Source organism: Streptomyces sp. NBC_01716, assembly GCF_036248275.1.
Taxonomy (GTDB): Bacteria; Actinomycetota; Actinomycetes; order Streptomycetales; family Streptomycetaceae; genus Streptomyces.
Genome location: NZ_CP109181.1, coordinates 1,091,782 through 1,148,251 on the forward strand (window position 1 = coordinate 1,091,782; position 56,470 = coordinate 1,148,251).

Below are 56,470 nucleotides of genomic sequence, written 5' to 3' on the forward strand. Positions count from 1 at the left end.
TGCGGGCGGCCCACTTGGCGAGGAGCACCTTCTGCTGGTTGCCGCCGGACAGATGGCGCACCGGGGCGCCGAGCCGGGCCGGGTCGAACCCGAAGTACCGGGCGTATCGCTCGGCACGGTCGCGTTCGTTGCCGTGATCGATCCGGCCGGCCCGGGTGGCGCTGGTGACGCCGACACTGACGTTGTCGGTGCCGTCCATCGCGGGGATCAGACCGTTCTTGCGGTCCTCGGGGACCATGACCACTCCGGCGGTGATGGACTGCCGGGCCGAGCGCGGCCAGGGCACCGGCCGTCCACCCAGGCGCAGTTCACCGGTGGAGGACCGTTCCAGACCGGCAAGGGACCGCAGGAAGGTGGTGCGTCCCGAGCCGACCAGGCCCCACAGGCCGACGATCTCGCCCTCGTGGACGCGCATGTCGATGCCGGACAGGACCCCGGGCAGATCCACCCCGGAGGCTTCCAGTGCCGGCCCGCCGGGCTCGTGCGTGCCGCCCCGGGCGGTCACCTCTATCTCGCGGCCGACCATGGCCCGGATCAGTGCCTGCCGGTTCCAGCGTTCACGGGGCGCGCTCTCCACGAGGTGACCGTTGCGCAGCACCGAGATGCTGTCGCTGAGCCGCAGCACCTCCTCCAGGTTGTGGCTGACGAACACGATCGTGGTGCCCTGGGAGCGTAGTCGGTCCAGGACGCGGTAGAGGATGTCCCGCTCGTGCTCGGCAAGCGCGGCGCTGGGCTCGTCCAACAGCAGGATCCTGCCGTCGGCCTGGACACCGCGCATGATCTCCAGGATCTGCTGCTGGGAGACCGACAGGGTGCGAGCCAGGGCCTCGGGCGGGATGTCCACCTCGAAGTCCTCGCACATCCGCAGATAGCGGCGGCGCATCTCTCGGTGCGAGAGCAGACCGCGACGGCTGAGGTTGCCGCCGAGGAACACGTTGGCCTCGGCGCTGAGCGCCGGGACCATGGTGAGTTCCTGGTAGACGGTGACCAGTCCCAGCCCACGGGCCTTGCGGGGGCCGCCCGCGTCCAGCGGGGTGCTGAACACGTCCACGGTGCCGGTGTCGGCGGCCAGCCGGCCGCTGATCATGCCGAGGAGGGTGGACTTCCCGGCTCCGTTCTCACCGACGAGCGCGTGGACCGTGCCCGCCGGGATCTCCAGATCGACGTCACGGACCGCGTAGGTCCGGCCGAAGACCTTGGACACGCCCCGGCAGACGACGGCCGGACCGACGGGCGCGGTGGGGTCGGCGACGGCTGCCACCGGGGGTGACGCGGAGGATGTGTCGGGCATGAGGAGGCTCCTTTCCTGCCGTGACGCGGGCCGGTCAGTACTCGGGCTTGAACTCGCCGACGGTCGCGGCGGTCGCGAACGGGGTGCCGGGCAGCTCCGAGGACTCGGTCAGATTGATGAAGTGCGGCACGGTCTTGCCCGACACCTGGTCGGCGAGCGCCTGGATGGCCTCCTCGGTCTCCTGGGCCGGGAGCATCATCACGCTCTGCTGGAGATCGCCCCTGCGCACCGAATTCAGCGCCCACTGGTCGCCGCCGAAGTCGTAGATCTTGACCTTGCCCTTGCGGCCCGCGCCGTTGACGGCCTGGACGATGCCCCGGCTCATCCCGGAGAAGTTGGACATGATCACATCCAGGTCGGGGTTGGCCTGGAGGATGGTCTGTGCGGCGGAGTTGCCCTTGGGCGTGGTGTAGTCGGTGCTCTGTCTGGCCACGACCTCGAAGCCCTTGTGCTGGGCGAACGCCTTGGCCGCCTGCTTGAAGCAGATGGTGTTGGCGTTGAGGTCCGGGCCCGAGATGAGCGCGACCTTCGCGCCGTCGGGGTTGTCCTTGACGACCTGGTCCACCCACTTCTCGTACACGTCGAGGGTCTGTCCGCCGACGTAGGTGACCGTGCCGGGCTCCCAGGTCTCCTCCCCGAGCTTGGTGGCGCGGCCGCAGATCGGCAGGTTGAAGACGGAGACGAGGATGCCCTTCTGCGGGGCCTGCTGAGTGAGCAGCTTGCAGACGAGGTTGCCGTCGTTGGGCTCCACGGCGAAGGCGTTGTACTTGCCGCTGGTGAGGGCCGTCTGGATCTGGTCGAACTGTTTCTGGGCGTCGAACTGCCCGTCGAACACGTCGAGCTTGACGCCGAGGTCCGACGCCTTCTTCTTGCCGGCGGCGATCGCGGCCTGGAGGTAGGCGTTGCTGGTGCCGGCCGAGAAGTAGGCGATCTTCAGGTCGGCGACCTTCTTTGGCCCCTTGGCCTCGCCGGCCGCAGCGGACGAACCGGCGGACTGGTCGGCCGGCACGGAACAGGCGCCTGCGGCGAGCAGCACCGACAGGGTGGCAGCGGCGGCACCGAGGGTGCGGGCGGAGCGGCGGACCGTGCCGCGTCTGCGGGCGGTGACGGACGGGGTGGGTGTGAGGTGGTTCATGGCGGTGGTTCTCCCTGTTCGGGGCGGTACTGCGGGCGGGACGGGCACGGCAGCGGAGCAGGAGGCTCTGCTCGGGGCGAACGGCGCGCGAGGGGGGAATGCGGGCGGCCGGTCAGAGGGACCGGGGGCCGGTACCGACGGAGGTCTGCGGCCGGACCGTGGGTCAGGACGCGTCCTCGGTCCAGGTGTCGTAGATGTCGCTGAGCGGGGCAAACCAGGTGCCGGAGTGGCCCGCCATGTACTCGATGAGCCGCTCGAAGCCCATCAGGTAGTGGGCGCGGGCGATGGTCTGCGGGTGGACGGTCAGCGTGAGCACGCCACCGGGGACGTTGCGGTAGGCGTAGTCGAAATGGTCCTTCCAGCGCTGGAACATCACCTCGCTGGAGCCCAGCCCCTGGTTGACACCGGGGATGTACTCGGCGGCCGGGAAGTCGTCGAGGAACCACGAGACGGGGAACTCCAGCAGCGGGCTGGCCGGACCGAAACTGCTGCCCTCCTCCCAGCCGACCTGGACCGGACGCGGGTGGTAGGGCTCGAAGTCACGGCCCATCAGGGAGGAGTCCCATGCGAAGCCGTTCTCCTCCAGCACGCTCATCGTCTGGTCGGTGAAGTCCCAGGCGGGCGAGCGGTAACCGCGCGGACGGGTGCCGATGTACTTGTCGTGCTGCTTGAGCTGGGCCTCCATCAGCCGCCGCTCGGTGTCGGAGTCCAGCTTCGGTACACCCTCGTGGTAGCAGCCGTGCGCGGCAATCTCGTGCCCGGCGTCCACGATCTGCCGGACGCGTTCGGGGAAGGTGACCATGGTGTGGCCCGGGGTGCACCAGGTGGCGCGCACATCGTGCCGCTCGAACAGGCTGATCAGCCGGGGCACACCGACCTCCGCGCAGAACTCTCCCCGGGACAGATAGCTGGGGCTGCTGAGGTTGAAGGTGCCCATCCAGACGCTGTGCGCGTCGAAGTCGGCGCCGATGTTGACCGCGAGCTTCTTGCCCTCGGGCAGGTTCAGAGGCATGGGTGATCTCCCTACGGAGTATGACGGTGATGGTGACGGGGGAAAGGCGGCGGTGAGGTACGGGAGCGGGCGACGGGCGGCGTCTCATCCACCGCGCGGAGGCGGCACGGCCCCGGCCCGGCAACCGCTCAGGCGCCGCTGAGCAGTTCGTCGGCGTACCGGCGGTACAGGCCGCAGCGGCGCCGGCGGTCGGTGTGTGTGGTCGCCGCGCCGGTGCGGCGGTTCTCGCGGAGGAGGTCGAGGTCGAGCCGAGCGGTGATGACGTCCTCGACGTTGGTACCGGTCTCGGCCAGGATCCCGTCGGGTGCGAAGCCGGTGTCGCACGGTGACAGCACCGACGCGCGGGCCCAGCCGGGGGAGAGGGGCGCGCCGGGGTCGCCGGTGGTGGGGCAGTGCACGACGTACACCTGGTTCTCGATGGCCCGCGCCTGGGCGCAGTGCCGTACCCGCCAGAAGCCGGCCTCGGTGAACGTGTACGACGGGCTAACGATCAACTCGGCGCCCTGGCGCGCCAGTACGGTCGAGATCTCCGGTATCTCGGTCTCGTAGCAGATCGAGACGCCGACGCTGACCCCGCTCACCGTGAACGGGATGAGCTTGTCGCCCTCCTGCGTGCCCCAGCCGGCCTCGGCCGGGAAGATGTGCGTCTTGACGTGATGAGTGACCGAGCCGTCGGGGAAGAACACGAACGCGGTGTTCAGGACACCCTCGCCGTCCGGATCGCGCACCAGATGGCTGCCGGCCACGATCACCTGGCCGCGGACCCGGGCCAGTTCGGTGAACAGGGCCGCGTAGTCGTCGGTGTAGTCGGCGATCCGGCCCAGCGCGGAGACCGGTTCGTCCCGCCACCCGGGGCGGGCGGTGAACAGCGAGGCGGTGAACAGCTCGGGCAGGACGACCAGTTCGGATCCGTCCGTGCGGTCGACGAGCGTGCGGACCTGGCGGGCGAAGGCGTCGAAGCCGTCCACCTCCCGCAACTCGAACTGGACCGCGGACACGGTCAGGGAAGTACCCATGGACTGCTTTTCCTCTCAGATGGCGAGGTTGTGGCGGGACGCTTCGCGCGGCCGTTCACTGCGCGAGCAGGCCGCCGTCGATGACCAGGTCGGTGCCGGTGACGTACGACGACTCGTCCGAGGCCAGGTACACGCAGCCGTGGGCGATCTCGGCGGGCGTGCCGCCGCGCCGCATCGGAGTGCCTGCCAGTACGGCCGCGTTGAGGTCGGCGGGCTGCGCGTCGGTCAGCGGGGTGGCGATCCAGCCGGGGATCACCGCGTTGGCGCGGATGTTCTCGCCCGCGTAGGTGATGGCCGCGTTGCGGGTCATGCTGCGGACCGCGCCCTTGCTGGCGTGGTAGGCGTGTGTGCCAACCCCGCCGACCACACCCCAGGCCGAGGAGATGTTAATGATGGAGCCGCCGCCGGACCGGCGCAGGGCGGGGATCGCGGCCCGCATCCCGAGGAAGACCCCGGTCTGGTCGACGCCGACGACCCGGTCCCACTCGGCGAGCGTGAGCGTCTCGATCGGCTCGTAGGAGATCAGGCCCGCGTTGTTGACCAGCACGTCGAGCCGTCCGTGCCGCTTCTCCACCCCGTCGACGGCGGCGGCCCAGGCGTCCTCGTCCGTGACGTCAAGGCGGATTTCCTCGACGCCCGCGGACTGTGGACTGTCCGTGTCGAGGTCGGCGGAGATCACGACGGCCCCCTCCCGGGCGAACGCCTCCACGATGCCCCGCCCGATCCCGCGGGAACCTCCGGTGACCAGCGCCACCTTGCCTGTCAGACGCCCCATGCCGGGTACTCCTTTGCTACGGCCGCCCCGAGGGGCATGGCCGATGGGTGTGCGGGTGGGTGTTGCAGGCCCAGCCGCCTCGCGGGGCGACGGGGCCCGGGTCAGCGGGCCAGGAACCCGCCGTCGATGACGAGGTCGGTGCCGGTGACGTACGACGACTCGTCCGAGGCCAGGTACACACAGCCGTAGGCGATGTCCCGGGGGTCGGCGCCGCGGCCCATCGGGGTGGAGGCGATGACGGTGTCGTTGAACTCGCGGGTCTGCGCCTCGGTCATGGGCGTGCGGATCCAGCCCGGCAGCACGGCATTGGCGCGGATGTTCTCACCGGCGTAGGTGATGGCCGCGTTGCGGGTCATGCTCAGCACAGCGCCCTTGGTGGCCTGATAGGCCAGAGATCCGGGGACCGCGGCAGCGCCGTAGATGGAGGAGATGTTGATGACAGAGCCGCCGCCGGACCGGCGCAGGGCGGGGATCGCGGCCCGCATCCCGAGGAAGACCCCGGTCTGGTTGACTCCCAGCACCCGGTTCCACTCGTCCTGGGCCAGCTCGTGGATCGCCTCGTAGGAGCCGACGCCCGCGTTGTTGACCAGGATGTCCAGCCCGCCGTGGCGTTCCTCGACCGCCGCGACGGTACGGGCCCAGCCCGCCTCGTCGGTGACGTCGAGACGGCCGAACTCCAGGCTGCCGGCGGCCGTCCCGTCCGCGTCGGCCGGGCCGACGCCTCCGGTGGACCGGGCGGACCCGGCGGGGTCGAGGACGTCGACCGCCGTCACCGCGGCGCCTTCGGCCGCGAACAGTTCGGCGATTCCCCGTCCGATGCCCCGCACACCACCGGTGACCAGCGCGACCTTGCCCGACAGGCGTTGCATGCGTGCCTTCCGTCCTGAGCCCGTCCGGGTCCGGCGGCGCCGACCGAGTAGCTCGTGGCAGGACAGTAGGAGCGGGGGCGGGACGGCCACGTCCGTAAAATTGCCTACTTTGCGGTCGCGCCCCTCCGGCGCGGCGCCGCGCCGGAGGGGCGCGACCGGTGGCCGGGGCGTCCTGGACGAGGGCCGCCCGTGCCCGTGCGCGCGGTCGGGTCAGCGGGTGAAGCGCCGGGGGCCTTGGACCAAGACCCCGGCGGGCACGCCGCTCCACTCCTGCGGGCGTGGCCGCCCTCCGTTGGGCGCCGCGCGCGAACCGTAGGTATTTCTACGGACGTGAGGAGTCGCGTCCCGCTCCTACAGTCCTCCCACGGCCCGATCGTCCGGCGCCACCAGCCGCCGGGACACCTTGGCAAGGAGGAACGGAATGCAACGCTTGCCCGGAAAGTCGCCCTGGCCGACGGTAACGCCCGGGGCACCGGCCAAGGCGTCGCGGACAGATCCGTGCTGGACCGCCGACACCGCCGGACGACCACCGCGCAGCAACACGCCGGCCCCAACAGAGCTGACCGCTGCCCTGTCCACGACGAGGACTCATGACGACGTACCACCAGCAGGTGGCAGGCACCACCTACACCTTCCACGGGCTCGTGGAGGTCCTGGCGAAGGCCGGACCTCGGCGGTCGGGCGACGAACTCGCCGGTTGCGCCGCGCAGTCCGACGCCGAGCGCGCGGCGGCCCTGTGGGTCCTGGCCGACGTCCCTCTCGACCGGTTCCTGGAGGAACCCGTCGTCCCCTACGACAGCGACGACGTGACACGGCTCATTCTCGACCGTCATGACCGACAGGCGTTCGCCACGCTCTCCGCTCTGACCGTCGGCGGCCTGCGGGACTGGCTCCTGAGCACCGCGGCGGCACCCGACGCGGCGGACCTGCTCTCCAGGGTCTCCCGCGGGCTGACACCCGAGATGGTTGCCGCCGTCTCGAAGACCATGCGCAACCAGGACCTGGTCGCGGTCGCCAGGGCGACCCAGGTGACTTCCGCCTTCCGCACCACCATCGGCACACCCGGCACTCTCGCCACCCGGCTCCAGCCCAACCACCCCACGGACGACCCGCGAGGCATCGCAGCGGCCACCGTCGACGGTCTGCTGCTCGGCTGCGGTGACGCCGTCATCGGCGTCAACCCCGCCACCGACTCCCCACAGGCGGCTGCGGACCTGCTGCACCTGCTCGACGACGTCCGGCAGCGGTACGCCATCCCCACGCAGTCATGCGTGCTCTCCCACGTCACCACCACGATCGAACTGATGGAGCGCGGTGCGCCCGTGGACCTGGTGTTCCAGTCGATCGCCGGTACCCAGGGCGCGAACGAGAGCTTCGGCATCACCCTGCCGATGCTGTTCGAGGCCGACGAGGCAGCCCGCGCGATGAGCCGCGGCACCGTCGGCGACAACGTGATGTACCTGGAGACCGGTCAGGGCTCCGCCCTCTCCGCCGCGGCCCATCTCGGTACCGACGGCCGTCCTGTGGACCAGCAGACCCTGGAAGCCCGCGCCTACGGGCTCGCCCGGGAACTCGCCCCCTTCCTGGTGAACACCGTCGTCGGCTTCATCGGCCCCGAGTACCTCCGTGACGGACGCCAGATCATTCGCGCCGGGCTGGAGGACCACTTCTGCGGCAGGCTCCTCGCGCTCCCCATGGGGGTCGACATCTGTTACACCAACCACGCCGAAGCCGACCACGACGACACGGACACCCTGCTCCTGTTGCTCGGCGCAGCGGGCTGCGCCTTCGTCATCACGGTCCCCGGAGCGGACGATGTGATGCTCGGCTACCAGAGCCTCTCCTTCCACGACGTGCTCACCGCCCGCCAGGTCCTCGGCCTGGCCCCCGCACCGGAGTTCGCCGCCTGGCTGACCAGCACCGGTCTCGCGGACCGTACGGGCCGACTTCTGCCCGCCGACCCCGCGACCGGCCCCTTTCACCCCCTGATGAACGCATGAGCACCTCGCCTCCGGATTTTTCCGGTCACGACAACGATCGGACGGGACAGACCCGCCCGTCGGGCAGGGCCCGCCTCCCCGACACCACCGATCCGTGGCTCGCTCTGCGCGCCCACACAAGCGCGCGCATCGGGCTCGGCCGGGTGGGGAACGCGATGCGCACCCTCTCCTTCCTCGAACTGCGCACGGCGCACGCCCTGGCCCGTGATGCTGTTCACCACCCGCTCGACGTCGAGGCACTGCGACGCCGGACGGAGGCCACGGGAGCAGGCACACCCGTCCACGTGACCTCGCGCGCCGGTGACCGCTCCACCTACCTGAGCCGCCCCGACCTGGGCCGTCTCCCCGGCGACCTGACCGGGATCCCCCGCGAGGCCGCCGACATCGGCGTCGTACTGTGCGACGGCCTGTCACCCGGCGCGCTCGAACGGCACGGTCCCCCGCTCCTGGAGGCCCTGCGCCAGGAGATGGACCAGGGACTGTCCTGGGCGCAGCCGGTCATCGCGACCCAGGCCCGCGTGGCGCTTGCGGACCACATCGGAGCCTGGCAGCGAGTGACCACGACAGTGGTCCTCATCGGCGAACGCCCCGGCCTGTCCGTCCCCGAGAGCCTGGGCATCTACGTGACCCACTGCCCCCGCCCCGGGCGCAGCGACGCGGAGCGCAACTGTGTCTCCAACATCCACCCGCCCGAAGGCCTCGGCTATGCGCGAGCCGCCCGGATCACCGCCGCCGTCGTCCGGCGCGCCCGCGCACTGGGAAAGTCCGGAGTACACCTGAAGGACACGACGCGTGACCCGCATCAAGTGGAGCGCGACTGAGCTCGGCTGCGCGGCTTTCGCAGCAGCCGCGCCGAGGACGCCCGCCACTGAATCTGTCTCACCCCTGCGGTCCAGGACCGCCGTGACCACCGGTCGCCTGATCGACGCGGTCACCACCGGACACTGCATCGACCTCTACCTACGGATCTAACGAACTACGGGTAACCCGCTGCCGACCCCGCGATGGAAGGCCCGTTGTACCCGTCCGGCCGTCTCGCTGTCCCCGAGCCTTCCAGCACTCAAGATCAAGTGCTTGGCGTTACCGGCCTTTCCATTGGTCCAACCCTCCGTAACCGTTTCGGCCGAGGCTTGGGCTTTGCCGAGTGATCACGGAGAGGCTCGTTCCACGGCGGAGGCCGGCCCGGTAGTCGGTGGGGCGGACTCCGAAGTGCCTGGTGAAGAGCGCGGCGAATGTGCCGTGGTCGCGGTAACCGACTTCCAGGTGGATCTGACGAGTGGTGCGGTCCGTGCTCTCCAGCAGGTGTTGGGCTCTGCGCATCACCACCCGTGCGGGAAGCAGGCGTCGACGTTCCTCAGTACGTCCGCACTCCGCCACCACCTCATCCACCAACTCCGGCGGAAACGCACGCGTGTGCACTCCCAGGGCGGATGCGTGCGATCGCAAGGCGGAGGACCAACCCCGTAGATGGACCGGACGTACTTGGATGACTACGACAACGCAGGGGGCACCTCCCGTGCCCGAAGGGCTACGGGGGAGAGCGCGCGTGCCAGGCGTCGCGAGCCAGACGGGACTTCTAAAACACGCCCTAGGCGTGCACCTCCGCCTCGGTGCCGCCGCCGAACTCCAGCAGCAGGCCGGGGCGCAGGGCCACCGTGCGGCCGGGGCCGACCTCCTGGACCGTGCCGTCGTCACGGCGGACCGTCCACTGGAGCGCCGAACGGTTGGTGAGGCCGAACCGCCCGCGCTGCTGGGGGTGTTCGGTCATCTCCCCCACCACGGCGGTGAAGTCGTGCCGCTCCGGGTCGTCCACCAGATGGTGTGCGTACACCCGCGCCTGCGGGTCGAGCCGGATGGCGCGGCGGGTACGCAGGGCGCCCCGGCCCGTGACGACTTCGAGCTTCGGGGGCAGCAGGACCGCGTTGCCGCACTTCCAGCAGTCGGGGGCCGGTCCTTCGGGCTGGGTCATGTTCTGCCGGCCACAGGACGCGCAGACGGTGATCGCGTCGAGCACCCGGCTCAGCGCGTCCCGCCACTGCGACTCACGGACCCGCGTCGACGGCGTGTTGAGCCCCCGGGTGAAGGTCTGCACGAACAGGTCACGCAGGATCTTCGGCAGCGCGCCCCAGGTCGCGATGACGGTCGGGTGCTCGCCCGGCACGGGCCTGTTGGCGGTGTCGGCGGGGTCGTAGATGAACAGCGGATGGGTGCCGTACATCTTGCGCTTGGCCGCCTCGTCCATGCAGCGGATCTTCAACGCCTGTGCGCCGTCGAGCGGGTGATGGTTCATCAGGAGGAGGAAGAGCAGGACGGCGAGCGAGTGCAGGTCGGACTGGATGCCGGGCTGCGCGCCCTTGTCACCGCGCACCAGCTCGGGGGCCATGAAGTCCATCGTCCCGGCGACGGCGGCGGCCTCGCCGTCCACCACGGCGTTGTCGTTGTCGCACACCAGCACATCGCCGGTGGCCGGGTCGAAGAAGATGTTGCCCCAGTTGATGTCGCGGTAGGCGATGCCCTTGGAGTGCAGGGTGAAGTACGCCTCGACGGTGTGCAGCGCCGCGGCGACGAGCGTACGCAGCGTGGTCGCCGCCACCGAGGCGTCACGGCGGAAGAGCGCGGGCAGGTCGTGGAAGCGCTGCGGCCGTACGTCCATCAGATAGCCGAAGCCCGGGTACGAGGCCGAGGGGTCCATCACGATCGTCTGCGGCCACAGGAACCGGTCGTCGCCCCAGCCGTGGTGGATGAGCCCTTCGAGGATCTGCCGCTGTCTGGCGTCGGCCAGTTGCGGGTAGTACCACTTCACGGCCCGGTCGCCGTGCGGCGTCCGCACCCGGTAGACCTCGCCCTGGCCGCCCGAGCCGAAGAGCTCGGCGACGGTGACCTGCTCCCCGGATTCGGTGACCAGGGTCTGTCCGGCTGCGAGCATGCCGTTCGCCATGCTGTACCTCTCTGCTTCAGTGCGTGTCGTCGTTGTCGGGGCCGGGGCGGGCGGGGCCGCGTCCGTTCGCCGGGAAGGCGCCCGCCAGGGTCGCGTCGTCCCCGGAGTACTTGGCCGCGTGGCCCAGCCAGTCGGCGAGTTGGGCCTGGACGGCCGCGACGCCGTGCGAAGCGGCGCCCGAGCGCACCCCGCTCGCGAAGGCCAGGAACCCCTCGTGGTCGGCGAAACTCTTGGAGAGTCCGTCGGTGGAGATGAGCACGCCCGGCGGCGGGCCGCCGCCGGTCAGCGGCTGCCAGTGCAGCCGCGCCTTGCGCCAGGCCTCGGGCTCGCAGAGCGATTCGGTCTCGTCGCCCATGTCGGGGCCGGTGTAGAGCGGCATCCTGGTCGTGCCGTCCTCGTCGACGAGGACGATGTCGCCGTCTCCCAACTGCCAGCAGACCAGCAGCCGTTCGGTGAGGACGACGCCTATCAGCGTGCTGCCGTAGACGGCGAGGTCGGGCTCCGGCACAGTTCCGGCGGCGGAGCCGGCCGTACCGCTCGGCACGGTGTTCGGCGCGCTGTTCGACGTGGTGCTCGCCGTGGTGTTTCCGCCGTGTGCGGGGGAGTTGGCCTCCTGGATCAGGACACGGCGGCGCCAGGCGTGCACGACCTGTTGCGGGAGCGTGCGGGCCTCGGCGAGCAGCCGGGGCAGGTTCGCCGCGTCCTCGCCGCGCCGTACGACCTCCCGCGCGTACACCTGGGCACAGGAGGTGAACGTCTCCACGGCCCAGCGCGCGCCCATCTCACTGCGGAAGTGCGCGCGCGACCCGTGACCGTCGGCGACGGCCAGCACGACGGCACGGCCGCCCGCCGTGACGAGGGCCCGGCCCCGGTCCTGGCTGAACTTCTTGGCGACCCCTTTGACTCCCCCGTCGAGGAGCTCCCACGCCACGGTGGGTGTCCCGATGCCGCTCACCAGATGTCGGTCTCGTCCTTGGTCAGCGGCACGACGGGCGAGACGTTCGCGGGTGCGGCGTCCTCGATCTTCGGCGCCGACGCCTCCTTGACGACCGCCGTGGACATCCAGCGGATCGCGGCGGCCAGCTGGCGCGGGTTCTTGGCGAGCAGCGGTTCGAGCTCGGGATTGCCGAGGAACTCCTTGAGCATGCTCTTGTCCGCGTCGTCGCCGATCGCGACGGCGACGCGCACGGCGCGCTTGCCCCACGGCGTGTCGTCGATGGCGCGCAGTCCCGAGCGCCAGTCGTCGGTCGGCTGGCCGTCCGACACGAGGGCCAGGACGGGCGGCAGCGCGCGCTGCGGCATCGGCGGGGTCTGGAGCGCGGCGGCGGCCATCCGGAAGGCGGCGCCCATGTCCGTGGCGCCGTAGGTGTGCACGTCGTCCCAGGTGAACCGGTCCACCGGGGTGGGCTCCTCGATGTGCCAACTCGCCCCGCTCGCGAAGGAGATGGCGCGGACGACCAGCGAGGCGGCCGGGTTGGACTGGGCGGCCTGCTGCATCTCCGGAATGGCCTCACGGATGGCGAAGTTCAGTTCGCCGATCTTGCCGTTCACTCCCATGGAACCCGAGCAGTCGAGCATCCAGATGAAGTGTGCCGGGCGGCTGGCCATGCTGCCGCCGGGCACGTCGAGAATGATGGTCACGCTGGTCCTCTCCCCCGAGGCGTCCCGTTCGCGCACGCCTGGTTCTGCCTGTGTGGTGCGTCCGGTGGTGATGTGTGGTGTTGTGGTGGCGCTGAAAGCCTAGTTGAGGGCGCGCGGGTACGTATGTTGAGCAGGGATACTGGGCGCACTCCGGTCAGCGCGGTGGATGCGACGGCGAGTACCCGGGCGGGTATGTGGGTGGCACCGGCGGCAACTCGCCGGACCTCGGTGGCGGTGGCCGGCCCGGGACATGGGGGGTGGGCGGGCGGCCCGGCTGTCCCGGGATCTGTGTGTCGTGGCTGCCGCCGCCGGCCATGCGGTGCGACCAACGCAGCCAGCTCTGGAGCCAGTTGTTCGACCGTCCCACCAGCCGGGTGGCGACGGCGCCGCGCTGCTCGTCGGTCATCCGGCGCAGCACCACACCGATGGTCTGCCGGAGCAGGTCGTCGACCATGGCGTGCCATTCGCGGGAGGATCTGGTCAGGTCCCTGCGCCAGACGTAGAAGAGATCGGCGATGAACTCCGGCTGCGCGGCCATCCGGCCGATCTTGGCGTCGTCGGCGAAGTCCGCCTGAACGGCGGCCCGGTAGTGCTGCTGCAACACCGGTTCGCCGGTGGCGAGATACGACAGCGCGCCCGACTGGTAGAGCTCGTGCGGCGGGAGGGCGGCGAACCCGCGCGCCAGCAGGTACTGCACGCCGTCCCACAGCGGCCCGTCCACGGGCGAGGCGGCCCGCCGCAGGTCTCCCAGGCTGTCCACGACGTCCCTGGGCGCGCGGCTCGTCCGCGCGAAGTTGTCGGCGATGACGAGCAGTTGGGCGGTGGCGCGCTCCCGGCCCGTCAGCTCCGGCCGGCGGTGGACCGCGTGGGCGAAGTCGACCAGCTCACGGTCGAACCGTCCGGGCGCTGTGAGCCAGGCCAGGAACCGGGTGCCGAGATTGGCGGCGAGAACCGCCTCCGCGCCGCAAATGCGGAGGATACGCGGGAAGTCGGGCCGCTCCGGCTGGCCGGCGCCCCAGACGAGCCCCCACAGGGTCTCCAGCGTCGGCGGGTCGGTCGCGGCCGACACGGCGGCGCCCGGGGCCGGTTCGGCGAGTTTCGCGAACAGTTCGACACCGCGCAGGCGGTGCGGCGGCCCGCCCCACCGTACGGCCAGTTCGACCACACGCACGGATGGCGGGGCGATGTCGAGATGGGACCGTACCCACTCGCCGTGCGGCGACAGCAGCAACTCCCGCAGGAGATGGCTCCGTCGGCCCGCGGTCTCGACGGCGATCTTCGCGAGGACACGCCGGTTCAGCCCTTGGTGGCCCACGCTCTTCAGGACGGCGACCGCGTCCCCGCATTCAGGCATCCGGGGCTGGAGCAGAACGCGGACGAACCTGTTCACCGCGTCCTCGACGCCGGCGCCCTGAGGACCGTGCAGGACGAGCGCGAGATGCAGTGGTCCCGCCCAGGCGGAGACCGGGCCGCGCAGTCTGCGCCCGAGGCCCTTGTCGAAGCGGGGTCCGAACTCGGAACGCAGCGAGCGCTGCGCCGCCTCGCCGAGGGGCAGGCCGGCGAGCGGATCGTGCCGGAGCGCGGTGTCCTGGTCCAGCGCGGCGGAGAGCCGCCGCCGGGCGAGGGCGAGCGCCAGTGGGTCGGTGACACTCTCGGGACAGTGTTTGCCCAGCTCCTGGCAGACCCGGGTCAACTCCTCGACGGCCGGGGCTCCTTGGGCCTGGTCCTGGGCCGCCGAGGCGAGCGAGGCGACGACGGCGTGCAGGGACTCGCCCTGGAGCGCGGTGAACCCGTCCCCCGACCCCGCTCCCGTTCCCGGCCCCGTGCCCGTCCGCAGGAGTTGGGGCACGAGCGCCGCGAGGTCGAACGGATCGGGGGCCTCCTCCCCCGTGACGGGCGCCGACGAGCCGGACACCAGGGGTGCGGCGGCCGGTCCCGGCGGGGCTGTCTGGGCCGTCTGCGCCGTCGGGAAGGTGGCCGCCCCCGGTGTCGGCGGCGTGCCCGCCTGCCACAGCGCGGCCGTCAACTCGGCCCAGGGATCGGGGACGTACTCACTGCCCGGTCCCCCGAGACCGTCGTGGACCCGGTACAGATGCCCGACGAGCAGCGGATCGTGCCGGTCGAAGGAGGAATCGGGCCCGATGCCGATGATCTGCTGCGGCGCCTCGTGCGGTTCGCCGGCGCCGGTGACGAACGTCAGTTCCCTGGCGCGGTGTTCGGGCAGGGAAGCGCAGGCGAGCGCGATCCAGCGGACGACCGTCTCCGGGTCCTGTTCGGCGATGACGATCTGCCGGCCGGCGGGGTCGGCCCAGAGGCGTCGTACGTCCGCGAGGAACGGCGCCACGCGCGAGGACTGTTCCTGGGCGAAGCGCACGAGCATCTCGCGGCCGAAGTGCCCTTCCGGGACGGGCAGCGGGTCCCCGTGCCCGTCGGCCGGCCCCGGGGCGTCCCAGGACCGGGAGCGCCAGGTGTCGATCGGCCACATCCGGTCGAACCCGGCGGCGCCCGCGGGGAGATGCAGAACCTCGATGAACTGCCCCTGCCCGTCCGGGTGTTCACCGTCGGCACGGCCGTGACAGAGGAGACTGCCGCCGGCCGGGAGCCGGCTGCAACTCAAGACCCCGTGCGGAGTACGGCCATGGGTGAGGGCGAGGATCTGCTCCACCTGCGCGAGCAGATCGTCGAAGTCCCCGGCCTCACCCTCCGGCGGCGGCTCGGGCGACCGGAGCGGACGAAGCCGGACGCTGCCGGTGTCCGGCTCCCGGTCGAGCAGGTAGCTGAGACGGCGGATGAGCATGCCACATTCTGACCAGCCCTGTCGTCCGGCCGCAGGCGGTCCGCGAAGTTCGCCCGAGCCAGTACCCTTCCCGGCCGCCGCCCCGCACCGCGGCCCATGCCCCGACCGCACCCCGACGCGCGCCCCCGCCTACTGCTTGACCGCCCCCGAGTTCGCACTCCGTACGAAGTGCCGCTGGAAGGCGAAGAAGAGCAGCGCCACCGGGATGGTCGCCAGCAGCGCCGCCGTCAGCTTGAGCGGATACTGTGTCCCGCTGCTGAGGCTGCCGGAGACGAATGACGCGAGGCCGGTCGTCAGCGTCTGGTACTGCGGAGACTGGGTCGCGACCAGGAAGTGCGTGAACTCGTTCCACGATCCCTGGAACGACAGGATCGTCAGGGTGATCAGGGCGGGTTTGGCCATCGGCAGCACCACCGACCAGAAGGTGCGGAAGACACTGGCGCCGTCGATCCGGGCCGCCTCCTCCACCTCCCTGGGGATGGAGAGGAAAAACTGCCGCATGATGAACACCCCGGCCGCGTCCACCAGCAGGGGGACGATCATGCCGGCGTACGTGTCGAAGATGCCCAACTGGTTGAGGACGAGGAACTTCGGGATCAGCAGCACCACGCCGGGCACCGACATCACCGTCAGCAGCCCGTTGAAGAGCAGGTTGCGCCCGCGGAAGTCGAGCCGGGCCAGCGCGTAACCGGCCAGCGAGTCGAAGAAGACCCGGCCCGCGGTGATGAACAGGGTGACGAGGACGGAGTTGCCCAGCCAGGTGCTGAACGGCACGGCGTCCCCGGCGTCCCCGAGCCCGAACAGCCGCCGGTAGGACTCCAGCGAGAACGGGTTCGGCAGCAGGGACAGCGGGTTGGCCGCCGCGTCCGGATCGGTCTTGAACGACGTCACGATCTGGATGGCGAACGGCAGCAGATACAGCAGCCCGACCGCCGTGAGCAGCAGATAGAGAACGACGAGGAGGATCCGGCTGCCGGTGCTCCGCGGTGCGCGCGGCCCCGTGGTGGAGCTGCGGCTTGTCCGGGGCGCCCAGGTCCCGGGGTTCTTCGGCGTCGCCCGGCTCATCGAGGCCGGCGTGGTCGGCGGCGTACTCATGAAGCCCTCCGGCGTACGGCCCCGATGCGCCTGCCCGCCCGGACCGGCTTGTCGCGGTCGCGCAGCAGCACACGCTGGATCAGGGTCATCACCATGATGATCGCCAGCAGGATGAAGGCGATGGCCGCGGCGCGGCCGTATTCGGAGTCCTGGAAGCCCGCGGTGTAGGAGAGGAAGGCGGGGGTGAGGGTGGTGTTGCCCGGGGCGCCCTGGCTCATCACGTACACGGCGTCGAAGATCTGCCAGCTGCCGATCAGGCCGAGCGTGACCACGAGGAAGATCACCGGCCGGAGCGCGGGGATGGTGACGTTGCGGAACGACTGCCAGCGGTTGGCGCCGTCCAGCAGGGCGGCCTCCTCCAGCTCCGCGGGCACGTCCTGCAGCGCGGCGAGGAAGATCAGCATGTAGGTGCCGGACGATGTCCATACGATCAGCGCGATGACGGTGCACATGGCGATGGAGGGTCCTGACAGCCAGTCCCACCAGGAGAGTCCGAGGAACCCGTTGGACGCGAGCGCCGCCGCCGGCTTGTCGGGGTCGACGATGCCGAGGCCGCCGAGCACCGTCCACACCAGGCCGTTGGCGTCGGTGAACCACTTCGGTCCGCTGATGCCGACCCACTTCAGCAGCGCGTTGACGGCGCCGCTGCCCTGGAACAGGAAAAGGAAGACGGTGGAGATGGCGATGGAGCTGGTCACCGAGGGGAAGTAGAAGATCGTCCGGAAGAGGCTCTTGCCCCTGACCCGGCGGCTGTTGACGGCCACGGCGAGCGCGAGGGCGAGGATCGTCTGGAGCGGTACGGCCAGCAGGACGAAGTAGAGGTTGTTGCGGACCGAGGTCATGAACAGCGTGCGGTCGAGGCCGTCGGTGGTCAGGACGTTGGAGTAGTTGTCGGTCCCGATGAAGTCGGCGGCGCCGGTGAAGGGGTTGGACTGCCCGTCCCAGTTGAGCAGGCTGACCCACAGGGCCATCCCGATGGGCAGCAGCAGGAACAGTCCGAGGACCAGCACCATCGGGCTGACGAAGAGCCAGCCCCACAGTCCTTGCCGGCCTTTGATGCCGGACGCGGACCCGCGGCCGGGTCGCCGGCCCTTGGCGCCGGCGCTCCCGCCGCCTCCTGCCGTGGCGGGCGGCGCCGCGACAGAACCGCTGCCGCTGCCGTACTGACTCATGGTCTTTCTCTCTCCTCCTGCACCCGCCGGGACCGTCCGTCCCGGCGGGTGTCGTACACGGTGGGACCGGCCCGTCAGCCGTTGCTCTTCAGGACCTGCTCACCGTTGGTCTGCAGATCGCCGAGGATCTTCTTGGGGTCGGCCTTCGCCAGCCCGGCCAGATCCGTGTCGAACTGGTCGAGCACCTTGGTGAAGCCGGGCAGAGTGACCGGGCCCTGGGCGTAGGCGGAGCCGTCCACAAACGCCTTGTCCTGCGGGTGCTGCTTCTCGTACGTCGCCAGTGCGCTGGTACGCGAGGGCATCACGCCGTACGCGTCGGCGAACTCCACCTGCTGCTCGGCGGTGGTGAAGGACTCGACGAGCGAGACGGCCGCGTCGCGGTGGGCGCTCTTGCTGGCGATGCCCCAGCAGGTGCTGAAGGAGAGCGTGCCCTGGCCCGACGGGCCCTCGGGCAGCGGGACGACCTGGTAGTCGACGTCCGGGTAGTCGTTGGTCATGGCGCCGGTCAGCCAGTTGCCCTCGATGGTCATGGCGGCCTTCTGCGCGCCGAACGCCTCGCCGCCCCAGCCCGCGTCGACCTGCTTGGGGTAGGTGAGCACACCGTCGTCGAGCAGCTTCTTCACATACGTCAGCGCCTCGACGTTCTCGGGGCTGTCGGCCGTGATCTCGGTCTGGTCGGCGTTGGTGATCCAGCCGCCGGCCTGCTTGAGGAAGGGGCCGAGCTGGTTGTACGAGCTGTTGACGACGAGGCCGCTGACCTTGTCGCCGGTGAGCTTCTTCGCGACCTTCGTCAGATCGTCCCAGGTCTTGGGGTGGTCGGCCTCGGTGAGTCCGGCGGCCTTCCACATCTTGGTGTTGATCGCCAGGCCGAGGGTGGAGCTGTCCTTGGGCGCGCAGACGAACTTGTCCTCGTAGCTGAAGGAGTTGCGCAGCGTGGCGGAGAAGTCCTCCTTGTCGCTGAGCTTGTCGCCGTACGCGTACAGGGAGTTGCCCTTGGCGTAGTTGGCGAAGACGGACGAGCCGACGTAGAAGACGTCCGGCGGCTTGCCGCCGGCCAGCGCCTGGCCGAGCTGCTGGTCCAGGTTCTGCGCCGGTACGACGGTGACGGTGTTGCCGGTCTTCTTCGCCCAGGCCGCGGCCGCGGCCTTGACGGCGTTCGTCTCGGCGTCGCCGGAGGAGCCGATCATCACGGTCAGCTTCTGCTTGCCGGAGCTGTCCTGTTCGGCGTCGCCGTCGCTGCCGAAGTCGGACGAACATCCGGCTATGAGGAGCGCGCCGCACACTGCGGCGGCGGTCGCGGCTCTGTTCTTCTTCATCTGCTTCTCTCTCCAGCTGTCACTGTCGGGGACGTGCTGTCGGGGTCTTCGGGGACGGGGGGCGGATCAGTGCGAGGGGGGGTGGGGGCGGGGGGCGGCGAAAGGGGGTCAGGGCCGGTGCTCGGCCGACGAGCTCTCCCTGACGATCAGTTCGGGTGTCAGCAGCACGCGCTCCGGCGCGGCGGCCGGGTCCTTGATGCGGGCCATGAGGATCCGCGTGCAGGCCCGGCCGACCTCGTCCAGCGGCTGGCGAAGGCTGCTGAGACTCGGCGAGAGGAGACGGGCGGCGGGTGAGTCGTCGAAGCCGACCACCGCCACGTCACGCCCCGGACTGAGCCCGGCGTCCCGCAGCGCGCGGTAGCAGCCGAGCGCCAGGGTGTCGCTGGCCGCCACCACGGCGGTGGCGCGGCCCACGACGCGGGCGACCGCGGTACGGGCGGCGTCCACCTCGTCCACGGACGACACCCGCAGGTCGCGGACAGGCAGGTCGTGTCTGCGCATCGCCTCGCGCCAGCCGCCGGCACGGTCGTCACCGACGCCCGAGCCGCGTGGCCAGCCCAGGAAGGCGATCTTCCGGTGTCCGGCCGCCACCAGCTGGTCGACGGCGGCGGCGGTGCCGTGCGCACCGTCCACGTCGACCCAGTCGCCGGTGTCCTTCGCCGACCACCGGCCGAACGCGACGAACGGGACCCCTTTCTTGTGCAGCCAGGCCGGCCGCTTGTCGCCGCGGTAGGTGTTGTTGAGGACGAACCCGTCGACCGAGTGCTCCCGCAGCAACTCGTCGTAGCGTTCGGCCTCGTCGTCGGCGCCGAGGAGCGCGGCGAAGAGCAGGATGCGGTATCCGGCCTGGTCCGCCGAGTCCGACAGCGCGTGCAGGAAGTGGTCGGACACGGGCGTCGAGAGGCCCGGGGGCGTGGGCTGGACGCCGTATCCGATCAGCCGGCTGGAGCGCGTACGCAGTGAGCGGGCGGCCTGGTGGGGCCGGTAGTCCAGCTCGTCCAGCGCCTCGCGGACCCGCTTCAGGGTGCCGGGCGCCAGGAGTTCGGGCGAGTTCAGCGCGTTGGAGACCGTCTGTGTGGACACTCCGGCCCGCTGGGCCACGAGGGCCAGGGTGACCGGCCCTGACTTGCGCCCGCCTGCCGATGTCGTACGTGCCACCTACGGCCTCCGTTCCACGCACGGCTGCCGCTCGAAATGCGGCGCCGCATCTGCAATGGATCGATAAAACTCTTTCCCGTGGCAGGTTGGCAAGGGTTAAGGTGATTTTAGATCGATCCAAATCACGAGAGGCGCCACACAGTGAACACGGTCGTCCAGGGAAACCCCGCCGGTCAGCAGCCCCCCGGGGACGTCGTCGCCGAGGGCCTGCAGCCCTTCCTGCACGACGTCTGCACCACGCTCTACGCGCCCAGCCTGGTGCTGTCCCGGCCGGCCGGCGACATCGCCGGCGGGGCCGACGGGTTCTTCCACGGCGACCGGCGGCTGCTCTCCGGGCTCTCCGTCCGGGCGGAGGGAGTGCCGGTCCTGTCCGTGAGCAACACCCTGGCCGCCGCCGACAGGACGGCCTTCCGCTCCGTACTGCGCGGTATCGGCGAGCACACCGCCGACCCGGCGGTCACCCTGCACCGCGTGCGCACGGTCGAACCGGGAGTGCTGCGCGAGGAGTTGGAGATCGCGAACGCGGGGGTGAAGGAGATACGGCTGGAGGTCGTCGTCGGCGCCGCCAGCGACCTGGTCAGCATGAACGACGTGAAGTCCGGCCGCCGTTCGGATCCGCTGCCCGCCGGTGTCGAGGACGGCGCGCTGGTGTGGCGCGAGGACGGGATCGCTGTCCGGCTGCACGCCTCGTCCGGCTCCCCGCGGATCGACGCCGGCGCGGGCGAACTGCGCTTCGAAGTGGCGCTGGCGGCACGTGAGTCGTGGCGTACGACGCTGGAGTGCACCGTCACCGACGACGAACCTCTCCGGTTCCCGGCCGTGGCGCGCGACGCCGTGCCGTGGTCACCGGCCGGGCTGCGCAGCGCCGATCACCGCATGGACCACTTCTTCGCCCGGTCCGTCGGCGATCTGGAGCGGCTGCTGCTGTCCGATCCCGAACACCCGGAGGACCAGTTCCTGGCCGCGGGGTCACCCTGGTTCCTGACCCTGTTCGGCCGTGACTCGCTGTGGGCGGCGCGCATGCTGCTGCCGCTCGGCAGCGACCTGGCGGCGGGCACCCTCCGCACTCTTGCCCGCCGCCAGGGCACCACCACCGACGCCCGCACCGACGAACAGCCCGGCAAGATCCTGCACGAAGTACGCCGCGAGGGGCAGCGGCTCAACGAGGGCGCGTCCCTGCCGCCGGTCTACTACGGCACGGTCGACGCCACCCCGCTCTGGGTGATCCTGCTGCACGACGCGTGGCGCTGGGGCATGGACCCCGAGCAGGTACGCGATCTTCTGCCGCACGCCGAGGCGGCCCTGGAGTGGCTGGCGACGTACGGCGACGCGGACGGCGACGGTCTGCTGGAGTACATCGACGTCTCCGGTCTCGGGCTCGCCAACCAGGGCTGGAAGGACTCCGGCGACTCCATCCGCTGGCGCGACGGCCGGCTCGCCGAGGCCCCGATCGCGCTGTGCGAGGTCCAGGCGTACGGGTACGAGGCGGCGATGGGCGGCGCGGCTCTGCTGCGCGCGTTCGGCCGGCCCGGCGCCGAGCGCTGGGAGGAGTGGGCGAACAGGCTCAAGCGCCGGTTCCGGGAGAGCTTCTGGGTCGAGGACGAGACGGGCCGTTATCCGGCCGTGGCACTCGACGCCGCCAAACGCCCGGTGGACTCGGTCACTTCGGGCTTCGGGCATCTGCTGGGCACGGGCCTCCTGGACGAGGAGGAGAGCGCGCTGCTGGCGGCGCGGCTGGCCGGGCCCGAGCTGAACTCCGGTTTCGGACTGCGTACGTTGAGTACGGAATCCACCGGTTTCAACCCCTTCGGCTATCACATCGGTTCGATCTGGCCGCACGACACCGCCATCGCCGTGCACGGCCTCGTCCGGGCGGGTTTCCCCGCGGAGGCCGCCTCGCTCGCCGACGGTCTGGTCGCCGCGTCCGCGGCGTTCGACGGCCGGCTGCCCGAACTGTTCGCCGGTCACGGCTCGGCCGCCGACAGTGTGCCCGCCCCGTATCCGGCGTCGTGCCGACCGCAGGCCTGGTCGGCGGCGTCCGCCGTCGCGCTGCTCACGGCCGCGCTCGGTCTTGAGGCCGATGTGCCGGCGGGCACGCTGCGTGTCTCGCCGGGGGCCGCCGATGGCATCGGGCCGCTGCGGCTGACCGGTCTGCGGGTGGCGGGCGCGCCCCTGGCCGTTGAGGTCGACACGACGGGCCGGGTCCGGGTGGAGGCCCCGGACACCCTGACGGTGCACGGTGCCTGGGCCGTGTCTTCGAAGTAGCGCCGTCCGCCTGAAAGCCGGGGCCTGCGGCGTCTGGTGCGGTGCATCGCAAGGCGGAGGATCGTGCTCGTACTGGGCGTACTCGCACGACTCCGACAACGCGGCGAGGTGCCGTACCAGACGCCGCAGGCCGGGCGGGACTTCGAAGACACGGCCCAGCGCGTCTGAGCCCGGACCCCCCTCGTTTCGCCGACAGAAGGACCCGCCGCGATGCCGCTGATGGACCTGCCCCTGGAGGAGCTGCGCGGCTACCTCCCCGACCGGGACGAGCCGTCGGACTTCGACGCCTTCTGGGCCGGCACGCTCACGGAGGCGCGGAGCCACGACCGCCCGCCCGTCTTCACGCCGTACGACGCCTGTCTGACCGAGGTGGACGTGTACGACGTGAGCTTCCCGGGCTTCGGCGGGGACCCGGTGGCCGGCTGGCTGCTGGTGCCGGCCTCGGCCACCGGACCGCTGCCGTGCGTGGTGGGCTTCCTCGGGTACGGCGGCGGGCGCGGCTTCCCGTACGAGTGGCTGACCTGGCCGTCCGCCGGATACGCGCACCTGCTGATGGACACGCGTGGCCAGGGCGGCTCGCTCCAGCCGGGCGCGACGGGCGACCCGCACGGCAGCGGCGGCGCGTCGTCGCCGGGGATGGTCACGCGGGGCATCGAGAACCCGGCGGACTACTACTACCGCCGGGTGTTCACCGACGCGGTCCGGGCCGTGGACGCTGCCCGCGCGCATCCGTCGGTCGACCCGGAACGGATCGTCGTCGCGGGCGGCAGCCAGGGCGGCGGCATCGCCCTGGCCGCGTCGGCGCTGGCCGATGGTGTGAGCGCGGCCCTGGTCAACCAGCCGTCGCTGTGCCACTACCGGCGCGCGCTCCAGGTGGTGGAGGGCAACGCGTACCGGGAGATCTGGACGTATCTGCGTACCCACCGGGAGTCGGCCGAGCGGGTGTTCAGGACGCTGTCCTACTTCGACGGCGTCAACTTCGCGGCGCGCGCGAGCGCCCCCGCGCTGTTCTCGGCGGCTCTGATGGACGACATCTGCCCGCCGTCGACGGTGTTCGCGGCCTACAACCACTGGTCGGGCCCCAAGGACATCCGCGTCTGGCCGTGGAACCGCCACGAGGGCGGCGGCCACTTCCAGGACCTGGAGCAACTGCGCTTCCTGCGCGCGCTGCCGGGGCTCGGCGGGAACTGAGGGACGGGCGCGACGCCGCAGGCCCGCGCGACGGGGGCCAGCGCCACGGGCCGGCGCCACGCGGAAAATCGCGGGCGCCCCGGACGGCCTCTGCCCTACGGTCTGACTCCATGGACTCCATGGCTGACGAGGACGGTTACTTCGGCGAGCGTGTGGCGGCCACGTACGACGATCCGTCGGCGGTGGAATTCCTTCCGGACACCCTGAACCCGATGGCCGATCTCCTGGCGGATCTCGCCGACGGCGGCCGGGCGCTCGAACTCGGCATCGGTACGGGCCGGGTCGCGCTGCCCCTCGCTGAGCGCGGGGTCCCGGTGCACGGTATCGATCTGTCGCGGGCCATGGTCGCCCGCATGCGTGAGAAGCCCGGCGGCGACGCCATCGGTGTGACCATCGGAGACTTCGCCACCACGAGGGTGGACGGGACGTTCTCCGTCGCGTATCTCGTCTTCAACACGATCATGAATCTCACCACGCAGGCGGCCCAAGTGACCTGCTTCCGCAACGTCGCGGACCATCTCGCGCCCGGTGGCCGCTTCCTCATCGAGACCATGGTGCCCGAGCTGCGCAAGCTCCCGGCCGGGCAGGACGTCGTGCCGTTCCATGTGAGCCCCACACGGTGGTCGTTCGACAGCTACGACGTCGCGACGCAGGAGATGAGCTCCAACTACGTGGAGGTCGTCGACGGTCGTGGCTCGTACTGGTCGGTGCCGTTCCGCTACGTCTGGCCTGCGGAACTCGATCTGATGGCCCAGCTCGCCGGGATGCGCCTGCGCGACCGCTGGGAGGGCTGGCGGGGCGAGCCGTTCACCGGCGAGAGCGCCCGGCACGTCTCGGTCTGGGAGAAGCCCGCCGGCTGACCGGACCGGATCGCCATCTCCCCTTCTTCGAGGCGCAGTTGACCCTGCGACCGCCGTACGGGAGCGGGCGCCGTCACCGGTAACGTGTTCATGATCTTGCGGCCCGAGTGAGGCCGCGATCGTTACGGGGAGACAGCTGTGCCGACGGCGGCCGAGGACGAGGTCCACGACGAATTCTTTCCCTTCGCCCCCGCTCCGGAGGACGGCAGCCGCTGGTCGGCGCCCGCCGATCTGGAGCAGCACCTTCACAAGCTGGCCCGGACCGACAACGTGTACGCGTATCTGCGGGCCCTGGCCATCGAGGGTGTGTACTACCCGGTCGCCACCGACGAGGCGCGGGAGGCCGGCGAGGGCACATTCCCGATGCTGACCATGGAGATCCCCGACGGCCGCACGGTGGCACAGGTCTACACGGCGGGCCTGCTGCCCCGCCCGCATCCCCATCTGGTGTACGAGTACGCGACGTTGGGCGCGCTCGCGGGGATACTCCCCGCCGGTGTGGACATCCTCGCGGTCAACGTGGCCACGCCCTGCGAGCGGTACTTCCCCACCGACGACGACGAGCGGGAGGTCTGGCTCGACCTGCACCACGAGCTGTTCTCCTCCGACGAATTAATGGACCGTGTGGTGACCCGGCGCTCCGGTGTCCTGCCGACGGGACCCCTGCTGCACGGCCTGGCCTGCGGCGCACATCTGTGCTTCACCAACGGGGACGCGTGGAACACCGCGTACTGGCACGGCATGGGCTACCGGGGCGAGCGGGAGCGCGTCGCCGACTCGTGGGGCGTGGGTGACCGCGAGGACTGGCTGGCCATCGAGGAGCGGCTGCTCGACCGCGAAGTCAGCCCGTGGTACTGGGACTTCGTGCTCGGAGCGCGTACGGCACTGATCGCCGCAGAGGGCAGCCGGGTCGATGCCGAGCGGTGGCGCGCGTGCGTGGAGGACACACTGCGCGACCAGGCGGCACGGACCGGAACCGCCACGGACGACGGCGAGTTCGAGGAGTTCGTGGCCCATCTGCGCGCGCTGGTGGGCAAGTTGCTGCGCTACGAGTCCCGCTTCCGCGCCGACGGGCTGCTGCCGCCGGACGGTGTCGTACGATCGGTCGCCGCGTGGGACATCGGCCGTGCCTCGAAGATGGCCCGCTGGGGACTGGGCGCCCGCTACGCCACCGAGTCGGAGATGCTCGACTGCCTGACCCGCGCGTCGGACGCGGCGCGGGCGGCGTACGGCTCGTGGGAGGAGTTCTCCGCCGGGTATGTGCTGGGGCGGTGTCTGCACTTCGACGAGGAGGAGTTCGGCCCCTGGTACACGACCGTCCTCGACGCCCACCGGGCTCTGGTGACGACGCCGGACAGCCCGTGGCGGACGGTGGCCTTCTGCACGGGCTGAGGGCGGCCGGGTGTTGGGGGCCGGGCCGGGGACCGGGGGCGGCCCCCGGGAGGCGTCGTCGGTTGTCGATACGATGCCCGTTCCCGACGGTGGCGCACAGCGCTTCGTTCGTGATATCGAACAACATAGCGTCGCGCACCGCCCACTGAAGCGAACAGACCTGACGGTCGAAGGAGACCCCCGATGTCCCCCAGCAGTCCGGTCCGCAGCGCTCTGGCCGCCAATCTCCGCCGGGAGAGGGGCCGTCGGGGCCTGTCACTCTCCGAGCTGTCCCGGCTCTCCAAGATCGGAAAGGCGACCCTGTCGCAGTTGGAGTCGGCCACCGGAAACCCGACGATCGAGACGGTCTTCAGCCTCTCCCGCGCACTGGAGGTGCCCATCTCCGATCTGCTGGACACCGGGCACGCGGAGGCGGTGACCGTGGTGCGGGCCGCCGATGTGGACGTCCTGAGCGGGGAGGGCGTGGACTTGCGTCCGCTGCGCCGGATCGAGGCGGGCGGAGTCATCATGGAGGTCTACGACCAGCAGGTACGCGCCGGCGCGCAGCAGCCGTCGCTCGGCCACGCGGGCACCGAGCACACCGTGGTGCAGAGCGGCACGCTGAGCGTCGAGGTGGACGGCCACCAGGTGGAGGTGGGGCCCGGCGACTACGTGTCGTTCGACGCCTCGCTGCCGCACCGCTACGCGGCGAACGACGGGCCGGTGCGTTCGGTGCTGCTGCTGCACTACCGGTCGGACGGCAGCGCCAGGCACGAGGGGCCGAGCATGCCCCACTGAGGGCGCCACGGGCACGTACGGGCAGGCCCGTCGGCACGGGTACGCGACTTCGGCCCGCGGATGCCGTTGACACCTCAGGTACGTCGCCATAACCTCAGCTTCGTTCGTTATGCAGAACGCGGAGGTCTGGTGGACCGAACACGAGTCGTCATCATCGGCGCCGGGATCATCGGTGCCGCGTGCGCCCGCGAGCTCGCGGTCGCCGGCTTCGACGTTCTCGTACTGGACCGCGCCGGGGCCGCCGCCGCGACCACCTCGCACGGCGAGGGAAACATCCTGGTCTCCGACAAGGGCCCCGGTCCTGAGCTCCAACTCGCGCAGCTTTCACGGCGGTTGTGGCCCGAGGTGCTGGCCGCCATCACCGAGCGGACCTCCCCGGACGAGGCCGACCCGGTCGAGTGGGATCCCAAGGGCGGCATCGTGGTGGCCACCACCGCCGAGGGCGCAGAGGCACTGCTGCCGTTCGCCGCGGCCCAGCGCACCGCCGGGGTACGGGCCGAGAGCATGGACTCCGACGCCCTGACCTCGGCCGAACCGTTCCTCACCGAGCGGCGTACGGCCGCCGTGTACTACCCCGACGACGCGCAGGTCCAGCCGGCGGGCGCGGCCACCGCCCTGCTCGCCGACGCGCTGCGGGCCGGGGCCCGGCTGCGTACCGGCCAGGAGGTGCTCGGCGCCGTGACGCACGGCGGCCGGCTCACGGCGGTGCGCACGGTGGACGGACCGGTCGGGGCCGATGTGTTCGTGAACGCCGCAGGGCCCTGGTCGGGCGAGGTCGCCCGGCGGCTCTGGGTGCCGCTGGACATCCGCCCGCGCCGCGGTGAGGTCCTGGTGACCACTCCTCTGCCGCCGACCGTGTTCCACAAGGTGTACGACGCCGACTACGTGGGCGCGGTGGGCAGCGGCGCGGGCGATCTCCAGACGTCCGCCGTGGTGGAGTCCACCCGCGCGGGCAGCGTCCTGCTCGGTTCGTCCAGGCGGCGCGTCGGCTTCGACGACCGGATGCGCCCCGAGGTGCTGTCGGCGATCGCGGGCAAGGCGCTCAAGCTCTTCCCTTCGCTGGCGGGCGTGCATGTGATGCGGGCGTACGGGGGCTTCCGCCCGTACGTCCCCGATCATCTGCCGGTCATCGGCGCCGACCCGCGACTGCCGGGGCTCTGGCACGCGACCGGGCACGAAGGGGCGGGGATCGGGCTGTCCGTCGGTACCGCGCGGCTCGTACGCGAACTGCTGACGGACACGGCGCCGGCGATCGACGTGAGCCCCTTCCGGGTCGACCGGCCGGCCGTGCTCGGCGAGGCGCCGACCGCCACCCACACGCCCACGCCCACCGAGGAGGGATCATGAGCCCACGTCTCGTACCCGTCGGGTCCGACCCGGCCGGCCGCCGGGACCTCCCGCTCACCATCACGGTGGACGGTGAACCGCTCACCGGCGTCGCGGGCCAGTCCCTCGCCGGGGTGCTGCTCGCGGCCGGCCGCCCGGCCTGGCGCCGGGCCCCGTCGGGAGCGCCGCGCGGTGTCTTCTGCGGCATCGGTGTCTGCTTCGACTGTCTGGTGACGGTGAACGACGAGCGCGACGTACGGGCCTGCCGCCGCCGCGCCCGCGACGGTGACGCGGTGACCACACAGTCACGGGCCCCCGGCGACGAGCAGGACGGGCGGCCGGCGCGGTGACGGGCCGTCATGTCGTCGTGGTGGGAGCCGGACCCGCCGGTCTCGCCGCCGCCGACGCCGCACTGGCGGCGGGCGCGGAAGTGACGCTGATCGACTCGGCCGAACGGCCCGGCGGCCAGTACCACCGCATGCTGCCCGAGGCGTACGAGGCCACCGACCCCGCAGTCCTTCAGCACGGCTACCGCTCCTTCGACCGGCGCAGCCGCCGGGTGCTCGGGCATCCGCGCTGTTCCTGGTGGGCGGAGAGTTCCGTGTGGGCGCTGGAGCGCCGGGACGCCGAGGCGGACGGGCCGCCGCTGGTGCATGTCCTGAGGGGTACGCCCCGGCGGCGCCATGTGCTGGAGCCCGACGCCCTGGTGCTCGCCGTGGGCGCCCATGACCGGGTGCTGCCCTTCCCCGGCTGGGACCTGCCCGGTGTCTACACGGCGGGCGCGGCCCAGGCGCTGGCCAAGGGAGAGCGCCTGGTCGTCGGTGACCGGGTGGTGGTCGCCGGTACGGGGCCGTTCCTGCTGCCGGTGGCGACATCACTGCTGGATGCCGGATCGCGGGTGCTCGCGGTGCTCGAAGCGGGCCGGCCGGGGTCCGTCGCGCGCGGCTGGCTGCGCCGCCCGTGGGAACTCACGTCGCAACTCGGCAAGTCCGGCGAACTCCTCTCGTACTCGGCGGCGTTGGGGCGTCACCGGGTCTCGTACCGGATGGGCACCGCGGTCGTCGAGGCCCGGGGGGACGGCCGGGTGGAGGAGATCGTCAGCGCCCGGGTCCGGGCCGACTGGTCGGTGGTGCCCGGCACCGAACGTGTCATCGCCGTGGACGCGCTGTGCGTCGGTCACGGGTTCACCCCGCAGCTGGAACTGCCGGTCGCGGCCGGGTGCGAGCTGCGCCGGGGGCCGGTCGGGTCCACCGCCGGATCAGCCGCCGGATCACCCGCCGACCCGTTCGTGGCGGTGGACGACGACCAGCGTACGAGCCGGCCCGGCGTGTACGCGGCGGGCGAGATCACCGGTGTCGCCGGTGCCCCCGCAGCCCGCGCCGAGGGCGGTGTGGCCGGCTGGATCGCGGCGGGCGGCGACCCGGGCTCGCGGGCCCTGGTCACCCTGCGCAGGAACCGCGACCAGGGCAGGGCGTTCGCCGCCCGGCTCGCGCTCGCGCACCCCGTCGGCCGTGCCTGGCCCGGCTGGCTGCGTCCCGACACCGTGATCTGCCGCTGCGAGGAGACGACGTACGCGGCGGTGTGCCGGTCGGCCGGCGATCCCACCAGTACCGAGCCCCGGGTGGCGAAGCTGGCGACACGGGCCGGGCTGGGACCGTGCCAGGCACGTGTCTGCGGCCCGACCGTCGCCGAACTGCGCCGTAGTACCGACACGGGCCCCGGCCCGCACCACCGGCCTGTCGCCGAGCCGATCAGGCTCGGCGAACTGGCCCGCCCGCCGGAGCCACCGCCGGGCCCGGCCACTCCGTCCACGCACCCCGACTCCCCCACGGAGGAGAGCACTTCATGAGCACCGCCACGAACGAGCCGAAGCAGCCGAACCGGCCCAACCCGCTGACCGGGGTCGTCGTCGCGACCGCGCTGCCGTACCGGCAGGACGCCGCGGCCCCGGCCGGCCTGGCCGTCGACTACGACGCGTACGCCGACCACTGCCGCTGGCTCGTCGACAACGGCTGCGACGGGGTCGGCCCCAACGGATCGCTGGGCGAGTACTCGTCGCTGACCGACGAGGAGCGCCGCACCGTCGCCCGTACGGCCATCGAGGCGGTACGCGGACGCGGCAAGGTCATCGTGGGTGTGCACGGCCCCGGTTCGCACCAGGCCGTGCGATGGGCGGAGTACGCGGCGGAGGACGGCGCCGACGGGGTGCTCTGCCTGCCGCCGACGATGTACCGGGCCAACCCGGGTGAGGTCGTGGCGCACTTCGAGGCCGTGGCCGCCGTCGGACTGCCGGTCATGGTCTACAACAACCCCGTGGACACGAAGGTCGACCTGACTCCCGAACTGCTCGGGGAGATCGCCAGGATCGACAACGTGCTCGCCGTCAAGGAATTCTCCGGCGATGTGCGGCGCGTGCTGGAGATCAAGGAGAAGGCGCCGAGTCTCGACGTGATCAGCGGCGCCGACGACGTGGCGCTGGAGAGCATGCTGATGGGCGCCACCGGCTGGTTCGCCGGGTTCCCCAACGTCTTCCCCGCCGAGTCCGCGCGGCTGTTCCGGCTCGCCACGACGGGCAGGCTGGCGGAGGCCCGCGCCCTCTACGAGCCGCTGGTCGCGGCGTTCCGGTGGGACTCCCGTACCGAGTTCGTCCAGGCGATCAAGCTCGGTATGGAGATGGTCGGCCGTTACGGCGGCCCCTGCCGCCCGCCGCGCGGCCCGCTGATCCCCGAGCACCGGGAGCTGGTCACCGCCGAGATGCGGCAGGCGATCGACTTCCTCGCCACGGAGACGACGGGGACCGCGGAGGCCACGAAGGCCGCCGAAGCCACGGTGGCCGCCGCGGACAGCGAGCGGCAGGCGGTCTGATGCGCAGCGTGCGCACGATCAGCGCGGTCGACTCCCACACGGAGGGCATGCCGACGCGCGTGGTGACCGGCGGCGTGGCGCCCGTCCCCGGCGACACGATGGCCGAGCGCCGCCGCCACGCCATCGAGCATCTGGACCCGCTGCGCCGCTTCCTGGTCGACGAGCCTCGCGGGCATCCCGCGATGAGCGGCGCGATCCTGCAGCCGCCGACCCGCCCGGACGCGGACTGGGGTGTCCTCTACATCGAGGTCAGCGGCTTCCTGCCGATGTGCGGGCACGGGACGATCGGGGTGGCGACCGTCCTGGTGGAGACCGGGATGGTGACGGTCACCGAGCCCGAGACACTCGTACGTCTCGACACCCCGGCCGGGCTCGTGGAGGCCCGTGTGACGGTGCGCGACGGAGTCGCCGAGAAGGTCACGCTGCGCAATGTGGACGCCTTCGCGCTGGAGCTCGACGCGAAGGTCACGGTGCCGGGGCTCGGCGAGGTCCGGTACGACATGGCGTACGGGGGCAACTTCTACGCCGTGGTGGACCTGGAGTCCCTCGGGCTGCCCTTCGACCGGGCGCGCAAGGACGACATCCTGGCGGCGGGGCTGGCGATCTCGGACGCCGTCAACGCGCACAATCCGCCGGTGCATCCGGCGGACCCGATGATCCGGGGCTGCAAGCATGTGCAGTTCCTGGCGCCCGGCTCGGACGCGCGGCACTCCCGTAACGCCATGGCGATCCAGCCCGGCTGGTTCGACCGGTCCCCGTGCGGCACGGGGACCTGTGCCCGGATGGCGCAGCTCCACGCGCGGGGAGAGCTCGCGCTGGACACGGAGTTCATCAACGAGTCCTTCATCGGGACCCGCTTCACGGGTCGGCTGGTGGGGACGAGCGAGGTGGCGGGAGTGCCGGCGGTGGTGCCGGAGTTCTCGGGCCGCGCGTGGATCACTGGCACGGCCAACTACCTGCTGGATCCGGCGGATCCGTTCCCGAACGGGTTCGTTCTCTGAGGAGAGGGTTCTCATGCGCTCAGCCCGACGACGTACACGGCTGGGGGTGGCGGTCGCGCTGGCCGCCGCTCTGCTGGCCACCGGTGCCGAAGCGGGGGCGGGTGCCGCGACCGCGGCGCCCGACTCCGCTTCCGCGGAGAAGGAGAAGCGCGGCGATCCGTTCGCACCTGTCGACCCGCAGAACTGGCAGGACCAGCAGGACATGACCTGGAGCGACTACCGGGCCGTGCCCGGTACGGACTGGGCCGATCCGACGCGGGAACCGACCGAGAAGAAGCTCAGGATAGCCGTGCTGGCCGTCGACTTCCCCGATCAGCCCTTCGTGATGACCCTGCCCAAGGGCAGCGACCTGTTCAAGAACCCCCAGATCGATCCGGTGCCGCGCGAGCGGATATCCCAGTTCTACGCGGACTTCTGGAACAAGCCGAGCGAGCTCAACCACGGGCACACCGTCAACGAGTACTGGATGGAACAGACCGACGGCCGGATCGGCGTCGAGTTCGTCCCCTTCTCGCCCTACCGTGCCCCGCGTGAGTCCTACGAGTACGGCATCAACGACATCGGCCAGGAGGGCGAGGGGTGTCCGGCCGAGCACAGCTGTAAGGGCTCGATCGAGAGAGACATCGACCCGATGTGGCTCGACGACGTCGGCGAGGCCGAGGCCAAGACGTACGACCGGGTCTTCCGTCTCTACGCCGGCTACGACGAGACCTCCGTCTGGCAGGAGTTCGGCGAGATGATGTTCCAGAACAAGGAGGACATCCCCGACGAGTGGGGGCCGCCGGACCCGTCGCTGCCGAACTGGGTGCGGGGCCGCTACACGGAGTGGACCTCGTGGAAGGCCGGTTCGCAGCTCTGGGGCAACTCCGGTATCCGGCAGGGCGAAAGCTCGGGCACGATCACTCACGAGATCACCCACACGTTCGACATCGGCGACAACGCCAACAACCCGTATGTGCGGCCGTACCACCGCTCGGGCACCGGCCCCTTCGACGGCATGGACCGCGGCTCGTTCAACGGGCCCGGCGGCCCGCACAACCGCTGGCAGGTGCCCGCGACGCAAGGTGCGTCGATGCCCGCGGGCCATACGCTGCGTACGAAGATGAAGCTCGGCTTCATCGACGACCAGCAGGTCCTGTCTCTCGACCCCGAGTCCCTGAAGGCCAACGGCCCCGCGGTGTTCGAGGTGCGGGCCCGTACCGCCGCCGTACAGAAGAACGCACTCCAGGGGGTCCGCATCAATCTGGGCAAGGACCTGACGCCGTCCTGCGACGTGGCCAAGGACCCGATGTGCTCGGGGCCGGGCTTCACGGACTACACGATCGAGACGGTCCAGCGGATCGGCACCGACTCGTTCACGCCGGACAACGGGGTGCTGCTGACGAAGAACAAGCCCTACGACAACGAGAACGGCAGCTGCGGATATCTCTGCTTCAGCTGGATGGTCGACGCCAATCCGCAGGACATCGGCATGGTCGACTACGAGAAGCCGGACGGTACGCCCGTGATGCGCTCCATCGGCGACTACCGGCAGCTCAACGACGGTCTGTTCCACGCCGGCACCAACTCGGGCAGCGAGTACGAGTATGTCGACCAGGCCAACAGGCTGCACTTCTACGTCATCGACAAGCGGCTGACCTGGAAGGGCGAGCTGTCGTACGTCATCGCCGTCAGGTCGCTCGACGGGTCGGGGCCGCAGAAGCGGGGCGTGGCGCTGGGCCACGGCAGCCCCGAGGGTAAGCCGGACGGCGCCGGGACCACATGCAGCTTCGACCTCACCAACACCGGGCGCGGCGCGAGCGGTTCGGCGGCGCGGCACCAGAAGTCGGACGTCTACCGGCTGACGGCGCGGGTCGACGGCAAGAGCTGGCGGGTGGCGCTGCCCAACCAGCTGGCGACGGCGGAGGCCGGCCGTTCTACGGAGGTCAAGGTCGCGGTGGCGGCGGGCCACGGTGCCGCCCGGACAGGGAAGGTGTCGCTGACGGCGCGCTCGGAGAGCGACCCGTCGCGGACGGCGACGGCGACGTGCGCGGTACGTCGCTGAGTCGCCGAGTCGCGGTGACACGCGGCTGAATCACGGCTGACGCACCGGACGGGCCGGGCCTGGTGGGGTCCGGCCCGTCCCATCGCGCATCAGCCGTTGCCGGCGTGCCGGTCCTGCTCGTGCGGGTAGACAACGCTCAGAGGGTGACCGCGGTCCCCACCGTGTTGGGGACGAAGGCATCGCCGAACCGCCCGGCCATCGCGTGCTGGGCCCGCCACCCGGTGCAGTGGGCGGGAATGAGGACGGACGGCGTCATCTCGCCCAGATCCGCGAGCACTTGGGGAATCAGGGACTCGAACACCGGCCCGTTGAGGTGGAATCCACCCACGACCGCGTGCAACGGCCGGTCGTACGTGAGGCGTCGCGCGTAACGGCAGATGTTCACCACGCCCGCGTGCCCGCACCCCGTCAGGACCATCAGCCCCTTGTCCCGTACGTCGATGATCAGCGCCTGGTCGTCGAGGACGAGCGGATCGGGCTCCCACTTCCCGCCCAGCCACGCCTGCTGCGGCGGGAAGCCGGGCTCGTAGCCGGTGGTCCGTGGCACTTCGCCGGTGACCAGGACCGATCCCTCGAAGAGGAAGCTCGGCTGCTGCTCCTCGATCACCGTGAATCCGGCGCCTTCGAGAGCTCCACGGCTCGTCGTGGGCAGGTCCATGGGTTCGGCGCCCGGCAGGAGCATCCGGCGGCTGCGCCAGAAGTGCGGGTGGATCAGCACCGGCAGATTGACCCGGCCGCCCAGGGCGCGGATCAGCCCGTCGAGCCCGGTGGTGTGGTCGAAGTGCCCGTGACTGCAGATGATCGCCTCGATGGAGGCCGGATCGATGCGCAGCCGGCGCATGTTCTCCACGACCCCGTCGGGGCTGGTGCCGGCGTCGAACAGGAACCGGTGCTCGTGGCCGTTCTTGACGACGGTGACGAGGGCGGAGAATCCGTGCTCGGCGACCAGAGGGTCGGGAACGGACTCCTCCGTCATGGTCGACGCCGGAATCCCGCTGCCCGGTCTCAGTCGCCGTGCGGGTCCCTGGTCGGCCAGGATCTGATCGGTGACGTTGTCCATGAGCGTGGTGACGGTCACCGAGTCGACCGGCTCCAGAAGCATGTGGGTGCGCGGCTCGAAGTCGTGCAGGACCCGAGGCGCGTGATCGCTGGGTACTCCACCCGTACACATGCGCTCTATTTTATCCCCATATGCGCATCCTCGATATGCGGATCCTCACGGGCGGCACCGGCGGCCCAGGGGATCACGGCTTCGGGGCGGACGCCCGTTCCTCGGCCGCGATCTCCGCGGCGAAGCCGGCGTCCTCCGCCTCCACCTTCAGGGCCTCGGCGAGGACCCGCTCCAGGCTTCCGTTCGGGATCACGACCGCTCCGCTGGCGTCGGCGTACACATAGTCCCCGGGGACCACGCCCACACCACCGACCTCCACGGGGACGTTCGCGGCGAGCGGCATCGCGGTTTCGCCGCCCGCACGCGTCGCCTCTCCGCGGCACCAGGTCGCGAACCTGTAGTCGGCCAGCTGGTCGAAGTCCCGCAGCCGGCCGTCCGTCAGGATCCCGGCCGCGCCGGTGTGTTCGAGCCGGGAGAGCTTCGTGCCACCACCGTGGGAGGCGTCGGGGTATCCCCCGCTGGACAGCACGAGCACCGTGCCCGCCGGGCGGTTGCTCATCGCCTGGGCGTAGAGATCGCCGAACTCGGGGTGCGGCACGTCGTCGCGGTAAGGGAGATAGGCCATCGTGGCGACCGGGCCGAACAGTCTTCGTGGCGCGGGGCTGACCAGGCTGAGGATGTGCGCGCGGTGCCCATGGATACGGCCCATGGCGTCGACCAGCGACGCGCACGCCACGCGGTCGAGCAGCCCGTCGTCCAGAGGCCCCGGATCGTTCCCCATCATGGCTCCCTTCCTCTCATGCGCGGGCGGTGGCGACCGCGGCCCCTACCGCGATCCCTGCCCGCGGGCGTGCCGCCAGGCGCGCTCCTGTTGGGCCTCCCATCGCCGGGGATCGACCTCCAGGGCCGCCCGGTCCCATTCGCCGAGTTCCGCCGCCGCCTCGTACGTGCTGTGCAGGAAGGCCGCCAGGGTGCGGTCGGGGTCGGCGGAGCGCCGTACCGACTGGTACGGCAGCAGGAACTCGTGCTCCTCGTGGCTGTAGTACGCGGCCTCCGGGCTCACCGGCGCATCGCTGTAGCCGAGCGGCTCCGGGTAGGCGTACGAGTAGAACGCCCCCTCCTCGCCGCCTCCGGGCCAGAATCCGCAGCTGCTCAGCTCACCGGAGTACCCCTCGACCATCACCCAGTCCCCGCAGTTGGGGGCGCCTCCGGGATGCGTCGGCGCCGCACGGCCCGAATACCTGGTGCAGGCGAGATCCATCGCACCCCAGAAGAAGTGCACGGGGCTGACTTTCCCGCCGAAATAGGAGCGGAATTCCATGAATCCTCGATGCGCCTGAAGCAATTGAAGCCAGAAGCGGTGGACCGGGCTCGGATCGTAGGCACGGTGCCCGAAGTCCTCCGTGAAATCGACGGCCACCTCGACTTCGTTCGGATGATTCTGGATGGTGCTGGTCACACCGAGCTCACGCAGGCCGCCCATGACCCGGTCGTAGAACTCCGCCACCGGCATGGACCGGAGAGCGAATTCGCGCGCACCACCACCGCTTTCGCGCATGAGAAGTCTGTGGTCGACGAAGTCGAACTCGATGTCGAACATTCCCCGTCCGTAAGGAATTCCCGATGTGGAGAGACCGCGCGGCGTGGGATACAGGGCAACCGCCCACCAGTGATTGATCAGAGGTGTGTGCGCGAGCCTGACCTTTCCCACAATCTGCATCCACATATGGAGGGTGTCTCGCGTCTCGGCCCATTCGTCCACACGGAGCCGCGGCCACCCCAGCTGCATTTCTACATCGGTCGGTGTCATTGTTCCGCCTCCCAGAGGCCCCCCACCGGGTTGAAACAAGGTCGCACTCTCCATCGTGGGACGGGAGGCCGACTACGGCCACTCGCGCCGCCGGCGCGGGGCCTCGGGCGGGGCGGGGACTTGGCCCACAGAAGTGAATAAGGGTGCGGAAGGGGCGTTGCGCGGCCGTAAACCGCGGCCCGTGGGAGACGCTGCGCCGAGACCGGCCGGCCCCGCCTGCCCGCCGGCTCAGGAGTCTCGTCCGAGGAGCCCATCATGGGAGCGCCGCCGCCCACCGCCGACCGGACCGATGACGCGTACCGCTTCGACGACCTGACCGCCCTCTACATCAATTGCACGCTCAAACCGTCTCCGCTGCAGAGCCACACCCAGGGGCTGATCGACAGGAGCCGCGCGATCGTGGAGGAGCGCGGCGGCTCCACGGATGTGCTCCGGGCCGTCGACCACGACATCGCGACGGGCATCTACCCGGACATGACGGAGCACGGCTTCGCCACCGACGAGTGGCCGGCCCTGTACGAGCGGGTGATGGCGGCGGACATCCTGGTGCTCGCGGGGCCGATCTGGCTCGGCGACAACAGCTCGGTGACCAAGCGGGTGATCGAGCGTCTCTACGGGTGTTCGAGCCTGCTCAACGACCAGGGTCAGTACGCCTACTACGGACGCGTCGGCGGCTGCCTCATCACCGGCAACGAGGACGGCGTGAAGCACTGCTCGATGAACGTCCTCTACAGCCTGCAACACCTCGGTTACACCATCCCGCCCCAGGCCGACGCGGGCTGGATCGGCGCGGCGGGGCCGGGCCCGTCGTATCTGGACCCCGGCTCGGGCGGCCCCGAGAACGACTTCACCAACCGCAACACGGCCTTCATGACCTGGAACCTGATGCATGTCGCGGCCATGCTCAAACACGGGGGCGGCATTCCCGCGTACGGCAACCAGCGCACGGAGTGGGACGCCGGCTGCGACCGCGCGTACCCCAACCCCGACTACCGCTGAGCCGGCGCGCCGCGATCCTCGTGGGATCCTGGCGGCGCGCAGACGCCGGGTCGGCGACTGTCAGGCGAAGTAGCGGGCGAGTGAGGTGACAACCGCGGCCGGACGCGCCGAGCCCTCGATCTCTATCACGCTCTCCAGCTTCAGCTGGACGGCGCTGTCGACCCGGCCGACCTGCGCGAGCCGCGCGGTGGCGCGGACGCGGGAGCCCTCGATGACGGGGGTGATGAACCGCACCCGGTCCAGTCCGTAGTTCACCGCGAAGGACACGTTGTCGACGCGGTACAGCCGGGTCGTGAGTTCGGCGAGCAACGACAGGGTCAGATAGCCGTGTGCGATCGTCCGCCCGAAGGGGCCCGAGGCGGCGCGGGCCGGGTCGACGTGGATCCACTGATGGTCTCCGGTCACGTCGGCGAATCCGTCGATGCGCCTCTGGTCCACCAGGATCCAGTCACTGGCTCCGAGATCTTCTCCCTCGGAGCCGGCCAGATCGGTCAGACCGTCGAAGATCCGCATGTGACGTGCCGTCATGAAGGCTGCCGGGCCAGTTCCTTGGGCTTGCCGTTGACGAACTGGAACGCCACCAGCGACTTGCTGAATCCGTCGCGTCCGTCCCCGAAGTTGATCAGTGACTTCTCCTTGCCCGCGGCGCCGGCGAAGGGCGTGATCTCGTCGATCGCCTTGGCGAGCTTGTCTCCCCCGGTGTCGCCGTTGGTGGCCTCAAGCCCCTTCTTCAGGACGGTGAAGGCGTCCCAGGTGGCGCCCGCCTGCTCCGCCAGGCCGAGGGAGAGCTCGTCCACGCTCCCGCCGTACTCGTCGGCGTAGGCCTTGATGAAGTCCTCGTACTCCGGCTTGGACGGCTGCTGGTTGGCCAGCGTGTAGATCGCCGGAAGGCTGGTGTAGGCGTCGCCGCCGATCTTCAGAGCGTCGGGGGCGATGAGCGAACCGAAGCCGACGACCGGCACGTTGACCCCGGCCTCGGCCATCGTCTTGAGCATGAGGCCGGCATCGGCCGCCGCGGACCCGATGTGGACGACAGCGTCCGGGCGCTCCTTCTTCAGCTTGGACACGGCCGAGGTCAGATCGGTCGCACCGAGCGTGTAGTGCACGGTCTCACCCGGATCCATGCCCGCTTCCTTGGCCTGGTCGGTGATCGGCCGCCACAGGGTCGCCCCGGTCGGACCGTCGTCCGCGGTCACCACGGGGTGCTTGTAGCCGAGTGACTTGAGCAGGTCGATCATCTGGACCGGGTAGTCGCTCTGGTCGACCGTGGTGCGGAACGTGAACTTCGCGCCGTCCATCAGAGCGGGCGAGATCGTGGAGGAGTTGATGAAGACGATCTTCCGCGGCTCGACAATCTGACGGATCGTCAGTCCTTCGATACTGGTGTAGCCGCCCATCATGACTCCGGCCCGGTCGACCGTGATGGCCCGCTGGGCGACCTTGGCCGACTCGTCGGCGGTGAGCTTGTCGTCGTACACCTTCAGCGAGAGCTTCCGGCCGCCCGCGCCGCCGTCGGCGTTGATCGTCTTCACGGCCAGCTTGGCCGTGTTGACCATCTCCTTGGCCACGGCCGCGTTGCCGCTGGTGAGCGGGGCTGCGAAGCCGATGACCAGAGTCTTGCCGCCACCGTTCGAGGCGTTGCCGACGCCGTCGGAGCCGCAGGCGGTGAGCGATATCGAGGCGGCGAGCGCGCAGGCGCCGACGCCGATGAGAGATCTGTAGTGCACGAGAGACTCCTTGGCTGTGATGACGGGCTCAGTCGGAAGTGGCCCCGGGCCGCCACTGGGGCAGGCCGATGCCGTCGGCGATCCGCAACTGGTAGGCCTGGACGCGCTGGCCGATGTGGACCTCGTCCACGGGGCAGTCGGTGACGTTCCCCATCATTCGGGGCCCCTCGTCGAGGTCGATGAGCGCGATCACGTACGGCGCGTCCGCGTCGAACCCGCGCATGCCGGCCTGCCGGACGACGGTGAAGGTGTAGATGGTGCCGCGCCCGCCGGCCGCCTCCCACTCGGGTATCGCCGCACAGGTGCGGCAGACGTGCCGGGGGTAGTGCTGCGTGGCGCCGCAGGAAGGGCAGCGCTGGATCAACAGCGTCCCGTCATGGGCCGCCCGGAAGTAGGTCGCGCTGACGGGGTCGAGGTCCGGGACCGGCTTCACCCAGGTGTCGGTGACGTCGACGATCTCCAGGGTCCCCTGCCGGCCACGGATGTTCTGGGATGCCATCTGACTCATCGGCCCTTCCCGAGGATGGTGACGCCGATCGTGGAGAACCAGCCGCCGGATCCGGCGGCGAGCGCCACGTCGCAGTCCGGAACCTGCACCTCGCCGGCCTGGCCGCGGAGTTGCCGGACGGCCTCGATCAGCAGGAAGATGCCGCGCAGCCCGGGATGGCAGGCCGACAGGCCGCCGCCGTCGGTGTTGATGGGCAGCCTGCCGCCCGGGCGGAGGTTGCCCTCCTCGGCGAACGGGCCTCCCTCGCCCGGCTTGCAGAAGCCGAGGCTCTCCAGCAGCAGGATGACCGTGATGGTGAAACTGTCGTAGAGCATGGCCATGTCCACGTCGTCCGGGGTCAGCCCCGCTCGCGCGAACGCGTCCGGCCCCGACCGGGCCCCCGCCGTCGTGGTCACGTCCGGCGCCTGCGAGATGTTCCAGTGGTTCTGGCGGGCGGCTGTCCCCAGGATCGAGACGTACGGCTGCTTGAGGTCGCGGGCGCGTTCCTCGGTGGTCACGATGACCGCCCCGCCGCCGTCGGTGATCGCACAGCAGTCGAGCAGACGCAGGGGATCGGCGATCACGCGTGAGCCGAGGACGTCATCGACTGTCAGCGGCTTGCGGTAGATGGCCCGGGGATTGTGGGCGGCGTACTCACGGACGGCGACGGCGACACTCGCGAGCTGCTCCGGAGTGGTGCCGTACTCGTACATATGGCGCTGAGCGGCCATCGCGTAGGCCGCGACCGTGGTTTTGCCGTACGGCTCCTCGTACGCCGCACCGCCCACCGGTTTCCGGCCGTACGCCGTGCCGAGGCTTCGTCCCATCCGCGTCAGCAGGTCGCTGCCGTAGGTCAGGAGGATCGTGTGCGCCATGCCGGACCTGATCGCGGCCTCGGCGTGCTGCATCTGGAACTCGTAGGCCGATCCGCCCGTGTAGGTGCCCTCGATCCAGCGCGGATCGAGGCCGAGGTACTCCGCCGTCTCCGGGAGGTCGACGCCCGGGACGCCGGGGATCCAGGCCTCGGCGCAGCCGAATCCGTCGATGTCGCCCTTGCTGATTCCCGAGTCGGCCAGCGCGCGTCGCATGGCCTGGGCCTGATGCCCGAGTCCGTCGAGGTGGGGTGCCTTGGGGCCGTCGGACAGTCCGATGGCGGCGATGACCGGAGTCCGGTCGGGACGTGTCACGGGTCAACTCCTCTTGCGGTTACGGAGTTCATGCTTCTGGATCTTGCCGGAGGCCGTCATGGGCAGCTCCGGGAGCACCTGCCACGAGGCGGGGATCTTCTGTCTGGCGAGCTTGGCCTCGTCCAGGTACGCCGCCATCTCGGCGTCGCCCGGCCACTCGTGGTCGGCGGCCAGGGTGACGAAGGCGCCGACGACTTCGCCGAGCCGGTCGTCGGGCAGTCCGACGACGGCCGCCATCCCGACAGCGGGGTGTCGCTGGAGGAGCTCCTCGATGTCGCGCGCGGAGAACTTCTCGCCCGCGCGATTGATGATGTCCTTGGTACGGCCGGTGATGCGTACGAGGCCCTGTTCGTCGACCCGGCCGAGGTCGCCGGTGTAGAACCAGCCCTCCTCGTCCAACTGCTCCCGGGTGAGGGCCGGATCGGTGTAGCCGATGAGTGCCTGCGGGCCCCGGATCCGCAGCTCGCCTTCCTCTCCCGGCGGGAGCCGGCGGCGTTCGGGGTCGACCGCCTGGATCTCGCTGCCGGGAACGACGGCACCGTCGTACTCGGCCCTGATGTCGAGCCGTTCGGTGGGGGCGACCCAGGAGACTCCCCCGCCGGTCTCGGTCATGCCGTAACCGCGCAGCGCCGTGATCCCGACCTCGCCGGCCTCTCGGATCAGGTCGGGTGCGGTCGAGGCGCCCCCGGACATGAAGACGGTGATGGGGTGCCCGGTCCCGATGCCCGCGCGATTAGCGGCGACCAGGTCATGGAGGAACACCGAGGCGGCGGTGGTGAAGGTGCACCGTTCGCGCTCGATGATCCGCGCGGCCTCCGCCCCGTTCCAGGCCGGCATCACGACGATCTTGGCGCCCATGGACGCGGGCCAGACGACGCCGGCGTTGAAGCCCGCCAGGTGCGAGAGGGGCGACGCGCAGAAGAAGACGTCCTTCGCGCCGAGCGACATGGTGTGGCGGATGCTGCGCGCGTTCGACACGAAGCCCTGACCCGTGAGTTCGACCCCTTTCGGCGCCGACGTGGTCCCCGACGTGTACAGCATCAGGCAGCACTTCTCGGGTTCGAGTGGGTCCGGCAGGGAGACGGACGGGCGTGGGTCGTCCCGCCGGGAGAAGGGGAGCCAACCCGGTCTTGGTTCGTCCATGTCGACGCAGAAGCGGGCGACCGGTCCCCATGACGCGCCGTCGAGTATGCCGTCGAGCTCGTCGGCGGGGCGCCGGCCGCGGTTCTCGGCGATCGAGATCACCGCTCGCGGCTTGCAGTCGTTCACGATGTGCGCCATCTCGTGCTCGCGGTAGATGGGCACGACGGGGACGTTGACCGCACCGATACGGAAGGCCGCGACCTGGCCCAGCAGCGCCTCGGCCAGGTTCGGCAGCTGGATGAGGACGCGGTCGCCGCGTACGACTCCCGCCTCGACCAGGTTCGCGGCCAGTACATCGGCCCACGCGGCGAACTCGCCGTACGTCAGCCGGAGGTCGCCGATCACCAGGAACTCACGGTCCGGAGTGCGCTCGGCGACGTCGAACACCCACCATCCGAGGCGTTCGGCGGTCCAGTACCCGTGGTCGCGGTAGTAGGCCTCGCGGTCGGTCTTCGTCGTCGGCGCGGGAGCAGACATGCCCATTCCTCTCGTCGCGAACTGTGCGGACGGCGGTGCGAGGCCGTCGTTCACGTGAAGTGGTTAGCCATGTGTAACATTGACTTAATCCAGGCGCAACGGATCGCGCCGATCTCTTTACCTGGCTAAGCAAGCCTGTTTCGGAACCGGCCGATCACCTGCGGGATCTCGCGGGCCGGGCCGCACGAGCACGCAGAAGAAGGGCGAGAAATGGACGAACTGAAGGGGAAGGTCGCCGTCGTCACCGGCGCCGGCCAGGGCATCGGACGAGCCGAGGCGAGGGCGCTCGCGCGGGCGGGCGCCCATGTGATCGTGAATGACGTGGGCCGCGCACCGGGCCGCCCGGCCGCCGAAGAGGCCGTGGAGGAGATCCGTGGGGCCGGTGGGAGCGCCGAGGCCAACGGGGACGACATCTCCACCTGGGACGGCGCCGAGCGGCTGATCGGCCAGGCGGTCGGCGTCAGGGGCAAGCTCGATCTCCTGGTCTGCAATGCCGGGATCATCCGCGACCGGACCATCGTCAACATCTCCGAGGCCGAGTGGGACGCGGTGATGGCCGTCCATCTCAAGGGCCACGCGGGTCCGCTCCACTTCGCGGCGGCCCACTGGAAGTCGCTGTACCAGGAGTCCGGTGAGCAGGTCGAAGCGACGGTGGTGACGACCTCGTCGGAGGCCGGGCTCTACGGCAACTTCGGGCAGGTCAACTACTCGGCTGCCAAGGCCGGCATCGTCGCCCTGACGCAGGTCGCGGCGCGCGAGTTGGCACGGTACGGCGTACGCGCCAACTCGATCTGCCCCCGGGCCCGTACAGGAATGACCGAAGGAGTCGTCGAGGGGATGGAGCCCGTCGAGGGGGCGGCCGACGAGTGGGACCCCGAGAGCGTCGCCGCGCTCACGACCTTCCTCGGCTCGCGATACTCCCGGGGGATCACCGGCCAGGTCTTCGTCGTCCATGGCCCGACCGTGTCCCGTATGCGGGAGTGGACGCCCGCGGACGAGATCACCGGGGACAGCAGTCTTCGGCTGGAGGACATCATCAGCCGGCGCGAGCTTCTCGGCTCGGCCGAGGACACGATGATCGTGGACTTCGCCGAAGCTTCCGCGAAGTCGGGGCGTGTGGCCCGGACCTGAGTGGACGTCAGCTGTTGGACGAGACGGTGGCCGGACCCCAAGTGGGGCCGGCCACCGTCTCGTTCCCGCTCGTCAGCCCGCCACGATGATCGCCGCGGCCGGGCAACCGGCGGCGGCCGCCACGGCGGCGTCGCGTTCGGTGGCGCTCACCCGCTCCCGCAGAACGGTCACCGTGCCCTCGTCGTCCAGGCCGAAGACCGAGGGCGCCACAAACGTGCAGTTCCCGGAACCTACGCAGACGTCCGGGTCCGCGGTGACGGTGGCCTGGGAGTTCTCGGACATCAGGCACCGCCCGACGACGCCGGGCGGCTCGACACCAGAGCGGTGTCGATACGGGTGGGCCCGAGGTCGCTCGATCCGCCGGGGTGGCCCAGCGCCTCGTCGCGCCCCGGGAGGGGCTCAAGGAAGAAGCGGGCGTTGTCGTCGACGAACTCGGCCTGGTTCTCAGGGACTTCGTCGTGGTACGTGATGGCCGTGGCCGGACAGACCGGCTCGCAGGCACCGCAGTCCACACATTCGTCAGGGTGGATGTACGCCTTGCGCGAGCCCTCGTAGATGCAGTCGACCGGGCAGACCTCGACACAGCTGCGGTCGAGGACGTCGATGCAGTCGCCGTGGATGACGTAAGCCATGAGGATGCCGACTTCCTGGTTGAAGGAACGAAGCGGTGAGCGCCCGCTGTTCAGACGGTGCGCCGGGGGTTCACACGGTGCGCCCGCGGTTCAGACGGTGCGCCGGCCCGGCCGCCCGGCGCCCGTCGCTCCGAGGTGACGCAGGGTTTCCCAGTCGGGAATCTTGGTGCGTACGCGGCCGAGTGCCCGGCCGCGGTTCAACTCCGCCGAGTCGATCGACAGCCAGCCGTCGTAGGTGACGGGCCTGATGCCGCGCGCGGCGAGCACCCGGTCGACCTCCTCGGGCCCGGCGCCACGGGGCGAGCGGCTCGCCAGATCCGCGAGGACGCCGACCACCGTTTCGGCGGCGCAGGCCCGGTTCGTCCCGACGACCCCGGACGGTCCACGCTTGAGCCATCCGGCGACGTAGTGACCGTCGACGGCCCGGCCGTCCGGACCGAGCACCCGGCCCGCGTCGTGCGGGACGCGGCCCAGGTCTTCGTCGAACGGCAGTGTGCCGACCCGTGTGCTGTGGTGGCCGACCGAGGTGACGACCATGCCCGCCTTGAGCTCGGTGACCTCGCCGGTGGGCACCACCGCACCGCCGGCCTCCCGTGTCTTCTCCAGGCGCACGGCCGCGAGGGCGCCGCCCGCGCCGAGAAGCTCCACCGGACGGGACCAGAAGTGGAAGTGCAGGGTCCGCCGAGCGGGAACCACCTGACGCGCGGCGAGGTCGGCGAAGGCTCTGAGGTTCGCCGCTGTCTGCGGGTCCTGTGAGTCCGCAGGCAGTGGGTCCAGGTCGATCTCGGTGGCGACGTCGTCGAGTTCGAGCAGTTCACGCAGTTCCTTCGCGGTGAACTTCGCGTGCTCGGGTCCGCGCCGGCAGACGAGATGGACGTCGCGGACACCGCTGCGCGCGAGCCGTTCCAGGACGTGCGGCGGCATGTCGGTCCCCGCCAGGTCCCGGGCCGGCTTCACCAGCAGGCGGGCCACGTCCAGGGCCACGTTGCCGGCCCCGACGACGACCACCGATTCCGCCGTCAATGGGAAGCCTTCCCCCGCTTGGGCACGGTCGGGATGGCCGCTGTACCAGGCGACGACGTCCGTGGCCGAGCAGACCCCGGCGAGATCCTCCCCCGGTATGGAGAGCCGGCGACCGACGGAGGCGCCGGTGGCGAACACCACCGCGTCGTAAAGCCCCCGGAGTTCGGCGGTCGTCAGGTCGATACCGACGTCGACGTCCCCGAGGAAGCGGACCCGCTCACGCTCAAGGACCTTCTGAAGCGCGACGACGATCGACTTGATCCTCGGGTGGTCGGGCGCCACGCCGTAACGGACGAGTCCGTACGGTGTGGGCAGCCGGTCGTAGATGTCGACCGACACGTCGGCGCCGCCGCGCACGAGCGCCTCGGTCGCATAGACGCCCGCCGGTCCCGAACCGACGACGGCGACACGGTAAGGGCTCATCCGCTTCTCACTCCTCACCATCACTTAGCCATGCAAACTTAACCATGTGTAGCAATATGTGTCAACGGTCGCTCCCGCTCAGTACGTTCGCTTCGCGGACGCGACGACCGCGCGCGTGGCCTCCGCCGCGAGTCGCGCGGCATCGGCCGCCGGCCGCCGCCGGAGCTCGTCGGAGTAGATCTCGATCGAGAACGGCGCCTCAACTCCGGGCCTGTCGAGGGCCCTGACGAACGAACGCAGGTCCAGGTCGCCCTCGCCGGGCAGGACGCGGTGGTGAACGGCGTCGGCCATCCGGTCGGGGTCGACCGGCGGGATCGGCCCGTCGTTGAACTGGACCATGAAGACGCGCTCCGCCGGCACCGTCCGCAGCGACTCCAGATCCGGCCGGCCGCGAAAGAAGTGCCAACTGTCGACGCAGAGCCCGCCGTTGTCGCGGTTAGCCTCGGTGACGACCGCGAGCCCGGCCGCCAGATCCGGGATGCTGCTGTAGGGAACGAACTCCAGCGCCACCCTCAGCCCGTAGGCGGCGGCCCGGTCGCAGAGACGCCCGAAGGCGTCGGCCACCTCCGGTCCTGCGGGCCGGGCGTCGAAGGTGCCGACGGTCTGCGCGAACGGCACCCCGAACGTGTCAGCCAGGTGGAACGCGATCCTTTCCGCCGCCGGGTCGGCGTAGACCAGCCCCGGACGGCCGGGGATGCCCGCGGGTCCCGGCGTGCCGTGGAAGCCGAAGAGCACCTCGACCTCGTTGATCCGCACATCCCACTCGGCGAGGACCGCGGCGAGGTCACGGTCCGTCCAGCCGTCCGCGAGCAGGGCTTGGTAGTACGGGATGGCGAGGCCGATCCCGTCGTACCCGCACTGCCGGGCAGCCGCCACCCGGTCGGGGAACGAGGCATCGCGTACGGTGCCCCAGGCCAGGACCAACCGCGGCTCGCGGGCGAAGACCGGCGACGCTGTCATCCGTCTACTCCTCACCGAGGCAGGGCCGCGCGGGCGCGTGTGCGTGTGCCTGTCCGTACACGTGCGTCGGCCAACTGGCCCTCGAAGCACGCGACCCGGCCCTCGCCGGCGTCACCGCGACCCGATCATTCGCCCGGCCCCCGTCGGACCGGGCAGCACCCGGCGCTCGGCCAAGGTCCTCAGCGCGTCACGGAAGGTCACCTCGGTGTCGTAGACCTGGGTGAAGCCCGCCTGTTTGACCTTGACCGTACTCACCAGCGCCGGCGGGGGCATGGTCGTCAGGCCGTGTCCGAAGGTGTAGTCGGCGTACTGGTGCGACCGGCCGAGGACGTCGAGCAGCGAGAGCGGGCGGAGCCGGTGTTTCGCGACGATGTCCTCCCAGACGCCGGCCAGTCGGGGAAGCTCGTCGGCCAGGCTCATCGGGCGGGGTTCGGCGGGCGCCACCCCCGTCGCGTCGGCCAGGGCCGGCCAGAGTTCGTGCCAGGAGAACACCTCCCCGTTCGTGAGGTTGAAGTGCTCGCCCCGGGCCGCGGGCGAGGTCGCAGCCCACACCAGCGCGCCCGCCACCAACCGCGCGTCCACGACCTGGCGTACCGGATGGATCGTGCCCCCGGGGAAGCCGAACGGCATCCCTGTCGCGGCACTGAGCGCGGCGAACACACCGATCACCGGCGGCATGCAGTAGGAGGCCCCGTACGCCGGTCCCACCACCTGGACCGGCCGGAGAATGGTCCAGTCGAACGCGTGGCGATCGGCCAGCTCCCGGAGCAGATCCTCCTGGTGCCAGTAGAAGTTCTCGTGGTCGTCACGCGGAGCCCGCTCGCGTGCCGGGATCGGGATCGGATGCAGATGGGCGCCGTACGCCTTCGTTCCTTGCAGCACGGTGGCGTGCCGCAGTCCGCCCGCGGCGGCAAGCGGCACGAGGACGTTGCCGAGCATCGCCCGGTTGGTCGCCATCTGCGCCGGGTCGGACCAGCCGGCGACCAGGTCCGGCTTCTCGTACGCCGCCGCGTAGACGAGGTGGGTCGGCCGTGGCGACAGCGCGGCAACGGCGTCCCGGGTCGCGACCGCATCCGTCAAGTCCACGGACACATGGTCGAATCGCACGGATCCGTCCACCTCGGGAGGGCGCCGCGAGAAGGCGGCCACGTCCCACCCTTCGGCGGTGAAGGCGGCGATCGCCGCCGTCCCTATGAGCCCGCTGGCTCCCGCCACCAGCACTCGTACCGCACTCATCCTGTCTCCTTCACGCCGGCTGGAGTCCCGCCGGATCCGACCGGTCGGGTTCTGAAAGCGATCCGGAGGCCGACACCCCGCCCGCACCGGTGATGACCTCGACCTCCTCCCGTGTCCCGTCGCCGGGACGGCGGGCCCGTATCGTCTGCGGCCCGACCGCCGGCGCGAGCAGCCGGTAGGAGAAGACCCGCCCCAGCAGGGCGCTTCCGCGCCTCCGGAGGTCCTCGGCCATCAGGACCGCCTGCAAGGGGCCGTGGATCACGAGGTGGTCGAAGCCCTCGCCGCGCGCGTGGTCGCGGTCGTAGTGGATCCGGTGGGCGTTGCAGGTGAGTGCCGAGAACCGGAACAGCACGACCGGATCGACCATGAGCACGGTCCCCGGGCCGGGGGCGCCGGGCTCTTCCGGCCCACCCGTGCAGGCGATCAGCGGGGTCCCGGCCGGCCGCCCGGGCCGATAGACGATCTCGTGGTCGTCCCGCACGGCCGGCTCGCCGTCCTGAACGTACTCGTGGCGCACCGTGACGAAGCGGAGGTGCCCGCTTCGCCCCTCCACCTCCCGCGAGGCGAGGATCCGGGAGGTCCGGGTGGCCTCCCGGCCGACGAGGAGCGGCCTGCGGTGCCACACCCGGCCGCCGGCGAACATGCGGCGCGCGCCGGCGGCGGGCGGTGTCGGCAGCCCGACCAGTGGGTGGCCGTCCGGCCCGATCAGGGCCTGCGGGACCACTTCGAGAAGCTGGGTGAGGTGCCACATGGGCGGGAGCAGGTCCGGCGACGCCGGCCGGACACCCAGGAGTCCGGCCAGCCCGTCGACGGCGTTGCGGCCAATGACATCTGTCCGGACCTGGCTGTCCCCACGACCCTCGGAATACGACGATGCCATCGGGCCGCCTGTCTCAGAAGGGAGGAAGCAGTTCGACACCCTGCGGAGCGCTCACGAAGTAGCGCTCGACCAGGCGTCGGGAGAGCTTCCAGACGCCCGAGCGGCGCTCGTAGACATCGTGGTAGGTGCAGCCCACCCAGCTGATCCTGCCGTCCGGGTGCACGCACAGGGCGAAGGCGTCGCTGCGGCCGGCCGCGCGATCGGGGTGCTCGAAGCGGGCGGTGTGGTTGGTGGTCCAGTGGTAGGTCTCCTTCCACACCTTCCCGATGACCTCCTGCGAGCGGCGGATCTCCTCGGTGCCGTGGAAGTCGCCGCGCCCGCCCGGGATGAGGTACTCGGCGTCGTCGTGCCAGATGCCCATGAACCGATCGAGGTCGCGGCGGTCGGTGCCCTCGCAGTAGCCGGCGATGATGTCCGCGAACGCGGCCCGGCTCTCCAGTTCGTCGATCTGCTGCTCGACGGAGCGGCTCTCGCTGCTGGTTGTCATGGGCTCAGACCCCGGCCCGTGGCTCGGTCCGGAACTTGTCGGGATAGTTGTCCGGCAGGTCCTCCTCGGCCAGCGGGACGATGTGGTGGTCGAGGACGTAGCGATCCTCGCCGGTGGCCTTGTCGTCCTGGTCGAACTCCCAGAAGACGACGGTCCGGGCCGACAGCACGTAGAAGCGGCTCGCGGGTGACGTGTCGTCGACGAAGCCCATCTTCCGGGCGACCTCTGCGGTCAGGATCTGCCGGAAGGTCCCCTCGGTGACGATGTCGTAGTCGCCGACCACCACGCGGGTCTTCTTCGACTCGATGACGTACGAGCCGTTGTTCACCATCTCGGTGTAGTTGGCGCGGACCTCGTCGATGCCCTTCGGCCCGGTGTCTCCCTTGACGTTTCCGAGGACGCCGTACTCGTGGTAGTTCGGGTCGTCCGACAGCGTCGGCAGGACCATGTCCAGATCCGCGAGCACCTCGCCCTTGGAGTGGTGGACGACCGTCTGGAGATGCTTGAGCTGCAGGGGCGTCCTGGCCTTGTGCATGTGCTCCTGGAAGCTGGTGTAAGTCAGCTCCGGCCTGAAGTCCTTCACTTTCCCTCCTCGGAAACACGGGACCGTCGTGTGACGGTCACGACAAAATTACCTAACCATGTAAACTAATCGCTGGATACGGCGCCTGCAAGAGCGTGCGGCGAATCAGTGCCGATGCACACAAACCCTCGGCGAAGCGACGAATCTCGGCATGACCCTGACAGATCGACCGGCGTGGGCACGTGGCGTCCGGAAGCTCGGCAGGCGCATACTTAACAGGGCGAACTTCATACGGCGAAGGCCCAGATTCGGGGTAGGAATGACCACGACCACCAGCGGCTCCATCGACGGCGTCAAGCACGAGCACGCCATCCGGCGCGAGGATCTGACGCGTCTGCGGATGACGCTCGGTCGCCTCGGACGCGTCCTGCGGCAGCAGAACGACGAAGGTCTGAGCTACGCCCTCATCTCGCTGCTGTTCAACATCGGCCGCAACCAGCCCGTGTCCGCCGGCGAACTCGCGGCATCGGAGGGGGTCTCCCCGCCGTCCGTGACCCGCTCGCTCAACCGTCTCATCGAGCTCGGTTACGTCTCACGCAGCCCGGACCCCGCCGACCGCCGGGCCGCTCTGATCGAACTGACCCCCAGCGGTGCCCGCGAGCGTGAGCAGGTGCTGAAGAGCCGCGAGGTCTGGCTCGAAGAGCACCTCGGACGGCTCGACGACACCGAGCTGGAGAGCCTGCTCACCGCGCTGCCGGCCCTTGAGCGGCTCTGCGACCCGGAGCTTCCGCGACTGCCCTGACGGCCCCGGATCGCGGGGCCGTTGGGCCGTGGGGCACCGGTCAGCGGATCTCGACATCCTGGCGTGAGCGGGCCAGGGCCTCCTCGGCGCCCGTATGACGCACCTCCCGAAGGAAGTTGAACTCGCCGGGCTGGAAGTGGATGTTGCTCAGCGAGGCGCCGACGACGGTGGTCGCCGCGAACGACAGCCCGACACCGAGCTTCTCCAACGAGGCGAAGACCGCGTACTTCTCGGTGACGATGCCGTCCCGCATGATCGACGCACACATCGCGGCGAGTTCAGTCGCCCCGTGCGGGGCGTCCTCGGCGACGCGGTCGACCAGGCCGTAGTCGAGCGCGGTCGGGGCCGACCAGGCGACGTTGCAGTACATGAGTTCCTTGGCGCGCTTGAGCCCGACCGTGGCGAACAGCAGCGACATGTCGCCGTCCACCCCGATGTTGTGCCACCGGGGGGAGCCGAAGGTCGCGTCCTCGCCGGCGACCACCAGGTCCGCGCAGAGCACCAGATAGAGGCCGGTGTCCCAGCAACGGCCACGGGCCTCGACAACGGTCACCTTCCGGCAGTGCAGCAGGCGCTGGTAGAGACCCGTGCGTCCCCACCACGCGTCGTCCAGGGCGATCAGCCGCGCCCGTTGGCTCGGGTGCTTGCGGACCGATCCGCCGGGCGCGTCGACGTACTGGTCCCAGGCGTCGGCGGGATCCCAGCCGGCACACAGGTCGTCGCCCTCGCCTCGGATCACGACGACCTTCACTTCGTCGTCCCCGTCGACGTCCGCGAGATGGGCCGCGAACGCCGAGGCCATCGCACGGGTCATGAGGTTTCCCGTCGCGGGCCGCCGGACGGTGATGGTCGCGATGTGGTTCTCGTGGTCCTTGCTGAGCTCGACTCTTCCCTCGCTCACGTGCTCTCCTTCCTCGCTCACGCGCCCTCCTCGGTGAGACCGGACCCGACCGCCGCGCGGTGGATCGTGTAGTGGTCGGCCAGGTCGAACTCCCGGCCCACGCCGTGGGCGTCGTAGACGGCCTGCTGGAGCATCTTCGACATCGTCAGGCCGTCCAGCGGCATGCCGAGCACCGCGGCGGTCATCCGCTCGACCTCCGCCTGGAGCCGGGCGGCCGGGACGACCCTGTTGACCAGCCCGATCCGCCCGGCGGTGGGGGCGTCGTGGACGGTTCCCCGGAGCAACCACGACTTGGCCCGGTTGAGCCGGACCGTGAGCGCGGCGAGTACGAAGTTCGACTCGGGCACATCGAGGAAGGGCGAGCCGAACACGGCGTCCTCACTCGCCACGGCCAGGTCGGTGCACAACAGGAGTGCGCTGCCCGCCCCGTGGCATTCCCCGCGGACTTCGGCGACCACGACCTTCTTCGCGAAGCAGGTCGCCTGGTACACCGCGGTCGACGCGGCGAAGGCGCGGTGCCAGGTGGTCGGTGCCTCGGCCACGGACGGGAAGCCGGTCGGCACCGCCGGCGCGAAGTCGGGTCCGGTGGCACGCAGCACGATCGCCTTGACGTGATCGTGGTCCGACGCCTCGACGACGGCTCCGGCGAGTTCGTCGGCGAAGGCGGGATCGTGTGACGTCAGCGGGGCGAAGCTCACCGCCTCGATGTACGCCCGGCCGTCGGCCACACGCAGGTCGACCGCACTCATGAGGTCACCCCCGCGCGGGGATCCGCCGCGCCCTTGCGCTTCTTGTCTGCGTCGAGAGCGCCACCGACGCCGACCTCCTTGGCGGTCTTCCAGAAATCCATCTCGTCCGGCCCCGATTGCAGGAAGTGCGACACCAACAGCCCCGTGATCGAGGGGACACCGGTGTCCATCACGCCCTCCGCGGCGCGCAGTCTCGACTTCAGATACAGCAGATGGCCGGGCGGACGGGCAGCCATGCCGGCCGCGATCGCCTGGGTGGTCCCGGCGAGCCCGGAGGCCGGTACGACGGTGTCGACAAGGCCGAGATGCCGCGCCTCGGTCCCGCTCATCGGCATCGCGGTGAACCCGGTGCGCCGGGCGGCCTTCATGCCCAGGATCCGGTTGATGTGCACGCTGGCGACGGCGCCGGCCGGGCCCAGGAACCGGGCCTCCAGTGCGCCGATCCGCGTGTCCTCGGCGGCCGTCACCACATCGGCCTTGCACGCGATCATGAAGTAGGCCGCCGCCGCGCAGTAGCCGTGCAGCTGTGCGACCGTGATCTTCGGCGAGCGGGAGATCGCCTGGCTGAACCCCAGCCGGCCCCAGGCCATGTCGGCGCCGTACCGGTATCCGACCGTCAGCGTGCGGCGTCGTTCGTGCGGTCGTTTCTGGCCCCACTGCTCATTGATCTCGTTGCCGCTGCAGAACGACTTTCCGTTGCCGCGTATCACGATGACCCGGACCCGCGGGTCATCTCCGGCCCGTGCCATCAGCTCGATGATGCGATCACGCATCGGGACGCTCATGGCATTGTGCTTCTCGGGGCGATTCAGCGTCAGATACGCGATGCCCGACGCCGTGTCCACTTCGAACAGCACCTGTTCGGCCGCGGCGGCGATGCTCTCCGGAGTTCCGTACTTCACGCCTTGCCCACCTCCTCCGCTTCTCGCGGTGAGTCCGGCGGTTCGGGCGCGGGCTGCGCCTGTTCGACCACACCGTCGGCCACGAGTTCATCGATCCGGTCCTGGGGGACGCCGAGGTGCGTGAGCAACTCGCGGGTGTCGGCGCCGAGTTCGGGGGTCCAGTCGCCGACCCGTGCGGGGGTGGCGCTGAGCAGGAACGGGTTGCCGACGGTGCGGACGGTCCCCCATGTCGCGTCCGGCTGCTCGACGACGAAGCCGTTCGCCAGGACGTCGGGCTCCCGTGCCGCCTCGACGAAAGTGTTGACGGGAGCCACCGGTACGCCGTTGTCCCGCATCCGCTGGACCCAGGTGTCCCGGTCGGCGGTCAGGAACGTCTCTTCGAGGATCGGTTCCAGGACGTCGCGGTGCCGCTCACGGAGCCTGCTCTTCGCGAACCGCGGATCATCGCGCAGGTCGAGCCTGTCGAGGGCCGTGGTCAGCCCGTTCCACACCTTGGCGTCCGTGGCGCCGATGACGATCCAGCGGTCGTCCTCGCAGCGGAACGCGCCCGAGGTCGACGTCACGCGGCCCTGTGTCCGTTTCACTTCGTCGCCGTGGAGGGCGATGGTGACCTCGGCGGTGTGCATGGCCAGGCAGGAGCCGACGAGCGAGCCGTCCACCCGCTGGCCGCGTCCGGTCCTCTCCTTGGCCAGCAGCGCGGTCAGGATGCCCGTGGCGAGGAAGACGGCGCCCGCCGAGTCCGCCATTCCGCGACTGGCCAGCCGGGGTGTCCCGTCCGGGGTGCGTACGAAGTCCGAGAGGCCCGAGACGGCCTGCGCGACCATGTCGAACATCGGCTCATCGGCGCGTGGACCCAGTGGACCGTAGCCCGCCGCCGCGGCATAGATGAGCTGGGTGTTCTCCTCGCGCAGGGTGTCGTAGCCGAGGCCCAGTCTCTCCATGACGCCGAGCCGGAAGTTCTCCACGACGACATCGCATTCGCGCGCGAGGGCTTTCACGATGTCCCTGCCCGCCGGGGTCGTGATGTCGACGGCGATGGACTTCTTGCCACGGTTGAGGCCCGTGAAGAAGCCGGCGTACCCGTCCGGCGCCTGGCGCAGTCGCCGGTCCCACTCGCCGCCGGGCCGCTCCACTTTGACGACCTCCGCGCCGAGGTCGGCGAGGATACGAGTCGCGTAGGGGCCCTGGAGGAAGCGGGTCAGGTCGAGGACCTTGATTCCGTCGAGTGCGCCTGCCGCCGCTTCGGGGTCGCTCATGCGTCCTCCTTCATGGTGGTCGTGACGAGCACGTCGAGCGCCTCGACGCGACTGCCGTTGATACGGAGGGGGTTGACCTCCAGGGTGTCCAGTCGTGGTCCGACGGAGAGGGCGGCCCGGCTGATCGCCACGATGGCCTCGCTCAGTGCGTCGATGTCGGCGGCCCGGCTTCCGCGCGCGCCGCGCAGCAGGGCGGCGCCCTTGAGCTCTTCGAGCATCCGGCGCACCTCGCGGGCGTCGACGGGCAGCACCCGCAGGCTGGTGTCCTTCAGAACCTCCACCCAGATGCCCCCGAGGCCCACGGCCAGCACCGGCCCGAAGGTCGGGTCCACCGTGATGCCGACCAGGAGTTCCTGGCCGGGCTCCCGCATCGGCGAGACGAGCACGCCGCGCAGATCGGCGTCGGGGACATGACGGGTCACCGTCGCCACGATCGAGTCGTACGCCGCCGCCGCGTCCTCGGCGCCTTCGACGCCGAGGACGACCCCGCCGACGTCGGACTTGTGCGCGATGGCCCGCGAACAGATCTTCATCGCCACCGGTCCACCGAGCCGCACCGCCTCGGCCGCGGCCTCGGCCGGGGAGTTGACGAGGCCGGCCGGGACGACGGGGACACCGGCCGCCGCGAGCAGGGCCCGGCCCTCGTCCTCGGCCCAGGTCCGGGCACTCGGGCCCGCGGCGACCGGGACAGCCTGCACCTGCCGATCGGTGTGCGCCAGGAGTGAGTTCCGCTGCTCGACCCACCGGACGACATGACCGAGGGACGTGACCGCGAGGTCGACGCCGGGGAGCAGGAACAGCTTGTTCTCGGAGAGCAGTGACAGGGCGTACGGCGAGACGTCCAGGCAGGTGTTGGACGAGAGGAAGACCGGCACCGGTGCCGCGGCCACGATCTCGCCGACGATCTTCATCCGGCTTTCGATGAACGTAGGGTCCGCCGGGCGCTCGTCCGGCAGCGGCGTCATCATCGAGAACATGAAGTCGATCCCGTCGTCGCCGACGGCGATCTCCATCAGGTCGTCCTCGGCCTTCGTCGGACGCGGTCTCGCTCGCGCGTGGCCGAAGCCGGTGGTGTCGAGAGGGTTGAGGATCGAGGCGAACTCGGGGAGGTGCGCGGCCAGTTCGGCGCTGGTGTCGTCCTGCCAGGCGGGCAGGGCAAGGCTGTTGACCGAGGCGAGGTCGGCGATGATGTTGCAGCCGCCGCCCGACGAGGTCACGACGCCCATGCGCCGGCCCTCCGGGAGGCGCGGGCTGTAGCCGAACACCCCGGCGGTCGCGACCAGTTCCTCGACGCTTTCGACGCGGACCATGCCCGCCTGCCGGAACACCGCGTCGACCACGGCGTCGTCGGTGGCCATCGCGCCGGTGTGCGCCATGGCCGAGCGCATGCCTTCTTCGCTTCGCCCGGCCTTGTAGACCACGATCGGCTTGCCGGCCCGCAGAGCCTTCGCGCCGAGCTCGAAGAGGCGGTCCGGCTCGCGCACGGTCTCCAGGAACAGTGCGACACTGCGGGTGTTCTCGTCCTCGATCAGATAGTCCAGGACGTCGAGGCTGGTCAGCACGGCCGAGTTGCCCACCGACGCCCACAACGTCGAGCCCACGCCGTGTGCCTGCGCGAACTGGTACGTCGCCCGCGCCATCGAGCCGCTCTCGAACACGGCGCCGACGGGACCCGCCACGGGCGCGGA

52 protein-coding genes and 1 pseudogene (2 of these 53 running past the window's edge) are annotated in these 56,470 nt (G+C 70.5%); 16 read left to right on the forward strand and 37 right to left on the reverse strand.

Annotated elements, in window-relative coordinates:
• From OIE74_RS04705 to OIE74_RS04730, 6 genes are all read right to left on the reverse strand, one after another.
• Positions 1-1,291, reverse strand: partial view of a sugar ABC transporter ATP-binding protein gene (locus OIE74_RS04705; RefSeq protein WP_329378707.1) — the 5' portion only. Its footprint begins 266 nt before the window's first position; only the first 1,291 of its 1,557 coding nucleotides appear in the window; its start codon is at positions 1,289-1,291; its stop codon lies beyond the left edge, outside the window.
• A 34-nt stretch (positions 1,292-1,325) separates the two neighbouring features.
• The gene (locus OIE74_RS04710; protein ID WP_329378709.1) at positions 1,326-2,426 is read right to left on the reverse strand and encodes a sugar ABC transporter substrate-binding protein; all 1,101 of its coding nucleotides are present in this window, start codon (positions 2,424-2,426) and stop codon (positions 1,326-1,328) included.
• 163 nt (positions 2,427-2,589) lie between these two features.
• Positions 2,590-3,438, reverse strand: coding sequence for a polysaccharide deacetylase family protein (locus OIE74_RS04715; protein ID WP_329378711.1), 849 nt, complete (start codon positions 3,436-3,438; stop codon positions 2,590-2,592).
• Between the two features lie 128 nt (positions 3,439-3,566).
• The gene (locus OIE74_RS04720; RefSeq protein ID WP_329378713.1) at positions 3,567-4,454 is read right to left on the reverse strand and encodes a nitrilase-related carbon-nitrogen hydrolase; all 888 of its coding nucleotides are present in this window, start codon (positions 4,452-4,454) and stop codon (positions 3,567-3,569) included.
• Between the two features lie 55 nt (positions 4,455-4,509).
• Positions 4,510-5,229 carry an SDR family NAD(P)-dependent oxidoreductase gene (locus OIE74_RS04725; RefSeq protein WP_329378715.1) on the reverse strand — a complete coding sequence of 240 codons (720 nt, stop codon included), beginning with the start codon at positions 5,227-5,229 and terminating at the stop codon, positions 4,510-4,512.
• Positions 5,230-5,330: 101 nt separating this feature from the next.
• Positions 5,331-6,098 (reverse strand): SDR family NAD(P)-dependent oxidoreductase, encoded by a 768-nt coding sequence (locus OIE74_RS04730; protein WP_329378717.1) that lies wholly within the window; start codon positions 6,096-6,098, stop codon positions 5,331-5,333.
• A 590-nt stretch (positions 6,099-6,688) separates the two neighbouring features.
• On the opposite strand from OIE74_RS04730, the gene OIE74_RS04735 reads away from it, so the two are divergent.
• Together OIE74_RS04735 and eutC are read left to right on the forward strand one after the other, a co-directional pair.
• On the forward strand, positions 6,689-8,098 hold the full coding sequence (locus tag OIE74_RS04735) for an ethanolamine ammonia-lyase subunit EutB (protein ID WP_329378719.1): 1,410 nt from the start codon (positions 6,689-6,691) through the stop codon (positions 8,096-8,098).
• Positions 8,095-8,919 carry an ethanolamine ammonia-lyase subunit EutC gene (gene eutC, locus OIE74_RS04740; RefSeq protein ID WP_329378721.1) on the forward strand — a complete coding sequence of 275 codons (825 nt, stop codon included), beginning with the start codon at positions 8,095-8,097 and terminating at the stop codon, positions 8,917-8,919. The genes OIE74_RS04735 and eutC overlap by 4 nt, the downstream gene beginning before the upstream one ends.
• A 259-nt stretch (positions 8,920-9,178) precedes the next feature.
• On the opposite strand, the gene OIE74_RS04745 is transcribed toward eutC, so the two are convergent.
• The 10 genes and pseudogenes from OIE74_RS04745 to OIE74_RS04790 all read right to left on the reverse strand — a co-directional run bounded on the left by OIE74_RS04745 (position 9,179) and on the right by OIE74_RS04790 (position 20,215).
• A complete protein-coding gene (locus tag OIE74_RS04745) occupies positions 9,179-9,418 on the reverse strand; it encodes a helix-turn-helix domain-containing protein (protein ID WP_329392163.1) in 240 nt (79 codons plus the stop codon).
• Positions 9,416-9,526, reverse strand: a pseudogene (locus OIE74_RS38575) (transposase domain-containing protein); the annotation flags it as partial. The pseudogene OIE74_RS38575 and the gene OIE74_RS04745, both read right to left, overlap by 3 nt.
• Before the next feature lie 160 nt (positions 9,527-9,686).
• On the reverse strand, positions 9,687-11,036 hold the full coding sequence (locus OIE74_RS04755) for a protein kinase domain-containing protein (protein WP_329378722.1): 1,350 nt from the start codon (positions 11,034-11,036) through the stop codon (positions 9,687-9,689).
• Between the two features lie 16 nt (positions 11,037-11,052).
• Positions 11,053-11,991 (reverse strand): protein phosphatase 2C domain-containing protein, encoded by a 939-nt coding sequence (locus tag OIE74_RS04760; protein ID WP_329378724.1) that lies wholly within the window; start codon positions 11,989-11,991, stop codon positions 11,053-11,055.
• On the reverse strand, positions 11,988-12,644 hold the full coding sequence (locus OIE74_RS04765) for a vWA domain-containing protein (protein ID WP_329392164.1): 657 nt from the start codon (positions 12,642-12,644) through the stop codon (positions 11,988-11,990). Before OIE74_RS04765 ends, OIE74_RS04760 begins: the two co-directional genes overlap by 4 nt.
• 187 nt (positions 12,645-12,831) lie before the next feature.
• Positions 12,832-15,474, reverse strand: a complete 2,643-nt coding sequence (locus OIE74_RS04770; RefSeq protein WP_329378726.1) for a GTPase-associated protein 1-related protein — start codon at positions 15,472-15,474, stop codon at positions 12,832-12,834.
• A gap of 129 nt (positions 15,475-15,603) precedes the next feature.
• Positions 15,604-16,569, reverse strand: a complete 966-nt coding sequence (locus OIE74_RS04775) for a carbohydrate ABC transporter permease (RefSeq protein WP_329378728.1) — start codon at positions 16,567-16,569, stop codon at positions 15,604-15,606.
• Positions 16,566-17,741 carry a carbohydrate ABC transporter permease gene (locus OIE74_RS04780; RefSeq protein ID WP_329378730.1) on the reverse strand — a complete coding sequence of 392 codons (1,176 nt, stop codon included), beginning with the start codon at positions 17,739-17,741 and terminating at the stop codon, positions 16,566-16,568. The genes OIE74_RS04775 and OIE74_RS04780 overlap by 4 nt, the downstream gene beginning before the upstream one ends.
• Before the next feature lie 74 nt (positions 17,742-17,815).
• Positions 17,816-19,057 (reverse strand): sugar ABC transporter substrate-binding protein, encoded by a 1,242-nt coding sequence (locus OIE74_RS04785; RefSeq protein ID WP_329378732.1) that lies wholly within the window; start codon positions 19,055-19,057, stop codon positions 17,816-17,818.
• 108 nt (positions 19,058-19,165) lie between these two features.
• On the reverse strand, positions 19,166-20,215 hold the full coding sequence (locus tag OIE74_RS04790) for a LacI family DNA-binding transcriptional regulator (protein ID WP_329378734.1): 1,050 nt from the start codon (positions 20,213-20,215) through the stop codon (positions 19,166-19,168).
• Between the two features lie 141 nt (positions 20,216-20,356).
• On the opposite strand from OIE74_RS04790, the gene OIE74_RS04795 reads away from it, so the two are divergent.
• From OIE74_RS04795 to OIE74_RS04845, 11 genes are all read left to right on the forward strand, one after another.
• Positions 20,357-22,480 (forward strand): amylo-alpha-1,6-glucosidase, encoded by a 2,124-nt coding sequence (locus tag OIE74_RS04795; RefSeq protein WP_329378736.1) that lies wholly within the window; start codon positions 20,357-20,359, stop codon positions 22,478-22,480.
• A 210-nt stretch (positions 22,481-22,690) separates the two neighbouring features.
• A complete protein-coding gene (locus OIE74_RS04800) occupies positions 22,691-23,671 on the forward strand; it encodes an acetylxylan esterase (RefSeq protein ID WP_329378738.1) in 981 nt (326 codons plus the stop codon).
• A 119-nt stretch (positions 23,672-23,790) separates the two neighbouring features.
• Entirely contained in the window at positions 23,791-24,531 is a 741-nt protein-coding gene (locus OIE74_RS04805; RefSeq protein ID WP_329392165.1) for a class I SAM-dependent DNA methyltransferase, read from the forward strand.
• 138 nt (positions 24,532-24,669) lie between these two features.
• On the forward strand, positions 24,670-25,923 hold the full coding sequence (locus tag OIE74_RS04810; RefSeq protein ID WP_329378740.1) for a DUF1266 domain-containing protein: 1,254 nt from the start codon (positions 24,670-24,672) through the stop codon (positions 25,921-25,923).
• Positions 25,924-26,106: 183 nt separating this feature from the next.
• Positions 26,107-26,700: a helix-turn-helix domain-containing protein gene (locus tag OIE74_RS04815; protein ID WP_329378741.1), complete on the forward strand. Its 594-nt coding sequence runs from the start codon at positions 26,107-26,109 to the stop codon at positions 26,698-26,700.
• A 129-nt stretch (positions 26,701-26,829) separates the two neighbouring features.
• Entirely contained in the window at positions 26,830-28,047 is a 1,218-nt protein-coding gene (locus OIE74_RS04820) for an NAD(P)/FAD-dependent oxidoreductase (protein WP_329378743.1), read from the forward strand.
• Positions 28,044-28,376, forward strand: a complete 333-nt coding sequence (locus OIE74_RS04825; protein WP_329378745.1) for a (2Fe-2S)-binding protein — start codon at positions 28,044-28,046, stop codon at positions 28,374-28,376. Before OIE74_RS04820 ends, OIE74_RS04825 begins: the two co-directional genes overlap by 4 nt.
• Complete coding sequence (locus tag OIE74_RS04830; protein WP_329378747.1) at positions 28,373-29,875, forward strand: FAD/NAD(P)-binding oxidoreductase; 1,503 nt, start codon at positions 28,373-28,375, stop codon at positions 29,873-29,875. Before OIE74_RS04825 ends, OIE74_RS04830 begins: the two co-directional genes overlap by 4 nt.
• Positions 29,872-30,891 (forward strand): dihydrodipicolinate synthase family protein, encoded by a 1,020-nt coding sequence (locus OIE74_RS04835; RefSeq protein WP_329378749.1) that lies wholly within the window; start codon positions 29,872-29,874, stop codon positions 30,889-30,891. Before OIE74_RS04830 ends, OIE74_RS04835 begins: the two co-directional genes overlap by 4 nt.
• Positions 30,891-31,892 carry a proline racemase family protein gene (locus tag OIE74_RS04840; protein WP_329378751.1) on the forward strand — a complete coding sequence of 334 codons (1,002 nt, stop codon included), beginning with the start codon at positions 30,891-30,893 and terminating at the stop codon, positions 31,890-31,892. Before OIE74_RS04835 ends, OIE74_RS04840 begins: the two co-directional genes overlap by 1 nt.
• Before the next feature lie 13 nt (positions 31,893-31,905).
• Positions 31,906-33,936 carry a peptidase M6 gene (locus tag OIE74_RS04845; protein WP_329378753.1) on the forward strand — a complete coding sequence of 677 codons (2,031 nt, stop codon included), beginning with the start codon at positions 31,906-31,908 and terminating at the stop codon, positions 33,934-33,936.
• A gap of 136 nt (positions 33,937-34,072) precedes the next feature.
• On the opposite strand, the gene OIE74_RS04850 is transcribed toward OIE74_RS04845, so the two are convergent.
• The 3 genes from OIE74_RS04850 to OIE74_RS04860 all read right to left on the reverse strand — a co-directional run bounded on the left by OIE74_RS04850 (position 34,073) and on the right by OIE74_RS04860 (position 36,836).
• Positions 34,073-35,107, reverse strand: coding sequence for an MBL fold metallo-hydrolase (locus OIE74_RS04850; RefSeq protein WP_329378755.1), 1,035 nt, complete (start codon positions 35,105-35,107; stop codon positions 34,073-34,075).
• Positions 35,108-35,180: 73 nt separating this feature from the next.
• Complete coding sequence (locus OIE74_RS04855) at positions 35,181-35,831, reverse strand: RraA family protein (RefSeq protein WP_329378757.1); 651 nt, start codon at positions 35,829-35,831, stop codon at positions 35,181-35,183.
• A gap of 42 nt (positions 35,832-35,873) precedes the next feature.
• Positions 35,874-36,836 (reverse strand): DUF5996 family protein, encoded by a 963-nt coding sequence (locus OIE74_RS04860; RefSeq protein WP_329392166.1) that lies wholly within the window; start codon positions 36,834-36,836, stop codon positions 35,874-35,876.
• A gap of 276 nt (positions 36,837-37,112) precedes the next feature.
• Here OIE74_RS04860 and OIE74_RS04865 point away from each other — a divergent pair, with 276 nt between their 5' ends.
• A complete protein-coding gene (locus OIE74_RS04865; RefSeq protein WP_329378759.1) occupies positions 37,113-37,856 on the forward strand; it encodes a flavodoxin family protein in 744 nt (247 codons plus the stop codon).
• 60 nt (positions 37,857-37,916) lie between these two features.
• Here OIE74_RS04865 and OIE74_RS04870 read toward each other — a convergent pair whose 3' ends face one another.
• From OIE74_RS04870 to OIE74_RS04890, 5 genes are read right to left on the reverse strand one after another with little or no spacing between them, the layout of a single operon-like run.
• The gene (locus OIE74_RS04870; RefSeq protein WP_443076024.1) at positions 37,917-38,384 is read right to left on the reverse strand and encodes a MaoC family dehydratase; all 468 of its coding nucleotides are present in this window, start codon (positions 38,382-38,384) and stop codon (positions 37,917-37,919) included.
• Positions 38,381-39,583, reverse strand: coding sequence for an ABC transporter substrate-binding protein (locus OIE74_RS04875; protein ID WP_329378761.1), 1,203 nt, complete (start codon positions 39,581-39,583; stop codon positions 38,381-38,383). The genes OIE74_RS04870 and OIE74_RS04875 overlap by 4 nt, the downstream gene beginning before the upstream one ends.
• Positions 39,584-39,611: 28 nt before the next feature.
• Positions 39,612-40,091 (reverse strand): Zn-ribbon domain-containing OB-fold protein, encoded by a 480-nt coding sequence (locus OIE74_RS04880; protein ID WP_329378763.1) that lies wholly within the window; start codon positions 40,089-40,091, stop codon positions 39,612-39,614.
• Positions 40,088-41,257, reverse strand: coding sequence for an acetyl-CoA acetyltransferase (locus OIE74_RS04885; RefSeq protein ID WP_329378765.1), 1,170 nt, complete (start codon positions 41,255-41,257; stop codon positions 40,088-40,090). Before OIE74_RS04885 ends, OIE74_RS04880 begins: the two co-directional genes overlap by 4 nt.
• 3 nt (positions 41,258-41,260) lie before the next feature.
• On the reverse strand, positions 41,261-42,877 hold the full coding sequence (locus tag OIE74_RS04890; protein ID WP_329378767.1) for a class I adenylate-forming enzyme family protein: 1,617 nt from the start codon (positions 42,875-42,877) through the stop codon (positions 41,261-41,263).
• A gap of 210 nt (positions 42,878-43,087) precedes the next feature.
• Between OIE74_RS04890 and OIE74_RS04895 the strand changes: the two genes are divergently transcribed.
• On the forward strand, positions 43,088-44,008 hold the full coding sequence (locus tag OIE74_RS04895) for an SDR family NAD(P)-dependent oxidoreductase (protein WP_329378769.1): 921 nt from the start codon (positions 43,088-43,090) through the stop codon (positions 44,006-44,008).
• A 72-nt stretch (positions 44,009-44,080) separates the two neighbouring features.
• Here the strand turns inward: OIE74_RS04895 and OIE74_RS04900 are convergent, their stop codons facing one another.
• The 8 genes from OIE74_RS04900 to OIE74_RS04935 form a co-directional block, all read right to left on the reverse strand.
• Positions 44,081-44,290 carry a ferredoxin gene (locus tag OIE74_RS04900; protein WP_329378771.1) on the reverse strand — a complete coding sequence of 70 codons (210 nt, stop codon included), beginning with the start codon at positions 44,288-44,290 and terminating at the stop codon, positions 44,081-44,083.
• Entirely contained in the window at positions 44,290-44,640 is a 351-nt protein-coding gene (gene fdxA, locus OIE74_RS04905; protein WP_329378773.1) for a ferredoxin, read from the reverse strand. The genes OIE74_RS04900 and fdxA overlap by 1 nt, the downstream gene beginning before the upstream one ends.
• A 90-nt stretch (positions 44,641-44,730) precedes the next feature.
• Positions 44,731-46,086: an FAD-dependent oxidoreductase gene (locus OIE74_RS04910; RefSeq protein ID WP_329378775.1), complete on the reverse strand. Its 1,356-nt coding sequence runs from the start codon at positions 46,084-46,086 to the stop codon at positions 44,731-44,733.
• A 78-nt stretch (positions 46,087-46,164) separates the two neighbouring features.
• The gene (locus OIE74_RS04915; protein ID WP_329378778.1) at positions 46,165-47,046 is read right to left on the reverse strand and encodes a sugar phosphate isomerase/epimerase family protein; all 882 of its coding nucleotides are present in this window, start codon (positions 47,044-47,046) and stop codon (positions 46,165-46,167) included.
• A gap of 111 nt (positions 47,047-47,157) precedes the next feature.
• Positions 47,158-48,282, reverse strand: a complete 1,125-nt coding sequence (locus OIE74_RS04920) for an NAD-dependent epimerase/dehydratase family protein (RefSeq protein ID WP_329378780.1) — start codon at positions 48,280-48,282, stop codon at positions 47,158-47,160.
• 10 nt (positions 48,283-48,292) lie between these two features.
• Positions 48,293-49,162 (reverse strand): FAS1-like dehydratase domain-containing protein, encoded by an 870-nt coding sequence (locus OIE74_RS04925; RefSeq protein ID WP_329378781.1) that lies wholly within the window; start codon positions 49,160-49,162, stop codon positions 48,293-48,295.
• 13 nt (positions 49,163-49,175) lie between these two features.
• On the reverse strand, positions 49,176-49,649 hold the full coding sequence (locus OIE74_RS04930; protein WP_329378783.1) for a nuclear transport factor 2 family protein: 474 nt from the start codon (positions 49,647-49,649) through the stop codon (positions 49,176-49,178).
• A gap of 4 nt (positions 49,650-49,653) precedes the next feature.
• Positions 49,654-50,232, reverse strand: coding sequence for a hypothetical protein (locus OIE74_RS04935; RefSeq protein ID WP_329378785.1), 579 nt, complete (start codon positions 50,230-50,232; stop codon positions 49,654-49,656).
• A gap of 259 nt (positions 50,233-50,491) precedes the next feature.
• On the opposite strand from OIE74_RS04935, the gene OIE74_RS04940 reads away from it, so the two are divergent.
• Complete coding sequence (locus OIE74_RS04940) at positions 50,492-50,974, forward strand: MarR family winged helix-turn-helix transcriptional regulator (protein WP_329378787.1); 483 nt, start codon at positions 50,492-50,494, stop codon at positions 50,972-50,974.
• A gap of 40 nt (positions 50,975-51,014) precedes the next feature.
• Here OIE74_RS04940 and OIE74_RS04945 read toward each other — a convergent pair whose 3' ends face one another.
• The 5 genes in view from OIE74_RS04945 to OIE74_RS04965 are tightly spaced (at most 17 nt apart) and all read right to left on the reverse strand, a layout consistent with a single transcriptional unit that may run on beyond the window.
• On the reverse strand, positions 51,015-51,875 hold the full coding sequence (locus tag OIE74_RS04945) for an enoyl-CoA hydratase/isomerase family protein (protein ID WP_329378789.1): 861 nt from the start codon (positions 51,873-51,875) through the stop codon (positions 51,015-51,017).
• Between the two features lie 17 nt (positions 51,876-51,892).
• On the reverse strand, positions 51,893-52,624 hold the full coding sequence (locus OIE74_RS04950) for an enoyl-CoA hydratase/isomerase family protein (RefSeq protein WP_329378791.1): 732 nt from the start codon (positions 52,622-52,624) through the stop codon (positions 51,893-51,895).
• Positions 52,621-53,526, reverse strand: coding sequence for an enoyl-CoA hydratase/isomerase family protein (locus OIE74_RS04955; RefSeq protein ID WP_329378793.1), 906 nt, complete (start codon positions 53,524-53,526; stop codon positions 52,621-52,623). Before OIE74_RS04955 ends, OIE74_RS04950 begins: the two co-directional genes overlap by 4 nt.
• Positions 53,523-54,782 (reverse strand): CaiB/BaiF CoA transferase family protein, encoded by a 1,260-nt coding sequence (locus OIE74_RS04960; RefSeq protein WP_329378795.1) that lies wholly within the window; start codon positions 54,780-54,782, stop codon positions 53,523-53,525. Before OIE74_RS04960 ends, OIE74_RS04955 begins: the two co-directional genes overlap by 4 nt.
• A protein-coding gene (locus tag OIE74_RS04965) for an acetate--CoA ligase family protein (RefSeq protein ID WP_329378797.1) crosses the window boundary here: on the reverse strand, positions 54,779-56,470 show its 3' portion. Its footprint extends 489 nt past the window's final position; only the last 1,692 of its 2,181 coding nucleotides appear in the window; the start codon falls outside the window, past its right edge; its stop codon occupies positions 54,779-54,781. Before OIE74_RS04965 ends, OIE74_RS04960 begins: the two co-directional genes overlap by 4 nt.

Excerpts from the sequence above, each read along its gene's own strand:
- OIE74_RS04895 (WP_329378769.1), top strand. The coding sequence starts at position 43,088 with ATGGACGAACTGAAGGGGAAGGTCGCCGTCGTCACCGGCGCCGGCCAG.
- eutC (WP_329378721.1), top strand. The coding sequence starts at position 8,095 with ATGAGCACCTCGCCTCCGGATTTTTCCGGTCACGACAACGATCGGACG.
- OIE74_RS04735 (WP_329378719.1), top strand. The coding sequence starts at position 6,689 with ATGACGACGTACCACCAGCAGGTGGCAGGCACCACCTACACCTTCCAC.
- OIE74_RS04765 (WP_329392164.1), bottom strand. The coding sequence starts at position 12,644 with ATGGCCAGCCGCCCGGCACACTTCATCTGGATGCTCGACTGCTCGGGT.
- OIE74_RS04825 (WP_329378745.1), top strand. The coding sequence starts at position 28,044 with ATGAGCCCACGTCTCGTACCCGTCGGGTCCGACCCGGCCGGCCGCCGG.
- OIE74_RS04900 (WP_329378771.1), bottom strand. The coding sequence starts at position 44,290 with ATGTCCGAGAACTCCCAGGCCACCGTCACCGCGGACCCGGACGTCTGC.
- OIE74_RS04930 (WP_329378783.1), bottom strand. The coding sequence starts at position 49,649 with ATGACAACCAGCAGCGAGAGCCGCTCCGTCGAGCAGCAGATCGACGAA.
- OIE74_RS04890 (WP_329378767.1), bottom strand. The coding sequence starts at position 42,877 with ATGTCTGCTCCCGCGCCGACGACGAAGACCGACCGCGAGGCCTACTAC.
- OIE74_RS04775 (WP_329378728.1), bottom strand. The coding sequence starts at position 16,569 with ATGAGTACGCCGCCGACCACGCCGGCCTCGATGAGCCGGGCGACGCCG.
- OIE74_RS04710 (WP_329378709.1), bottom strand. The coding sequence starts at position 2,426 with ATGAACCACCTCACACCCACCCCGTCCGTCACCGCCCGCAGACGCGGC.
- OIE74_RS04850 (WP_329378755.1), bottom strand. The coding sequence starts at position 35,107 with ATGTGTACGGGTGGAGTACCCAGCGATCACGCGCCTCGGGTCCTGCAC.
- OIE74_RS04870 (WP_443076024.1), bottom strand. The coding sequence starts at position 38,384 with ATGACGGCACGTCACATGCGGATCTTCGACGGTCTGACCGATCTGGCC.
- OIE74_RS04785 (WP_329378732.1), bottom strand. The coding sequence starts at position 19,057 with ATGAAGAAGAACAGAGCCGCGACCGCCGCCGCAGTGTGCGGCGCGCTC.
- OIE74_RS04715 (WP_329378711.1), bottom strand. The coding sequence starts at position 3,438 with ATGCCTCTGAACCTGCCCGAGGGCAAGAAGCTCGCGGTCAACATCGGC.
- OIE74_RS04815 (WP_329378741.1), top strand. The coding sequence starts at position 26,107 with ATGTCCCCCAGCAGTCCGGTCCGCAGCGCTCTGGCCGCCAATCTCCGC.
- OIE74_RS04950 (WP_329378791.1), bottom strand. The coding sequence starts at position 52,624 with ATGAGTGCGGTCGACCTGCGTGTGGCCGACGGCCGGGCGTACATCGAG.
- OIE74_RS04725 (WP_329378715.1), bottom strand. The coding sequence starts at position 5,229 with ATGGGGCGTCTGACAGGCAAGGTGGCGCTGGTCACCGGAGGTTCCCGC.
- OIE74_RS04940 (WP_329378787.1), top strand. The coding sequence starts at position 50,492 with ATGACCACGACCACCAGCGGCTCCATCGACGGCGTCAAGCACGAGCAC.
- OIE74_RS04865 (WP_329378759.1), top strand. The coding sequence starts at position 37,113 with ATGGGAGCGCCGCCGCCCACCGCCGACCGGACCGATGACGCGTACCGC.
- OIE74_RS04755 (WP_329378722.1), bottom strand. The coding sequence starts at position 11,036 with ATGGCGAACGGCATGCTCGCAGCCGGACAGACCCTGGTCACCGAATCC.
- OIE74_RS04915 (WP_329378778.1), bottom strand. The coding sequence starts at position 47,046 with ATGACAGCGTCGCCGGTCTTCGCCCGCGAGCCGCGGTTGGTCCTGGCC.
- OIE74_RS04720 (WP_329378713.1), bottom strand. The coding sequence starts at position 4,454 with ATGGGTACTTCCCTGACCGTGTCCGCGGTCCAGTTCGAGTTGCGGGAG.
- OIE74_RS04780 (WP_329378730.1), bottom strand. The coding sequence starts at position 17,741 with ATGAGTCAGTACGGCAGCGGCAGCGGTTCTGTCGCGGCGCCGCCCGCC.
- OIE74_RS04770 (WP_329378726.1), bottom strand. The coding sequence starts at position 15,474 with ATGCTCATCCGCCGTCTCAGCTACCTGCTCGACCGGGAGCCGGACACC.
- OIE74_RS04800 (WP_329378738.1), top strand. The coding sequence starts at position 22,691 with ATGCCGCTGATGGACCTGCCCCTGGAGGAGCTGCGCGGCTACCTCCCC.
- OIE74_RS04835 (WP_329378749.1), top strand. The coding sequence starts at position 29,872 with ATGAGCACCGCCACGAACGAGCCGAAGCAGCCGAACCGGCCCAACCCG.
- OIE74_RS04840 (WP_329378751.1), top strand. The coding sequence starts at position 30,891 with ATGCGCAGCGTGCGCACGATCAGCGCGGTCGACTCCCACACGGAGGGC.
- OIE74_RS04845 (WP_329378753.1), top strand. The coding sequence starts at position 31,906 with ATGCGCTCAGCCCGACGACGTACACGGCTGGGGGTGGCGGTCGCGCTG.
- OIE74_RS04925 (WP_329378781.1), bottom strand. The coding sequence starts at position 49,162 with ATGGCATCGTCGTATTCCGAGGGTCGTGGGGACAGCCAGGTCCGGACA.
- OIE74_RS04805 (WP_329392165.1), top strand. The coding sequence starts at position 23,791 with ATGGCTGACGAGGACGGTTACTTCGGCGAGCGTGTGGCGGCCACGTAC.
- OIE74_RS04880 (WP_329378763.1), bottom strand. The coding sequence starts at position 40,091 with ATGAGTCAGATGGCATCCCAGAACATCCGTGGCCGGCAGGGGACCCTG.
- OIE74_RS04910 (WP_329378775.1), bottom strand. The coding sequence starts at position 46,086 with ATGAGCCCTTACCGTGTCGCCGTCGTCGGTTCGGGACCGGCGGGCGTC.
- OIE74_RS04860 (WP_329392166.1), bottom strand. The coding sequence starts at position 36,836 with ATGCAGCTGGGGTGGCCGCGGCTCCGTGTGGACGAATGGGCCGAGACG.
- OIE74_RS04960 (WP_329378795.1), bottom strand. The coding sequence starts at position 54,782 with ATGAGCGACCCCGAAGCGGCGGCAGGCGCACTCGACGGAATCAAGGTC.
- OIE74_RS04730 (WP_329378717.1), bottom strand. The coding sequence starts at position 6,098 with ATGCAACGCCTGTCGGGCAAGGTCGCGCTGGTCACCGGTGGTGTGCGG.
- fdxA (WP_329378773.1), bottom strand. The coding sequence starts at position 44,640 with ATGGCTTACGTCATCCACGGCGACTGCATCGACGTCCTCGACCGCAGC.
- OIE74_RS04745 (WP_329392163.1), bottom strand. The coding sequence starts at position 9,418 with ATGCGCAGAGCCCAACACCTGCTGGAGAGCACGGACCGCACCACTCGT.
- OIE74_RS04855 (WP_329378757.1), bottom strand. The coding sequence starts at position 35,831 with ATGATGGGGAACGATCCGGGGCCTCTGGACGACGGGCTGCTCGACCGC.
- OIE74_RS04920 (WP_329378780.1), bottom strand. The coding sequence starts at position 48,282 with ATGAGTGCGGTACGAGTGCTGGTGGCGGGAGCCAGCGGGCTCATAGGG.